Here is a 56,792-nt window from a genome sequence, read left to right as displayed (position 1 = left end):
GCTGCGGCCCGTTCTCAACCTTCGCCCGAAGGTCGAGGCCAACCACGGCGCGGGGCCGTCGCATCTGTGGCTGTTCAACGCCGACACGCACATCACGAGCTGGCTCGAGCACTTCGATCAGGACTACGACGTCATCACCGACGAGGACCTGCATGAGGAAGGCTACGACCTGCTGAAGGGATATCGCACCGTCGTCACCGCCACCCACCCGGAATATTATTCGAAGGAGATGCGCAACGGCATCCATCGTTTCACCCACAGTGGCGGCCGGCTGATCTATCTCGGCGGCAATGGCTTCTATTGGCGCATCGCCTACCATGCCACCCAGCCCGGCATCATCGAGGTGCGCCGCGCCGAAGGTGGAAGCCGCGCCTGGGAGCCGCCGACGGGCGAGTACTATCACAGCTTCACCGGCGAATATGGCGGCCTGTGGCGGCGTCAGGGTGGCCGCAGCCCCAACCATCTCGTCGGTGTCGGCTTCACCGCCCAGGGCTTCGACCGCTCGTCCTACTATCGCCGCGCGCCCGGCGCTACCGACCCTCGTGCCGCCTTTATCATGGAAGGCGTGGACGACGAGATCCTTGGCGATTTCGGCCTGACCGGCGGGGGGGCGGCCGGCATGGAGCTCGACCGGCACGACTTTTCGGTCGGGTCGCCGCCGCACTCCATCGTCGTGGCGAGTTCCGAGCACCATACTGAGGCGCACGTCTTCGTCGTCGAGGACATGCTGTTCAATTTCATGGGCACCACCGGCGACGTCTGCGACAAGGTTCACGCCGACCTCGTCTTCTTCGAGACGCCAAACGGCGGCGCGGTGTTCTCGGTCGGTTCGATCGCTTATTCCGGCTCGCTGCCCTGGAACAATTTCGACAACAACATCTCGCGTCTGACCCTGAACGTGCTGCGACGGTTCATGGATCCGACACCGTTCCCGATGCCCGGCGTCTGAAACCCGAACGCTCAAGAGTGAGATGATGACAAGCCAATCTGGCTTATTCGACGTTGCCGTCGTCGGTGGCGGCGTCGTTGGTTGCGCTGTCGCCAGGCGCTTCGCACTGGATGGCGCGCGCGTGCTGCTGCTCGAAAAGGCGCCGGACATCCTGGCGGGGGCCAGCAAGGCCAACAGCGCGCTGCTGCACACCGGTTTCGACGCACCGCCCGGCAGCGTCGAACTGGCCTGCATGCAGGCCGGTTACCGCGAATATATGGAAATCCGCGAGCGCCTGAACCTGCCTGTCCTCGAAACGGGTGCGATGGTCGTCGCGTGGTCTGAGCAGGATGTGGCAAAACTCGGCGACATTGAAGTCCAGGCACGCACAAACGGCGTCCACGACGTCCGGATGCTGGACAGATCGGAAGTCCTGGCACGCGAGCCGCAGCTCGCCATGTCGGCTCGCGCCGCGCTGCTGGTCCCCGGCGAACACGTCATCGACCCCTGGTCGGCGCCGCTCGCCTATCTGACCCAGGCCGTGTCTAACGGAGCAACGGCCCTGTTCAATGCCGAAGTGATCGGCGGCGAGTTGACAGATGGGAACTGGTCCCTCGAGACCTCGCGCGGCACTTTCATGGCGCGGACGGTGATCAATTGCGCCGGCCTTTTCGGTGACGTGCTGGAAAAGCGCCTGCTCGGAGCCTCGGACTTCACAATCATGCCTCGAAAGGGCCAGTTCGTCGTTTTTGACAAGGCAGCCGCGGCGCATATCCGCACCACCATCCTGCCCGTGCCCAATGAGCGCACGAAAGGTGTCGTGATCGCACGAACCATCTTCGGCAACGTCCTGATCGGCCCGACGGCCGAGGAGCAGCCTGATCGCACTCGCGCCAACGTCGATGAAACGACGTTGCGGATGCTTGTCGCCAAGGCAATCGAGATGATCCCGGCATTGGCGGACGTTCCCGTCACCGCGATCTATGCCGGTCTGCGGCCCGCGACCGAGCGCAAGGAATATCGGATCACTGCGAGACCCGCGCAGCAATGGATCAGCGTTGGCGGTATCCGCTCGACTGGACTGACGGCTGCACTCGGCATTGCCAGACATGTCAGTCAGCTCCATGCCGAATTCGATCGGCAGCCCCTGGCGCCGCCTGCAGACCCGCGATGGCCATCTGTGCCAAACTTGGCCGAACATCTTCAGCGCGACTGGCAGGCCGAGAACCACGGCGAGATCGTCTGCCACTGCGAACTGGTCACGTGCCGGGAGATCGAAAACGCGCTCCAAGGTCCGTTGCCAGCCGGAGATGCAGGCGGGTTGAAGCGCCGCACGCGCGCCGGAATGGGGCGCTGCCAAGGATTTTACTGCCAGGCACGTGTCTCTGCACTCGCCGCCGGCAAGCTGGCCGAGCCATTGGCAGTGGAGACGCAGGATGACTGAGAGGGTGAGCGTCGCAATCGTTGGTGGAGGCCCTGCTGGCATTGCAGCCGCACTTGCCCTGCGCGCCCGGGGCATCACCGGGGTGACCGTATTGGAGCGCGAAGACTCCGCCGGTGGCGTGCCACGGCATTGCGGTCATCCGCCCTTCGGCATGCGGGAATTCGGACGCATCCTAGATGGACCTGCCTACGCCAGGCGGCTTTGCCGGTCAGCGACGGAAGCAGGGGTCGACATCAGGCTTGGTACGTCGGTTACCGCCTTGCATCCCTCGGGCAGGCTGGTCGTCACCACACCGGCGGGTGTGGGCGAGCTGATCGCTGACCGCGTCGTTCTGGCCACGGGGGCGCGCGAAGCGCCGCGTTCCGCCAGGTTCGTGACCGGCGACCGACCGATTGGCGTCATCACCACCGGGACCCTGCAGCACAGCATCTATATCGAACGTCTGAAGCCGTTCCGTCGGCCGGTTATCGTCGGCACGGAACTGGTCAGCCTGTCGGCCGTGCTGACGTGCTGGAAGGCCGGCATCCGTCCGGTGGCGGTTGTCGAAGCGGGCGATCGCTCCACCGCACGGCGCCCGCTCGGCCTGTTTCCGAGATTGCTTGGTATTCCTATCCACTATGGTGCGTCGATCTCCGACATCAGGGGCGGCGGACGGGTCGAAGCTGTGGATCTTCAGCTTTCGGATGGAAGCACCCGTGAAGTTGCGTGCGACGGTGTGCTCCTGACCGGTCGTTTCGTACCTGAATCGGCGCTTGCACGCCTGAGCCATCTAAAGGTCGATGCTGGTTCCGGCGGTCCCGTCATCGATCAGTACGGGCGTTGCAGCGATCCAACCTATTTCGCGGCAGGCAATTTGCTGCGACCGATCGAGACCGCCGGCTGGTCGTTCCGGGAAGGCAAGCGGATCGGCAATTTTGTCGCCGACGATATCGAGGGAGCACTGCCGGTATCCGATCGCGCCATCGGGATCGAGTGCGGCTCAGGGCTCAAGCTTGCAGTGCCTCAGCGCATTGCGGTGCCGTCTGCACATGCTGGTCTCGGACATCTCCAGCTCCGCGTCAGTGCGGTCGGCAAGGGCACTCTACGAGCCGAGAGCGAGGGCAGGACTATTTGGCAGAGGCGCATGAGTGTGCTGCCCGAGCGCCGAATCCTGATACCTCTTGCAGACCTGCTTGCCGCCGGGACCACAGCGGGGGCAATTTCGATCAGCTTCGAAACGGATGGGACGGCATGATGCGGATCGCTGCGATCGACCAGGGAACCACTTCGACCCGCGTCCTCCTGGCCGACGGCAACGGGCTCCTGCGCGTTGCACATTCCGTTCGCCATGCCCAGCACTATCCAAACCCCGGCTGGGTAGAGCACGATCCGCTCGAACTGCTGCGCAACGTTGCCGCCTGTATCGAGGTTGCTGGAGAGGTCGATGCCCTTGGTATCGACAACCAGGGCGAAAGCTGCCTCGCATGGGACGCCATATCGGGCGAGCCGCTGTCGCCGGTCATCGTCTGGCAGGACAATAGAACCAAGGACGTGATCGAACAGATGCGCGCCGAAGGCGTCGAGGCGATGACGCTGGAGCGTGCGGGCCTGCCGCTCGATCCCTATTTCTCCGCTTCCAAGCTCGGATGGATCCTGCAGAACCTGCCTGCCGCCCGTGATGCGCATCGGGCCGGTCGGCTGCGCCTCGGCACCACCGATGCGTTCTTCCTCGATCGCCTCGCTGGCCGCTACGTCACCGATGCGACGACGGCATCGCGCACCTCGCTGATGAATCTCGAGACCTTGGACTGGGACGAGGAGCTTTGTCGGATTTTCTGTGTGCCGCTTGAGACACTCCCAGCCATCGTGCCATCGGCGGGCCATGTGTTCGGCAGCGTCGGCAAGGTTCCGATCACCGCATCGCTGGTCGACCAGCAGGCTGCCCTCTTCGGTCATGGCTGCCGGAAGGCAGGCGATGCCAAGATCACGTTCGGCACCGGCGCTTTCGCCCTGGCGGTGACCGGTGCGCAGATCGTGCGCAGTCCGGAGATCGGCCTGCTGCCCACGGTCGCCTGGCAGACGCCCAACGAGACCGTCTATGCCGTTGATGGTGGCGTCTATGATGCCGGATCGGCGGTCGAGTGGCTGGGCCGCATCGGATTGATGAAGAGCTACGAGGACCTGCAAGCCTTCGAAGGCCGTACTGCGCTAGATAGCGGGTTGGTATTTGTCCCGGCGCTTTCGGGGCTAGCCTGTCCTTACTGGGACCGAAGCGCTGCGGGAGTGTGGATAGGTATCACGGCCGATACGACGCGAGAGCAAATGCTTCAGTCGGCTCTGGAAGGTATTGCCTTGGCAACTGTCGAGGTGGTTGAGGCGATGGCGAGTCGGATTGCCATCACCAAAAGCCTATCCGTCGACGGCGGTCTCTCGCGAAGTGCCTATTTTGTAGAATTTCTCGCTGACAGCCTGGGTCGCGATATCAAAAATACGTCGTTCGACGAGCTGACCAGCTATGGTTGTGCCTCTCTCGCGACGTTGGCACTCGGCGTTGACCTTCCGGCGGTTGGGCACGACAATGCCACCTCTGTTGCGCGGACAACAGATCGCGCACGCCGTCGGCATCTGTTCGATCAAGCTGTGAGGCGCTCTCGCAACTGGCGTTGAAGATTACCGCGCGTCCTTTCCGGATAACCCGACCCGCTTCATCAAGGATGACCCCCGCCTGCCGCCATACAGTGTAGGGTATGGGGCCGCGAGACCCCCCTCGCCAGTCGGAGCGCTTTGATTGGGACGATTGCCATCGGCCTAAAGTGAGGCAATGCCGGGCCAATGGCGAACACCTTGATCAGCTTCGTACGCATGCTGCTTGCTCTCACTCACGTGCGGGCCACAATGGACCGTACGCACGAGGATCGCCATGTCCTCAATGCGGGTCTGGGGACGACAGTCGTTCGCTGACGAGCGCCGTCCAGTAGCGAACGCCATGAAGAATGGCGTCGTCATTGAAGTCATAGGCTGGGTTGTGCAGTCCGGCGGAGTCACCGTTGCCGAGCCAGATGATGGCACCGGGGCGCTTTTCGAGCATGTAGGAGAAATCCTCCGCGCCCATCGTGCACTGGCAGTTGCCATTGACCTTATCCACGCCGGCGACGCCCGAGGCGACTGAGATCGCCGCCTTGGTCATCTCGGGGTCGTTGACGGTCACCGGGTAGCCGGGGCGCCAGTCGATCTCAGCCTGGGCCTCGAACAGGCGCGCAGTGTTGGCGACGATATCCCTGAAGCGCTGCTCGACGGCCTTGCGCGTCTGCGGATTGATAGTGCGGATCGTGCCGCCGACGATGGCCTGCTCCGGAATGACGTTGAGTGCCGCCGCGCTACCGCCGGCGAGATAGGTGACCGAGACGACGACCGGGTCGAAGGGATCGACGTTGCGTGAGGCGATCGACTGCAGCGCCGTCACCAGATGCGCTGCCATCAGCACGGGATCACGCGATTCATGCGGCGAGGCGGCATGCGAGCCCTTGCCGTTCAGCGTGACCACGAAGCGGTCGGCGGCGGCCAGCATCGGACCCGGCTTGATCGCGAAGGAACCGACAGGCAGGCCGGGCTCGTTGTGCATGCCGAACACCTCCTCGATGCCGAAGCGTTCGAGCAGTCCTTCTTCGAGCATAACACGGCCGCCGGCGCCGCCCTCTTCGGCCGGCTGGAAGATCAGCACGGCCGTGCCGACAAAGTCCCGGGTCGAGGCAAGATGGCGCGCGGCACCCAAAAGCATGGCGGTATGGCCGTCATGGCCGCAGGCGTGCATCTTGCCGGGGTTCTTCGAAGCGTGAGCCAGGTTGGTCTGCTCGGCGATCGGCAGCGCGTCCATGTCGGCGCGCAGGCCGATGGTGCGGCCGGCGCCCAGCTTGCCCTTCACCACCGCGACGACACCCGTCTTGGCGATGCCGGTGACAACCTCATCGCAGCCGAAGGACTTCAGCTTGTCGGCGACGAAGGCCGATGTCTCGGGCAGATCGAACAGGAGTTCGGGATTCTGGTGCAGGTGGCGGCGCCACTGCCCGGCTTCTTCCGCAATTGTCTCGATCGTCTGTGCTGACATCTTTTCCTCTTTCAGGCAGCTGGGTCTGAAGCGCAGGCGCCCACTGGTCGGTTGACCCGCACCTGCCTTCACATCTTCGACGCCTAGGACGAAACGCTTGCCTTCACAAGACGCCAGTGCCACTGACAGGCCAAAGCCACGAAAGACGGTCGCCATGCCTGTGATTGAACAGATTGCCCAGTTCGCCCATGATCTCACCGAGATACGCCAGGATTTCCACCAGCATCCCGAGCTCGGTTTCGAGGAGCATCGTACATCCCAACGCGTGGCGGATCTGCTTGCCAGCTGGGGTGTAACCGTCGAGCGTGGCATTGGCGGCACCGGCCTTGTCGGCGTCATCGAGGGCAACAAGCCGGGGCGCAGCATCGGCTTGCGCGCAGACATGGACGCCCTGCCGATGGACGAGCTGACCAATCTGCCCTACGCCTCGAAGAACCCCGGGGTGTTCCATGGCTGCGGCCATGACGGGCATACCGCCATGCTTTTGGGTGCTGCGCGCTACCTCGCGGGAAACCGCGATTTCTCGGGCCGCGCCGTGCTGATCTTCCAGCCTGCGGAGGAAGGTCTCGGAGGTGCGCGCGCCATGCTGCGCGACGGCTTGTTCGACCGTTTCCCCTGCGACGAGCTCTATGGAATGCACAATTCGCCCTATCAGGGCCATTCCCAGTTGACGATCCGGCCGGGCAAGGCACAGGCCGGCGCCAGCTTCTTCGACATCACGATCCACGGCCGCGGCAGCCATGGAGCCATGCCCCAGGCCAGCCGTGATCCGATCACCATCGGCTCCGGCCTGATCAAGGAAATGCAGGAAATCGTCTCGCGCAACACCGATCCGACGCACCCCGCCGTCGTCTCGGTGACGCAGTTCCATGCCGGTTCCGCCTACAATGTCATTCCGGAAACAGCGGTCCTGCGCGGTACCTTCCGCTATTTCGACGACGCCGATGGCGTAATGATCGAAAGCCGCATCCGCAAGCTCTGCGCCGGCTTCGCGCTCGCCCACGAAATCGAGATCGTGGCCGATATCCGCAACATCTTCGACGTGCTGTCGAACGATCCGGAGCGGGTCGGCAACCTCATCGAGGTGGCTCAGGAGATCGTCGGCGACAAGGCACAGCCGAACGCGGAACTGACGATGGGATCGGAGGACATGGCCGATCTCCTGCGCGTGGTTCCAGGCGCTTTCTTCAATCTGGGGCATGGCGGAACCGTTCCGCTGCACAATTCCGGATTCATTTTCGACGACACGATCCTGCCCGTCGGCGCCAGCCTGCTGGCCCGGCTCGTCGAGGTGCGCGGCGCCGCCTGAGGGCGGCCGCGCCAATAAAATCAATTTCTTGATCTGACGACTTCGCTCGATCCCGGCGCCGCAGCCGGGATGGGCGGAGCTTTGCCTGTTCGATCCGCGATGCCGCTTGCCACCAGGCATCGGAAAGTCGGCTCATTTTTTAGCTTGACCGCATGAACGGACGAGAGCATTAGTCTCAAAAAATGGAACACGAGTTCCATTTAATGGAACGACTCGGAGGAGCAATGTCGGTCCTGAACAATGCCGCGGATGTGCTGAGGTGCTTCGGCAACGACTGTCCCGACCTTACGGTCTCGGACGTCGTGAGACTGCTGGGCATGCCGAAGGCCAACGCGTCACGCCTGTTGAAGGCGATGCGCGAGGCCAATATGCTGGAGACGATCGGCGACAGCCACCGGCACCGCCCGGGCCGCCTGATGCTCGATCTCGCCGCCGCCTACCGCCGTTCCTCGCTGCTGATCGGCCGCGCCAGCGATGTGGTCGCCGAAGCCAGCGCCACTTTTGGCCATACCGGGTACATCTCCGTGCGCGACGGCAAGGAAGTGACCGCTGTGGCCGACTTCCAGGGCACAAATGCACTTCGCGTCGTCAGCAACATCGGCCGACGCCTGCCCGCCCATCTCAGCTCGACGGGCCGGTCGCTCCTGGCGCGGCTCAACGATGACGAGGTGCATGCGCTCTACGCTGGACACGTCGCGCTTGCGGACCTGCCCGAGCAGCTCTCAAAAGTACGGCACCAGGGCTTCGCCTATTCGAGCCAGGAAGCCACCCCCGGCGTCGACGCGATCGCGATTTCGGTCGCCGACCCACGCACCGACGAAGCCGTCAGCCTCTGCATCGTCTACCCACACGCACTCGTCGACACCAAAGGCCGCGACGAGATGATCGCCGCCCTCGCCAAGGGGGCCGCCCGCATAGCCGAGGACCTGGGCGACAGCGCTTTCGTCGCCCCTCGGATTTGAAGAAAAGGACATCATGTAATGAGTGATCTGCCCAACCGCTGGCGCGTGGGGTTCGACATTGGTGGAACCTTCACCGACTTCGTGCTCTATGACAGCCAGAACCACTCGGTCACGCTGCACAAGCGCCTGACGACGCCGCACGATCCGTCCCAGGCAGCGCTGGTCGGCCTACAGGAATTGCTTGATCTCCAGAGCATCAAGCACAGCGACGTCGGCGAGATCGTCCACGGCACGACCCTGGTCACCAATGCCGTCATTGAGCGCAAGGGTGCGCCGGTCGGCATGATCACGACGCGCGGCTTCCGCGACCTGCTCGAAATGGGCACCGAGCAGCGCTACGACATCTACGACCTGTTCGTCTCCTTCCCCGACCCAATGGTCAGCCGCGACATGCGCTTCGAGGTCGACGAGCGCATGAAGGCCTCGGGTGAGGCGGAAACGGCGCTCGACGAAGCACAGGTCCTGCAGGCCGCCAAGGCGCTCGTCGCACAAGGCTGCGAGGCGGTGGCCATCGCCTTCATGCATTCCTACGCCAATCCGGCGCATGAGCGCCGCGCCGCCGACATCATCCGCGCCGCGTTCCCGGATCTGTCGATCTCGATCTCAAGCGAGGTCGTGGCCGAGATGGGCGAATACCAGCGCATGGTCACCACCTGCGCCAACGCCTTCGTGCAGCCCTTGATGCACCGCTACTTGACCAAGCTCGAGAAGTCGCTGCGTGGTGCAGGCTTTGCGGGCGCGCTCAGGCTGATGCATTCCGCCGGCGGCCTGATGTCGCTGGAAACCGCACGCGACTTCCCGATCCGGCTGCTGGAAAGCGGCCCGGCCGGCGGCGGCCTCGCCACCGCACTGTTCGGCAAGGCGGCCGGCCTGTCCGACGTCATTTCCTTCGACATGGGCGGCACCACCGCAAAGGCTTGCATGATCGAGGACGGCCGCGCCGAGATCTCGCCGATGATGGAAGCCGCGCGCGTCCACCGCTTCGTCAAGGGCTCCGGCCTGCCGATCAAGGCGCCTGTCATCGAGATGATCGAGATCGGCGCCGGCGGCGGCTCAATCGCCGCCATCGACGACGTTGGCCTGCTGAAGGTCGGCCCGCATTCCGCCAGCTCCGACCCGGGCCCGGCCTGCTACGGCATGGGCGGCAAGCAGCCGACGGTTACCGACGCCAACCTCACGCTTGGCTATTACGATCCCAACTTCTTCCTCGGCGGTCGCATGAAGCTCGACCTAGAGGCAGCCCGCGCCGCCATCGCCCGCGTCGCCGAGCCGCTGAACCTGACGATCGAAGAAGCCGCACTCGGCATCCACAAGGTGGTCGTCGAGAGCATGGCCTCGGCCGCGCGGGTGCACCTTGTCGAGCGTGGCAAGGATCCGCGCGAATACTCCATGGTCGGTTTCGGCGGCGCCGGCCCGGCCCATGCGGTCGACGTCGCGCGTGCGATGGGCATCAGCTCCGTGCTGATCCCGCCGGCATCGGGTGCTGCATCGGCGCTCGGTTTCCTCGCGGCTCCCTTGTCCTTCGAGGGCGTGCGGTCGCTGCGCGTCGAGTTGAAGACCGGTTTTGATACGGACGCCGTCAATGGCGTGCTGACCGCCCTAGAAGACGAGGGACGCCACCAGCTGACCCGCTCCGGCATCGCAGCAGGCGACATCGTTGTCGAGCGCAGCGCCGACATGCGCCTCGTCGGCCAGATGCACGACATCAGCGTGCAGCTGCCCACGACCACGCTCGGCGAAGCCGATCTGCCGGCCATTCGCGAAGCCTTCGTTCGCGCTTATTCGGCCCGCTATGCCGAACCTTTCGAGGGCGCGCGCTTCGAATCCGTCAACTTCCGCGTCCGCGTCGCCGGCCCGACGCCGCAGCTTTCGCTCACCGGCGCCACCGGCGGCGGCGATACCGCAGCCCGGATTAAGGGCCACCGCATCTGCTGGTTCGACGAGGGCAAGTTCGAGACGGCCGTCTACGACCGTTATGCGCTGCGCAGCGGCGACACCATCGCCGGTCCCGCGATCATCGAGGAACGTGAGTCCACCACCGTCATCGGCCCGTCCGACAGCGTCACCATCGACGCCGGCCAGAACCTTTGCGTGCAGGTCGGCGCGCTCAAGGCCGCGGAAGCTTTCGTCACCGACGAGATGACCCGTGCCGAGGCCGTTGCCCGCATCAAGGGCGACCCGATCGGTCTCGAGATCATGTGGTCGCGCCTCGTCAACGTTGTCGAGGAAATGTGGCTGACCGTCTGCCGCACCGCCTTCTCGCTCGTCATCGCCGAGGCACAGGACTTCGCCTGCGAGTTGCTCGACAAGGACGGTGAGACCCTGGCCCACAGTCCGCGCGCCATGCCGGTGTTCAACCTGACCCTGCCCCGCGCGGTCAAGGCGCTGCTGGCCCGCTACCCGGCGGAGACGCTGAAGCCGGGCGACGTGCTGATCACCAACGATCCGTGGCTGTGCGCCGGGCATCTGTTCGACATCGCCATCGTGACGCCGGCCTTCCGCAATGGCAAGCTCGTCGGCCTGATGGGCACCGTCGGCCACGTCTCGGACATCGGCGGCACCAAGGACTCGCTGCATGCCCGCGAGATCTACGAAGAAGGCCTGCAGATCCCGCCGATGAAGATCTTCGAGGAAGGTCGCCCCAATGAGACGCTGATCCAGCTCATCCGCCAGAACGTCCGCAACGGCGAACAGGTGCTGGGCGACATCTTCTCCTTCGTCGCGGCCAACAAGCTCGGTGCGGAACGTCTCGACGCCTTCATGCACGACTATGGCATGCATGATCTCGGCGCCCTTGCCGAAGTGGTGCAGGGCCTGTCAGAAAAGGCCATGCGCGACGCGATCCGGGCTTTGCCCGATGGCGAGTACCGCTCGGTCATCACCAACAACCCGCTCGGTGAGACCATCACCTACCCGGTCCTGGTCAAGGTCGAAGGCGACAGCATCACGGTCGATTTCGACGGCGCCCCGCCGCAGTTGCCGCAGGGTGGCCTTAACTCTACATTGAATTACACTGCAGCGCATGCAACCTATCCGCTGAAGTGTATGCTGACACCGGCGGTGCGCGGCAATGCCGGCTGCTACCGCCCGTTCACCGTGACCGCGCCCGAAGGTTCGATCCTGAACCCGACCTATCCGGCAGCCGTGAACCTGCGTACCCGCACCGGCTGGTATCTCGCGCCGAATATCTTCGCCGCACTCGCCTCGGCCTCGCCCGACATGGTGCAATCATTCACCGGGCTTGCCGTTGCCGCAAACATCTACGGCAAGACCACTGACGGGCAGTTCTATTCGGACATGCTCTTCTGCGGCGGCGGCCAAGGCGGCTCCGAGCGCGGCGACGGCCACTCCTCGCTGCTGTGGCCGACCTCAGCTGCCAACACGTCCATCGAACTGATGGAAAGCCGCGTGCCCGTGCTCGTGCTGGAGAAGGCGTTCCGCGCCGACAGCGGCGGTGCCGGCAAGATGCGCGGCGGCCTCGGCCAGGTCGTGCGCTTCCGCAAGCGTGATGAGGACGGTCTGGAGATGCTCGTCTCCGTCTATCCAGAGGGCGTCGACAACCCGATCGACGGCCTGTTCGGCGGCCGGGCCGGCGGCGGCGCCCGCGGTAGGGTGCTCTCCACCGACGGCCGCGTGCTGCGCGATTGCGGCACCGGCGAGCTGGTGTCGCTGCACCGGACCGACCAGGTGGTCGAGCTCGTGCTCGCCGGCGGCTCCGGCTATGGCAACTCCGCCGAGCGTTCTCCGGCAGCAATCTCCCGCGACCTCGCTCTTGGTTTCGTCACGCCCGACCACGTCGCGCTCAACTACCGCCACGAACCGGGAACCTCTGGCACCGTGGCGCCGCAGGAGAACGTGGCCTGGGCCTGACCGCCCCATCGAGATCCGGCGGCGCCCGGCCGACTGGCGCCGCCCATTTGCAATGATGACCAGACATTCGACAGGAGCAATGCAATGACCTCTGACCAGTTCAACATCTCGCGGCGCGGCCTGCTGGCGCTCGCCGGCGTGGGTCTCGCCACCACGGTTTTCCCGCGCCAACTTTTCGCCCAGTCAGGCGGCGTCCTGATCATCGCGGCCGGCCAGGACATTCCCAATTTCGACCCGCACACCGCGACGGGCTATTCCGCCTCGTTCTTCATGCGCAACGTCTATGATCCGCTGGTGCGCATCTCAGGCAATCCGCCGGTGCCCGCGCCCGGTATCGCCGAGAGCTGGACGGTCAGCCCCGACGGCACTGAATTCACTTTCGTGCTGAACAAGGCTGCCAAGTTCCACTCCGGCAACGCCGTTACCGCTGACGATGTGGTCTACTCCTTCGCCCGCGCGCTGAAGCTCGCAAAGGGCAACTCCTGGATGATCCGCGACATCGTCACGGCCGATGGCGTTACCGCCGTCGACGCCGGCACGGTCAAGTTCAAGCTCACTGCCCCTTTCGCGCCGTTCCTGCAGGTGCTGCCGTGGATCTTCATCGTCGAGAAGGCGGTGGTCGAGGCCAATCTCGGTAGTGATTCAGGCGAAACCTACCTGATGACAAACACTGCAGGTTCCGGTCCGTTTACTGTCGCCCGCTTCGAGGTCGGCACGCTCTACCAGCTGGCGCGCGCGCCGGAAGCATGGCAGGCCGGAGGCGGCAATCTCGAGGGCGTGATCTGGCAGATCGTGCGCGAGACTGCGACCCAGCGCCTTATGATCCAGCGCGGCGAAGCCCATATCGCCACTGACCTCACTAGCGAGGACATGGACGCCCTGAAGGGAGCGTCGGGCGTTGTCAGCGTCGTCGAGCCGGAATATCGCACCTTCTCGATCAAGATGAACACGCAGCACGGTCCGTGCACCGACATCAACCTGCGCAAGGCGATCTCCTACGCCACGAACTACCAGGCGATTCTCGATGCGGCAGGCTATGCAGACTTGATGAACGGCCCGCTGCCGAAGGGCATCCTTGGCTTCGATGCCAATCTCGTTGCCTACGGAACCGACATGGCCAAGGCCAAGGAATATATGGCGAAGTCGGCCAAGCCGGAAGGCGGCTTCAAGCTCAAGATGTACCATGTCTCGGGTCTCGAGCAGCAGCGCCGCTGGGCACTGATCATGCTCGACAGCCTCAAGCAGCTGAACATCGAGCTCGAGATCGTGCCGATGAACTGGCCCGACATGGTGACCGCCTGCAAATCGCCCGAAACCTTCCCGGACCTGTTCCCGGTCTACCAGACCGCGAATTATGGCGACCCGGACAACATCGCCTATGCCGCCTACCACTCGTCGCGCAACGGCGCCTGGCAGAACGCGGTTTACAAAAACCCGGAAGTCGACGCTCTCATCGAGGCCGGCCGTAAGGAAATCGACCAGGCCAAGCGTGTCACCATCTATGGAGAATTCCAGAAGAAGGTCGTCGAGGACGCCCCCGACGTCTTCGGCGTGCTTGAGCGCCGCAAGCTGGCCATGCGCGACACCGTGAAGGACTACCACTTCACGCCGGTCGCCTCCAACGCGATCGAAGCCTGGGGCCTGTCGCTCAGCTAGGTCAAATGTTTGGCGGGTCTCCGGGCCCGCCAAATCTCCAACGGGAGGATATGGGCAATGCTGCGTTTCATTCTGCGTCGGCTCCTGCTGCTCGTGCCAGTCATTGTCGGGCTGACGATCATCATGTTCGCCATCGCCCGTCTTTTGCCGGGCGATCCGGTAGCGCTCGCAGCAGGTCCCAATGCCACGAAAGCCGAGATCTCGGCACTCGCCGTCGAATACGGCCTGGATAAGCCGATCTGGGTGCAATACGGCACCTATGTCTCCGGACTGGTCCATGGCGACCTCGGTACGTCGCTGCTGACGCGCCGCCCCGTCGCCGCCGATATCAAGGCCTACCTCCCTGCAACTCTCGAACTCGTCTTCGCGGCGATGTTCATCGCCGTTGTCGTAGGCATCCCGCTCGGCCTCGTCACCGCCATCTGGCGCAACCGCTGGCCCGACTACCTAGCCCAGGTGGCGGCCATCGGCGCGATTTCCATGCCGCGCTTCTTCCTCGGCCTGCTGCTGCAGCTCTGTTTTGCGATGTGGTTGATGTGGCTGCCGTTGGGCGGCCGCCTGCCGATCATCGTCATCCCGCCGCGCTTCGTCACCGGCTTCCTGACCATCGATTCCTTGATCGCCGGCAACTGGAACGCGTTCTTCATGTCGCTGCGCCATCTCGCTCTTCCGGCGATCGCCATGTCGTTGTCGCCGCTTGCCACCATCATGCGCATGATGCGCGCCTCGACGATCGAGGTGATGCAGCAGGATTATGTGATGACGGCGCGCGCCCTTGGCCTGCCCCAGCGCAAGATCATCACCAAGTACGTTGCCCGCAACGCCGTCTCGGCCACGCTGACCGTGATCGGTCTCTATTTCGGCTGGCTGCTCGGCGGCACGGTGCTGGTCGAGACCGTGTTCGATTGGCCGGGCCTCGGCCTCTACGCCACCAAGGCCATCGTCTCGCAGGACATGATGCCGGTGATCGGCGTCGCCCTGGTCATTGGCCTGCTCTTCGTCTTCGCCAACCTGATCATCGACCTGCTTTACGGCGTCATCAACCCCAAGGTCCGCTATTCATGACCACGATCGAGCCCAACACCGCGGACGATCTCGCCACGCCCCGCCGTGACCGGCTGCGCCGGGCCTTCTTCCGCTTTTCGCAGAGCAGGCTGTCGATGCTGGGTGCGGCTATCGTCGCCGTGGTGATCTTCTTCACCGCCTTTGGCACCGTGCTCGCCCCGTATCCCGAGCACGTGGCCGGCGGCGTCGATACCGCCTCTCGCTTCATGCCGCCATCGGCGGCTCACCCCTTCGGCACCAACGAACTCGGCCAGGACGTGCTGTCGCTTGTCATGGCCGGCACCACGGTATCGGTGCTCGCGGGCTTCGGCGTCGTGCTCATCGGCTCGGTGATCGGCACGCTGGTCGGCGCCATCGCCGGTTTTGCCAAGGGCTGGGTCGACGAGGTGCTGATGCGCCTGACCGACCTGACGCTGACCATTCCCGGCCTGATCCTCGCCATGGCGATCGCCGCAGCCCTCGGCTCGGGTTTCGGCAACATGGTAATCGCCATTGCCCTGTCATGGTGGCCTGGCTATGCGAGGCTGGTGCGCGGCGAGGTGCTCGCTGCGCGCGAGGAAGTCTATGTCACGGCCGCCCGCGCGCTCGGCGCCACGCCCAAGCGCATCCTGTTTCGCCACATTCTGCCCAACGTCGTCTCGCCGATCATCGTCAAGATGTCGCTCGACATGGGCTTCGCCATCCTGACCGTCGCCGGCCTCGGCTTCATCGGCATCGGCGTCCGTCCGCCGACGCCGGAATGGGGCACGCTGCTGTCTGTCTCGCGCTCCTACATGCCCGATTACTGGTGGACGGCGATGGCGCCCGGCATGGCGATGTTCCTGGCCGTGTTCGGCTTCAACCTGCTCGGCGATGGCCTGCGCGACATCCTCGACCCGAAGGCGAGGCGCTGAGATGACCCAGCCTCTCCTTTCGATCCGCGACCTGCACCTCAGGATGTCCAGCTTCGACGGGCGGGCGCACGTGCTGAACGGCATAAACCTCACCGTGAACCGTGGCGAGATCTGGGGTCTCGTCGGTGAGAGCGGCTGCGGCAAGTCGCTGACTGGGCTGTCGGTCTCGCGTCTGCAGCCGACGCCTCCGGCGCACTACACCGCCGGCGAGATCCTGCTCGAGGGCCAGGACCTGCTCAAGCTCAGTGCGTCCGAGATGCAGCGCCTGCGCGGCAAGCGCATCGGCATGATCTTCCAGGACCCGACGACGAACCTCAACCCGGCCTTCCGCATCGGCGAGCAGCTCGTCGACGTAGCGCTGGCGGCGGCCGAGCGCGATCCTGACGTGATTGGCTGTTCGCCCAATGCCGGCCGGCGCGAACGCCGCCAGGCCGCGCGTAAACTGGCCGGCGAGATGCTGGCCCGCATCGGCATCCCCAACGCACTGGCTCGTCTCGACGACTATCCGCACCAGTTTTCCGGCGGCATGCGCCAACGCGTGCTGATCGCCATGGCGCTGATTGGCCGCCCCGACCTGCTGATCGCCGACGAGCCGACAACGGCGCTCGACGTCTCGGTCCAGGCGCAGATTCTCGAGCTCATCAAGAACAGCGTCAAAGATTTCGACATGGGTGTCGTGCTGATCACCCACAATCTCGGCGTGGTCGCCCAGACATGCAGCCATGTCGCGGTCATGTATGCCGGCAACATTGTCGAAAGCGGGCCGGTCGCAGCTGTCATCGGCAATCCTGTCCATCCCTACACACGCGCCTTGATGTCGGCGATCCCGACACGCGAGACCAAGCGCGGCGAGCTTCGCGGACTGGCGGGCGCGGTGCCCAACCTGATCACGCCGCCGCCGGGCTGCCGTTTTGCGCCGCGCTGCCAGTTCGCCCAACCTGCCTGCACCGCAGCGACGCCGCCGGCCATATCGGTCGGAAACGATCATTTGGCAGCCTGCATCCGCATGGCCGAGATGGAGACGCTTGTCCATGGCTGACATCATGCTTGAGATCGACAACGTCTCGAAGATCTATCCCGGCCGTCGGGGCATCTTCGGCTCGTCGGCAGAGGTCCATGCGCTGAAGAACGTGTCGCTCAGCGTTCGCAAGGGCGAGAGCTTCGGCCTCGTCGGCGAGAGCGGCTCAGGCAAGACGACGCTGACCCGCTCTATCCTGCATCTTGAAACCCCGACCTCAGGCAGCATCCGTGTGCAGGGCCAGGATCTGGGCAAGCTTTCCGACGCCGAACTGCGTCGCCTGCGCTCCCGTGTCCAGATCGTCTTCCAGGACCCCTACGCCTCGCTCAACCCTCGCATGTCGGTCTACGACATCATCACTGAACCTCTCGTCATCCACCACGAGACGCTCGGGCTGAGCAACCGGCAGCGCAGCGACCGCGCCGCCGAACTTCTGTCGTTCGTCGGGATGGGCCCACAGCACCTGCACCGCTACCCGCACGAATTCTCCGGCGGCCAACGCCAGCGTATCTGCATCGCCCGCGCCCTTGCTTCAGGCCCTGAGTTGTTGCTCCTTGACGAGCCCACCTCGGCGCTCGATGTCTCGGTGCAGGCGCAGGTGCTCAACCTCCTGTGCGACCTGCAGGATCGGCTCGGCCTGACCTACTTCTTCATCAGCCACGACCTTGCCGTCGTCCGCTACCTCTGCGACCGCGTGGCGCTGATCAACCGCGGCGAAATCGTCGAACAAGGCGATTGCGCCCACATCTTCGACGCCCCGAAAAGCGACTATGCCCGCATGCTGATCGGCGCGATGCCGGAGGTGAAGGTACCAGCCGAGCCCATCTAGACCAGCCAATGCCGATTTGACCGACTCGGCCACCAATGAATGGAAACTTTGGCGCCAACCTTGATTTCAGCTGGGATGGCTACGTTTGGGGTGCCGATAGCGTAGGCATGAGCCGTATGAGGCCCCATCTCTCAATGGATATCGAGAAGGCGTTGGTGTTCCGCTTCGGACTGCATTGTCGCACCGGATGAAACCGACACTGGCGGCGATTTGAAGCCGACTGGAGAGATCGTTCCGGGTTGTGAGATCGATGTTCACGTCCCTATTCTCGGCCGGAGATGCTGCACTTCAGGCAGTTTCGGATTAACATTGTGCTCCGGTTGCTACGCCAAGCTGCATGGAACATCTGAAGGCCTAAACTAGAAAGATTCAGCGGTCGCGATTTTGCGTATCGACCTGGCTTGTCGTCGGCATTGCCACCGACGGCAGAAGTGCACGCACTTCCGCAAACTTCGCCTTGATATGCTGGACTGTGACCGCCACCTCCGGCGCCAGTTTTCGATCGGCATTCACATAGAGTGACAGGCTGCTGGTAACGTAGCCTGGAATGTCCAGCGGGACGAAGATCAATTCGCCCGATGCCAGTTCCTTGGCAACGCCGACGGATGCGAAAAAACCGACGCCCAGGCCGCGTCTCGCTGCTTCGCGCGCGAGCGGCCAGGACGAGGAGACGATGCGGGGCTGGTACTCGGCGCCCGTCTCCTGGAATTCGACGTCCGAGTGTCTCTGGATCCACATGTCCTGGACCATCAGCACGGGATGCTCGGCGCATTGCGTGAGCGTGAGCGTCTTTTCCCGGGCAAGGGGATGATTTGGCGTCACCACCACCCCGACCCGCACGTCGAGCTGGTCGAGCAGCTCGAACTGCCTGTACCGCCTGTCGAACGGCAGGAGTGCGATGTCGGGATGGCCGAGCTGCATCTGTTCGGCTTTGTTGACCACATTGGCATCGGTGACATTGAAGCGAACGCGCGGATGCTCCTCGACGAGGGTCTCGATCGCGCCCAGAAGCACGCTGATGATCAACGGAGGCGTGGCCAGCACACGAACCTCGCCGGCAATCTGGCCCGTAAGTGCGGTCAATTCGCCTGCCGTGTTGCGCCAGTCAGACAACGTGCGTCTGGTGTGTCTCAAAAACACGTGGCCAGCGGCGGTCAGACGCATTCCAGTGGGCAGGCGCTCGAACAGCTTGCAGCCGAGCTCGGCCTCGAGATTGAGGATCTGACGTGTGATGGCAGACGGCGCCACGTGCAGGACCTCGGAGGCGACCCGGATCGAACCGTTTTCGGCAACTTGCTCGAAATAGCGCAATACGGCTGCGTGCATCACATCCTCGCAACGGTCTGGGCGGATCAGAAACTCGCTGAAATCGAGGGTAGGAGGGCGTTGCCGACTTAGCAACGGGGGGCTCGAACATTTGAACTTTTTGCGATGCCCTTATTCGACTAGCGTTCTCATCGGGAACAACGGTCACCATCAATCGATGAGTGAATGGAGGAAAGTAGTTATGCAGGACAATCTCCGCATAAGCCGGCGGACCATGCTCAAAATCTCGGCCGCAGCGACGGTGGCGCTGGCAGCCCCCGCAATCGTGCCCCATCGCGCCAGGGCAGCGGGAACGCGCCAGGTCAATGTCCAGCTCGGATGGCTGGTCAACAGCCAGCATATCGGCGACGTTGTCGCTCGCGAACTCGGCTACCAGGAAGAAGAGGGCAATGTCGTAGAGATTTCCGCTGGCGGACCCAACATCGATCCGGTGCCGCTTGTCGCCTCCGGCCAGTACGATATCGGCCAGCAATCCTCGAGCCCGCAGATCATGCTGGCCGCCTCCAAGGGCATTCCGATCCAGTGCTTTGCGGTGGCGTTGCAGATTCATCCCTTTGCGTATTTCTCCCTCAAGAGCGCGCCCATCAGCACGCCCCAGGACATGGTCGGAAAGCGCGTGGGCGTACAGCCCGCCGGCGGCGCGGTCCTTTTGAGCGCGTTGCTTCGCAAGAACGGCGTCGATGAATCCAAGGTCGAGGTGATCACCATCGGCTCCGATGCCAAGCCGCTTCTGTCAGGGCAGGTTGATGCGATCGCCGGCTGGCGTTCAAATGTCGGCCAGCGTGAACTCCTGGGCGACGACGCCATCGAATTGCCCTTGTGGGACAATGGCGTGCGCCTTCTGCCCTTGCCCTACTTCGCCGCCTCCGAGAAACTCAAATCCGATCACGAGGCCTTCGAAGCCTATGTGCGCGCAGCGGGGCGCGGCTGGAAATACGCCTTCGACAATCCGGAGAAGGCGGTCGAGATCCTGATCAAGGCCTATCCGAACCTCAAATACGAAAACGAGATCAAGGCCGTCGGCCTCCTGCGCCAGTTCGCCGTGAGCGAATTGTCGGCAAGCAACGGCTGGGGCGCGTTCGATCCGTCGATCTGGAGCGACCAGATCGCAATGTTCGACGACCTCAAGCAGTTCAGTTCCAGCGCGCCGAAGGTCGAGGCCGTCATGACGACCGCCATCCTCGATGCCACGCAAGGCAAGCGTGCGAGGATTGCCTGATGTTGCATTCGGTCCCCGCAAGCGCGAGCTCGATGCCCGCCGCGGCTGCCTCGAAGCCGGCCGTGAAACTGAGCAATGTCAGCGTCAATTTCGGACCAGTGCTCGCCCTCGAAAATGTCAGCTTCGATGTTGCGGAGGGCGACTTCCTGACGCTGCTGGGGCCATCAGGATGTGGCAAGTCCACCTTGCTGCGCGTTGTCTCGGATCTGATCAGCCCCTCCCAGGGGGTGGTCGAGATCCTGGGCGGAACGGCGGAGGAGGCGCGCAAGCGTCGCGATATCGGTTTCGTCTTTCAGGACTCCGCTCTTTTGCCGTGGCGCACCGCGCTCGACAACGTGCGGCTGCCGCTTGAAATCGGCAATGCAGGTGCACAGGCCAATCGCCGCGATCCAATGGAGTTGCTCGAGCTCGTGGGGCTCGCCGACAGGTGCGATGCATTGCCGGGGCAGCTTTCCGGAGGCATGCGTCAAAGGGTTTCGATCGCAAGGGCGCTGGTGAACCAGCCGAAACTGCTTCTGATGGACGAGCCATTCGGCGCGCTAGACGAAATCACGCGCGATCACCTCAACGAGGCCCTCTTGCGCGTCTGGGAAACGACGGGCGTGACGATCATGTTCGTCACGCATTCCATCTACGAGGCAGCCTTTCTCAGCCAGAAGGTGCTGCTGCTGCAGGCCCGTCCGGGTCGGACCAAAGACACCATCGACATACCGCTGCCGCGGCCCCGCACTTCGGCAACCAAGGATCTGCCGGTATTCGTGGAAACCTCGATACGCCTGCGCAAAGCTCTGGAGTCCTGCTGATGCTCTCTTCCCCAGCCGATGCCGTCGCATCAGCCAACAGCATGACCCGTTCTGCCCTGACCATGCGGAGGCCGGGCTTCCTGGACCGCAACAAGGGGGTCGTCCTGCCGCTCCTGGTCTTTGCGGGCGCACTGCTTCTCTGGGAGTGGGCAGTGCGTTTCTTCGAGGTGAAAGCGTTCATCGCGCCTGCGCCTTCGACGGTCATGGGCACGCTCGTCTCGGAATTTCCGATGCTCATGCAGAACCTCGGCGTGACGGCCTTCGAGTCCATCGTGGGTTTTGTCATCGGCAACGTCTTTGCCTGTCTGATTGCGGTGGCATTTGTCTACCGCCGCTGGATCGACCAGGCCTTCTTTCCGCTGATCGTGGTCATCAACACCATCCCCCTGGTCGCCAAGGCGCCGATCCTGGTGCTCCTGCTCGGCAACGGCTTCGTGCCGAAGATCATCATCGTTGCGACGATCTGCTTCTTTCCGACACTGGTGAACATGACGCGCGGCCTGCGCGACGTGTCCGAGCAGCATCTCGAATTGATGAAGATCCTCTCTGCCTCAGAGCGCGAGGTTTTCGTTAAGCTGCGCTTCTACGGTGCGCTGCCCTACCTGTTTTCGGCGCTCAAGATCACGGCCTCGAGCGCTGTGGTTGGCGCGATCATCGGCGAGTGGATCGGGGCCACAACCGGTATCGGCGCGCTCATCATCCAGGCAACCTATCAGTACGACTCGGCAATGCTCTATGCGACAATCATTGTGGCGTCCGCCTTCTCGGCGATCTTCTTCGGGCTGGTCGCCTGGCTTGAAAAACACATGCTGAAGTGGCGTTTCGACGGCACTAACTAGCTGATATTATACACGAAAATCTGAATCTGGAGGAATATGCAATGTCCATTGCACGGGATCATATTGTCGAAAATCAGGGCCATGTCCCCGTCGTCGCACATGCCGACGTCGTGGTTGTCGGCGGTGGGCCGGCTGGCATTAGTGCCGCAGTAGCCGCCTCGCGAAACGGCGCCAAGGTCATCCTGCTCGAACGCTACCCTTACTTGGGCGGCCTGGCATCGGGCGGCATGGTGCTCGTCCTCGACGACATGTCCGACGGCAAGAACCAGACGGTTCGGGGCATCTGCTCCGAGATAATCGAGCGCATGGAGAAGATGGGGCTCTGCGTCGTTCCGCCGGTGGCCGAGCACGGCTCCAGCCCCGAGCTCTATCGCAAATGGGGCCGCTGGGGCGTCTACCACCTGCATTCCAAGAAGAAGCCGCCGGAGATCTGCCCGGCGGCCGCCTTCGACCCCGATGCCTTCAAGCGCGCCTCCAACGACATCGTTACGGATGCCGGCGTGCATCTGCGCACCCACTCGTGGTTTTCGAAGACCATCGTCGAAGACGGGCGTGCGGTCGGCGTCATCTGCGAAACCAAGGAAGGCCGCCAGGCCATCATGGGATCGATCATCATCGATGCCTCGGGCGATCTCGACGTCGCGGCCTCCGCGGGCAGCGCCTTCACCGCCGGCGCCTTCATTCTCACGACGGTGTTCCGCCTTGGCGGTATCGACACCGACGAGGCCGAACGCTTCGAACATGAAGCGCCCGAGGAATTCCAGAAGATCGATCGGGAGGTGAAGCGCATCCTCGGCGGCAGCTGGGAGAAGTGGTGGCTGAAGACGCCGTTGCCCGGCGTGATCTGGTGCAATTGTCCACATATGGCCGGCTTTGACGGCCTGAAGGTCGACGATATGACCAGGGCCGACATCGAAGGCCGTCGCCGCATGCATGACGCGATGGACTATGCCAAGGCCCATCTGCCCGGCTTCGCCAACGCCTATTTCATCGACGTGGCGCCACAGCTCGGCGTGCGCCAGACGCGCCTGCTGCAGGGCCAGTATGTGGTCACCAAGCAGGACGTGCTCGAGCGCCGGTATTTCAACGATACCGTCGCCCGCGGACGCGACTACTACTATCCCTATCGCTCGTTCCTGCCGAAGGACGTCAACAACCTGCTCGTCGCCGGGCGCCATTATTCGTCCTCGTCCGACGCACAGAAGATTTCCCGCGAGATCCCGCCTTGCATGGCCATGGGCGAGGCCGTCGGCGTGGCTGCAGCCGTCGCCCTGAACGCCGGCGTGGATGTGGCCGACGTCGACATCGCCAAGGTTCGCGCCCTGCTGCGCAGCCAGGGCGCCGACCCCGGTGACGCACCGACGGAGGCCCAGACCGCCGAGATGGCGCTTTGATCACAGCTGGAGGCAAGCACATGGACAAACAGAAAATGCCCCAGCCGTTGGAAGGCGTGCGCATCATCGACTTCACCCAGGTCATGTTCGGTCCCTGCGGCACGCTGGTGCTGGCGGACTATGGCGCCGACGTCATCAAGATCGAGAAGCCCGGCTTCGGCGACCTCATCAGGCATTCGTTCAAGGAGGATCCGGACGGTATCGAGAACGCTGTCTACCGTTCGGTCAATCGCAACAAACGCTCGATGGAGGTCGATGTCCGAAGTGAAGAAGGGCGCCAGATCATCTACGATCTGGTCAAGACCGCCGACATTGTCGTCGACAATTTCCGGGCAGGCGTGATCGAACGTCTCGGTTTCGGCTATGACGTCCTGTCCGAAATCAATCCGCGCATCATCTGCGCCTCGGGTACCGGTTTCGGCGCCACCGGCCCGCTCGCGTACAAGGGCGGGCAGGACATTCTGCTTCAGGCGCTGTCGGGCGTGATGGCGCGAAAGCCAAACGCCGATGCGCCACCGGCCATCTTTGCCACCGCCCTTTGCGACTACACCGCAGGCATGCATCTCGCCCAGGCGATCATGCTGGCGCTTCTCCAGCGCCAGAAGACCGGCCTTGGACAGAAGGTCTCGGTGGCCATGTTCGATTCCATGCTGGCGATGCAGATGCAGGAGGTAGCCGTCTGGTTCAAGGACGGTCGCGAGCTCAACTGGGGGGACCGCCCACTGAGCGGCGTCTTTCCAACGACCGACGGCGCCATCGTCATCGTCGGTGCCTTCAAGGAAAATCCGCTGCAGCTCATCTGCAGGGCGCTCGGCGTGGCCGACCTGTCGCAGGAGGCGAAATACGCCGACATCAACGGTCAGATCGCCCACAAGCCGGAACTGCAGCACCTGTTCCGCACGACCATAGCCACCAACACGACCGCCTATTGGCTCGGACGCTTCGACGAGCAGGATATTCTCTGCGCGCCTGTCCTGGATCTTGGCGCAGCGCTCGATCATCCACAGACTTCGGTCAACGCCAGGCTCGTGGCCACCCAGAACGGCGAACGCTATTTCGGCTCGCCTCTTGGAATGCAGGAGGGCGCGTTCCGTCTGCGTCACGACCCTCCGCGCCTTGGCGAACACACCCAGGAAATCCTGGCCGAGCTGGAAACGCGTTCACGACAGCCAGCTGATACGGCTGGAGAACTTCGCACGGCAAAGCGCGCCTGAGGCGCGCCAACGCACAACGCAACAGCGCCCGCGGCCCTTGGCTTCGGGTTCGAAGGTGAAATGACAAGATGACAGTCCTCTACGAATTGAAGGACCATGTGGCGCGCGTCACCATCGACCGCCCCGAAGTGATGAATGCGGTCGACGCCGAATCCCAGGCCGCGCTGACCCGTATCTGGAGCCGGATCGAGGCCGATCCGGACGTGCGTTGCGTGGTGCTCACCGGAAGCGGCGAACGCGCCTTCAGCGCCGGCGCCGACATGAAGAGCGGCTCGGAGAAGCGGGGGCTCGACTACTGGGCATCGATGCTCGGCGGAGGCTTCGGCGGTATCTCGACGCGCACCACGCTCAATGTTCCCGTCATTGCACGTGTTAACGGCCTGGCGCTCGGCGGCGGATTCGAGATGGTGCTCGGCTGCGATATCGTGATTGCCTCGAACACGGCGTCCTTCGGGCTTCCCGAGCCGCGCTTCGGGCGGCTGGCGCTCGCCGGCGGCATCACCCAGCTGTCGCAGCGCATACCCAGGGCGATCGCCATGGGTATGCTGTTGACCGGGGCGCGTATCGACGCAGCGGAGGCTCATCGCGTCGGCCTCGTCAACGAGATCGTCGAAGCCGCACAGCTCGATGCCGCAGTCGACCGCTGGGTATCAGACATTCTTGCCTGCGCCCCCTTGTCGCTCAAAGCGGTCAAGGAGATGGTCCGCGCGGTCGAGCAATATGGCGCGTACGACGCCAGTGGCATGCGCCTGCCAGCCCTGATGACGGCACTCGGCAGCAGCGACCAGCATGAAGGCGTCACGGCCTTCCGCGAGAAGCGCGCCCCTGTCTGGCAGGGCAGGTAGGTGGACGATGCCTTATGTGGTCACCACTGCCTGCATCGACGTCAAGGATGGCGCCTGCCAGGTGAGTTGTCCCGTTGACTGCATCTATGAGGGTGGGGCGATGATGTACATCCAGCCTGAGGAGTGCATCAACTGCGGGCTTTGCGTCTCGGTCTGTCCGGTCAAGGCGATCTTTGCCGAAGTCGACCTGCCTGACGATCTCAAGCCTTTCGAGGAGGTCAACGCCGCCTTCTTCGGCGATCAGGTCACCGGCTGGGGCTCACCAGGCGGTGTTTCGATGGCGCCCAACAGCACGGCCGATCACCCATACGTTCTCAATCTGCGCAATCGCCTTTCATAGGAACGACGAACCATGAGCCTTTCCGGGTCACAGACGATCTACGGCAATTTAATCGACGGCGAATGGTCGACCGGCGGTGAACTGGCCGAAGACATCAATCCTTCCGACACGCGCGACGTCGTTGGCCGCAGCGCGCGGGCGAGCCGCCAGGATGCCGACCATGCGATCGCTTCCGCACGACAGGCCTTCGCCGGGTGGTCTCATTCGGGGCTTCAGCAGCGCCATGATCTGCTCAAGCAGATTGGCGACGAGATCCTTGCTCGCAAGGACGAGATCGGGCGTCTGCTTTCACGCGAGGAGGGAAAAACGCTCGCCGAGGGCGTCGGCGAGACGGCGCGGGCTGGGCAGGTATTCCTGTTCTTCGCCCAGGAGGTGCTGCGCCTTGCCGGCGAAAAACTCGGCTCTGTTCGCCCAGCCATCGATATTGAGATCACGCGCGAACCGGTGGGTGTCATCGGCGTCATCACGCCATGGAACTTCCCGATTGCCTTGCCGTCCTGGAAGATCGCCGCCGCACTTGCCTATGGCAATACAGTTGTCTGGAAGCCGGCCGATCTCGTGCCGGCTACGGCCAATGCGCTTGCGTCGATCATCAAACGCGCCGGCTGCCCGAAAGGCGTGTTTAATCTCGTCAACGGCCGCGGATCGGTGGTGGGGGAGGCGATACTCGCCAACCCCGATGTCGCAGCAGTCACCTTCACCGGATCGGTGCAGACTGGCTCGCGGGTCGCAGCTGCCTGTGTGTCTTCGTTCAAGAAGATGCAGCTTGAAATGGGCGGTAAGAACCCGCTTATCGTGCTCGACGACGCCGATCTCGAGGTTGCAGTCGAATGCGCCGCCAATGGCGCCTTCTTCTCCACGGGCCAGCGCTGCACCGCATCCTCCCGCCTGATCGTGACCGAAGCCATCCACGACCGGTTCGTCGCGGCGCTGGTCGCACGCATGAGATCGCTCTCGGTGGGTGACGCCCTGGATCCGGCAAGCCATATCGGTCCCGTCGTCGACGACAACCAGCTTCGACAGAACCTGGGATATGTCGATATCGGCCGCACCGACGGCGCCAAGCTGGCGGAGGGCGGGGAGCTCCTCGATGCCGGCAAACCCGGCCACTACATGCGCCCTGCGCTGTTTACGGAAGCGGATAACTCCATGCGGATCGCCCGCGAGGAGATATTCGGGCCGGTTGCGTGCGTGATCCGGGCAAGGGATTACGAGGAAGCGCTCGCGATCGCCAATGACACGGCGTTCGGGCTGTCGGCGGGCATCTGCACCACCAGTCTCAAGCATGCCAGTCATTTCCGGCGCAATGCGGAGGCAGGCATCGTCATGGTCAACCTGCCCACCGCCGGCATCGATTTCCACGTCCCGTTCGGGGGACGGAAAGGCTCGAGCTACGGCCCACGCGAACAAGGCCGCTACGCGGCCGAATTCTACACCACGGTGAAGACCGCCTACGTGATGGCCGTTTGAGGAGGGGACATGTCGGGTACTTTGAACGAAAAGGCCAGAGGCGTGTTCGCCATCTGCGTCACGCCATTCACCGACCGCGAGGCGGTGGATCTCGACAGCACGCGCTCGATGGTCGATTTCTACATCGACAAGGGCTGCACCGGCCTCACATTGCTGGGCATCATGGGCGAGGCGCCCAAGCTGACGGCCGAGGAATCCCGGAGCTTTGTCAAAACGGCTATCGAGGCGACGATGGGCCGCGCACCTATTGTCGTCGGTGTCTCAAGCAGCGGGCTTGCCTCGCTCGCAGAGCTTGCCAACGACGTTATGTCTCTTGGCGCAGCCGGCGTCATGGTCGCCCCGCCAGGACATCTGCGTTCCGACGATCAGATCTTCAGCTATTACGAATCCGTCGCCGAGACGCTCGGGTCCTCCATACCATTCGTGCTGCAGGACTATCCGCTTGTGACCGGCGTGCAGATCCCTGTTCAGGTCATAACCCGTATCATCGAGGCCCTTCCCACCTGCGTCATGGTCAAGCACGAGGATTGGCCTGGTCTCAACAAGATCAGCGCTCTGCGCAAACGCGAGGCGGAGAACGGCCTGAGGCGGGTTTCGGTTCTGGTCGGCAATGGTGGCTTGTTCCTGCCGGACGAGATGACGCGTGGCGCCGACGGGGCAATGACAGGCTTTGCCTATCCGGAGATGATGGTAGATGTCGTCTCAGCACACGCCCGGGGCGATATCGCGCGAGCTCACGACATCTTCGATGCCTATCTGCCTCTGGCCCGCTACGAGCAGCAGCCCGGCATAGGCCTCGCCGTGCGTAAGCACGTCCTGGCGCAACGTGGCGCAATCACCTCTGCAACCATGCGCAAACCACGACAGCTGCTCAACGCGCTCGATATCAAGGACATCACCTTCCTGATCGGGCGGCAGACAAGTTATCTCGAAAGGATCGGCTGACATGGACCTCGGATTATCCGGCAAGCGCGCCCTTGTCCTTGGCGCGAGCCGCGGACTGGGCGCAGCCATCGCACGATCGCTCGCGATGGAAGGCGTGCGTGTTTATGCAGCGGCGCGCAATGTGGAGCGGATTGCCGAATGGACGGAGGCCCTGCCTCGGGGGTTTGGAGCCTTGATCGAACCTGTTCATTTGGACCTTGCGGACATTGCCTCGGTGGATGCATTGGCGCAACGAATCCATGCCGCCGGCGGCGTCGACATCGTCGTCAACAACAGCGGGGGGCCGGCGCCCGCCAGCGCCGAGGAGGCGCCGCGCGCCGATTGGGTCGCCCAGTTCGAAGCGATGGCTGCGAACGTCATTCATCTCACCCAGGCGTTGTTACCGTCAATGAAGAAGCGCGAGTGGGGGCGTATCATCACGGTGGCGTCGTCCGGCGTTGCACAGCCCATTGCCAATCTGGCGATCTCCAACGGCGTACGGGCAGCGCTGGTCGGTTGGTCGAAAACCCTGGCCGGCGAGGTGGCGAAGCATGGCGTCACCGTGAACGTCGTTGCGCCGGGCAGGATTGCTACGGAGCGTGTCGCCTCCCTCGACGCCAACGCCGCCCAAAGGACCGGGGCAAGCGTCGACGAGGTGGCCCGCCAATCCGCGGCCAGCATTCCGGCCGGCAGATACGGGAGGCCGGAAGAATTTGCCGATGTTGTCGCGTTTCTCGCCAGCGAAAAAGCGTCCTATGTGACAGGTTCGCTCATAAGGATAGATGGCGGAATGATACGGTCAATTTGACAGGCAACCCGTGCTGCATGCCCATGTTTGGCAAGGCAGCCGGTCGAGCAATAACTGTCTGCGACACGGCGAAAAGAACGAAAACGCGCGCGAGAAGACGGGCGTCTCACGCGCGTATTCAGAAAAACGGAACCAGGGAGGGGCTCCGGTCTTCCCGGCCGCGGCCAAGCATCAGTTTATCAGGTGTTGGGAACTCGGGTTCCTGCCCACCACACTGCTTGTTGCGCACAAGCCTCAGGCATTCGTGGCCGCGTCATGTGAGCTGGCCTATAAATGCCATTTGTCTGCCCCGTTTGGCCATCCTGCACTCTTTGCAGGATGCTACTCCACCACCATTTCCCGACGCTCGCGCGATGCCTTGAAGGCCGCTTCGATACAAGCGACGACATGCATGCCGTCCTCGGCGGTGACGGGCGGGTTGGTGCTATCGCGAACTGCAGAGAGAAAAGCCTGCCACTGACGGACGAGCGCACGACCTGCGACATCCTGTTCGATGGAGTTGTCGACCGGCTGCCATTTCAACCCTCGCCCAAGTGTCACGCCCTTGAAGAAGTCTACCGCCAGCACGCCACGGTCGAACACAAGCTCGTCGCCCGAGATGAAGGCACCATCGGCGTAGCCGATGCTGGCGACCTGACCAGCGGCTTCCTCACCGAACCGAAGCAACAGCAGCGCCACGTCGTCTGCCTTTTGCTCGTGGAAAGACGTGGCCGTGATGGCGCTCACATGGGAAGCACGGCGGCCGGCGAAGGCGAGCAGCCTGTCGAGCGCATGGATGCCAGCCGTGAACAGCATGCCGCCACCTGTTGCCGGATCGAGGTGCCAGTTGCGGCGGTTGCCCTCCATCCAGAGCTTGATCATGCGGCTCGAGCCGTAACGCATCTCTCCGAAACCGCCGTCATCGATAAGCCGCCGCGCAGCGAGATACGGCAAGGTGAAGCGCATGGTGTGACCCGGCATTAGCACGACGTCGGCCGCCTTCGCCGCATCGATGATTTGCCGGCATTCGGCCACCGTTGGCGCCATCGGCTTTTCGATCATGATGTGCTTGCCGGCCGCAGCACAGGCGATGGCGACGTCGGTGTGCAGATGATGTGGCAGTGCCACCACTACGGCGTCCACGTCTGGATCGGCCAGCAGCTCGCGATAGTCGAGATAACCCTTGCCGCCGAACTCCGTCGTGAAGTCTGCAAGACCAGCCGCGTCGTTGCGGCACGAGGCGACGAGGCGCGCCCCCTTGATCTCATGCATCGCGCGAGCGTGTGCCGTACCGAAATGGCCAGCGCCGATGATGCCGATCCCGATCATGTCGAGGCTCCTTGTAGTGCGTAGCATTGGTCGATGATGGCCATGGCTCGCCTGCTGTCGGCGAGCGACACTGCAGGAGGCAGGCCTTCGGCAAGCCGTCGAAGCGTGTCGGTCATGACGTCGTCATAGCGGCGGGCCGTCGGCGTGACCGGCAGGTCCAGTTGCCGCTCATCATCGAGCGTCGCCAGCGTCAACCTGTCGCCGAAATCGCTGAGTGTGGCGTTCCTGGACGACACCCGCCATTCGAAGATGCCACGCTTCATCGAGGCGAAGGTATAGCCGGCTTCGATCAATCCCAACATGCCGTCTGCGGCGCGCAACACAACAGCAGCATAGTCCTCGACTTCGGTGTCGTGAATCGGTCTTCCGAAGGAGGCGCTGATGACCTCGATATTCTGCCCGCCTGAGAGCATCAGGAAGGCGTTTACCCCATGAATGCCGAGATTCCTCAGGGCTCCACCGCCGCCAATTTTGGGCTCCAGCACCCATGAGACATCGTCATCGACGTAGCGCTGGGGCGGGCCGTTGATGAGGCGGAAATGCGAGTGCGAGATGGGCCCCAATCGGCCGCTCACGTCCAGGTCGTGCAACGCCGCCATCATGCCGATGCCGTGCGGCAATGCCATGGCCGCGAACGTGCCTTTGCGCTCGGTAGCCTCGATCAGTACATCGGAGGCGGCGGCTGAAATACCGACAGGCTTTTCTATGAGCACTGGCAGCCCCGATTCGATCGCCGCGAGCCCCCGTTCAGCGATCTCGAAGGGCCGTCCCATGACCACTGCGAGATCGACGTTTTGGAGCGCCTTTTCTAGGCTCGACGCAACGACGCCACCGAATTTACCGACGAAGCTCTCGGCTGCTCCAGGCGTTGAATCCCAGGCAGAAGCCGACACTGCGCCCGCCGCCAACGCCGCCTCCCCATGCATCGTCGCATGCCAGTGGCTGACGCCGAGGAACGCTATTTTCATGTCGGGTCCATTTGCTCGAAGGTACGTGGATGCAGTTCTTGGAAATCAGGGTCTGAGAATATGCCGTTCACAGGTCGTCGCGGATGCACGCCTTGAAGTGTCCAGGCCTGACCTCGCGAAGTTCGGGGACGATGCCGGCGCAGGCATCGAGCGCACTGGGGCAACGGGTGCGGAAGACGCAGCCGCTGGGCGGATTGGCCGGGCTCGGGATATCGCCCTTGAGACTCTGGCGCTCTTTCCTGGTGTCGGGATCGGGCGAGGGAATCGCCGACATCAGCGCACGTGTATAGGGATGCTCCGGCCGGGCGTAGAGATCCTCGCTGGTGGCGATCTCCATGATGCGGCCGAGATAGAGCACGATCACTCGGTCGCAGATGTATTCGACGACAGCGAGGTCGTGGGAGATGAACAGCATGGTCAGCCCGAGCTGCTGCTGCAGGTCGCGCAACAGGTTGACCACCTGCGCCTGGATTGACACGTCGAGCGCCGAGACGGGTTCGTCGGCGACGATGAATTCAGGCGCAAGCGTCAGCGCCCGGGCAATGCCGATGCGCTGACGTTGGCCGCCTGAGAACTCGTGGGCGTAGCGGTTGATGGCATCGGGCGGCAGTTCGACCTGCTCCAGCGCCTTCTTCGCCCGCTCCAGACGCTCTGCCTTGGTGCCGATGCCTTGGATATCGAGCCCCTCGGTCAGGATCTCGCCGATGGTCATGCGCGGCGACAGCGAGGCGTATGGGTCTTGGAAAATGTACTGCATGCGCGGCCGCCTGCGCCGCATCTCGCTATGCGACAGCCTGGTGATGTCGGTGCCGTCGAACGTCACCTCACCGGAAGTAGGATCGATCAGCCGAAGTACAGAGCGGCCGATCGTGGTCTTGCCGCTGCCGGACTCGCCGACCAGCCCGACCACCTCGCCCCTGGCGACGTCGAAAGAGATGTTTTCTAGGATCTTCAGCGTCGCACCGCGCGTCTGGTAGTGCTTTGCGAGGCCACGGACCGAAAGAAGCGGGGCTGGGGTCATCGGGCGATCTCCTGCCAGCGGATGCAACGGCTGCCGTGGCCGGCTGCGACGCTGGCGAGTTCGGGAATGGTGGTGCGGCATGCGTCGACGGCGAAGCTGCAGCGCGGCGCGAAGGCGCAGCCGGATGGCATGTTGGCGAGGCTCGGCACCATGCCGGGAATGGCATTAAGCTTTTCGCCGGCGCGTTTCATGGCGGTGGCAGCACCAAGCCGAGGCATCGAGTTGAGCAGGCCAATCGTGTAGGGGTGGCGCGGCTTGCGGAAGACCTCGGCCACCGGGCCGAATTCGACGATGCGGCCGGCATACATGACCGCGACGCGATGTGCGATCTCGGCAACGACGCCGAGATTGTGGGTGACGAACAGCATACCCATGCCGCGCTCGCGCTGCAGTCCCTGCATCAGCTCGAGGATCTGCGCCTGGATGGTGACGTCGAGCGCCGTCGTCGGCTCGTCGGCGATCAGCAGCGTCGGGTCGCAGGCGAGCGCCATGGCGATGGTGGCGCGCTGGCGCATGCCGCCAGACATTTCGTGCGGATACTGGCCGGCGCGGCGGCGCGCATCGGGGATCCCGACTTTGTCGAGCAGGGCGACGGCAGCTTCGAGCGCCTCGCGCTTGCCCGTGCCGCGATGGACGCGCAGCGATTCCGATATCTGGTCACCCACTGTGTAGACGGGATTGAGGCTGGTCATCGGCTCCTGGAACACCATGCCGATGTCGTTGCCGCGGATACGCCGCATCTCTTCTTCTGTAAGGACGGCAAGGTCGCGGACCTTGCCGTCCTTGCCACGGAACAGCATCTGGCCCGCGTCGATCGCGCCGATCTTGCGGGCGAGCAGCCGCATGACCGACAGGCTGGTGACCGACTTGCCCGAACCCGATTCCCCGACAAGCGCCACAGTCTCGCCCGGACGCACGACCAGGTCGATGCCGTTGACGGCAGCGATCTCCCGCCCACGTACCCGGAAAACGGTCCTCAGGCCCTTGATTTCGAGGATGGGTTCGGTGCTCATCGGCGACCTCAGTTGAGCAGGCCGACCGAGCGCAGGATCTCGTCGATCTTGCGCGCCTCGGTGTCGTTGAGCGGAGCGCGCGGGCGGGCCATGACGTTGGTCGAGATGACGCCCAAGCTGCGCATCGCTGTCTTGAAGCCGCCGACGCCTGATGCACCGCCGCTGACGCGACCGGCGGCGACCCAGACGATCTCGAACAGCCGGCAGAGCCGCTCTTGCTCCTTGCGCGCGGCGTCCCAGTCGCCTTTCTGGGCGTGGTTCCAGAGACGGACGTAGCCTGCTGGGTCGACATTGGCGAGGCCAGGAACGACGCCGTGGGCGCCCATCTGCAACGCGTTGTCGACGACGATTTCCGAACCGGTCATGAGGAACACGTCCTTGTTGCCGGCGAGATCGCTCAGCGCGTAGCGGAAGTTGCCATCGTCGCCGGAGGAGTCCTTGAGGCCGATGATCGTGCCTTCCTTGGCTAGCGTCACCACCGTCTTGCGGGCGAGCTTGGTGTTGACGCAAACCGGGATGTCGTAGGCGATCAGCGGAAGGTCGACGGCGTCGCGGATCATGCGGAAGTGGTCGAGCGTTTCGGTCTGGTTGGTGATGGTGTAAAAGGGTGCTGTGACGACGACGGCGTCGGCACCGACGTCCTTTGCGGTGCGGGCGTGGCGGATGACGCGGTCGGTTGTCGGGTCGATGACACCGGCGATCACGGGCACGCGGCCATTGGCGACCTTGACCGTGTGTTCGAGGATCTTGCGACGCTCGGCATCGTCATAAAACACCACTTCGCTTGTCGATCCGAGCGGGAACAGGCCGTGGCAGCCATTGTCGATGAGATATTCGAGGACCCGCGTATAGGAGGCGTAGTCGACGGAAAAATCGTCGTTGAGCGGGGTGACGACGGGAGGAACGACACCGAAGAACTTGGACATTTTTAGCTTCTCTTCCAGGGGTTAGTTGAGTTCGGCGCGGGGGTCGAAGGCATCTCTCAGACCGTCGCCGATGAAGTTGATGGCAAGCACGACAAGGACCAGCGCCCCGCCCGGGAACAGCCATTGCCAGGGGAATTGTTCGAGCACCGCCGTCGAGCGCGCGGCGTTCAGCATGTTGCCCCAGCTTGCGGCTGGTGGTGGCACGCCCAGGCCGAGGAAGGACAGGCCGGCCTCGAGCAGGATGGCGTTGGCGACCTGCAGCGTGGCGTAGACGACGAGGATGTCGATCGAATTGGGCAGGCCGTGGCGGAACAGCAGGTGGCCGAGGCCAGCACCCATGCCGCGCGAGGCCATGACGAACTCGCGTTCGCGCAGCTCCAGAAGCCGGGCGCGGATCATGCGCGACAGCACCGGCCAGGACAGCAGCGCGATGACCACGACGGTCGACCAGATGCCCGAACCGACGATCGAGGCGAGCACGAGCAGGAAGATGACCGGTGGCAGTGTCATTGCGAGGTCGACGGAGCGCATAGCAAGCGCATCGGCCCAGCGGCCGCCAAAGGCCGAGATGGCGCCGACTAGGAAACCGATCGCAGTCGACATGACGACCGAGGAGACCGCCACCAGCAGCGAGATGCTGCCGCCCTCGAGCGTGCGGGCCAATACATCGCGCCCGACGCCATCGCTGCCGAACCAATGCTTAAAGGACGGGGCGCCATTCATCGCCAGGAGGTCGATGTCGTTGGGCTTGTAAGGCAGCCACAGCGGATAGGTGAGCACGGCAACCAGCATGGGCAAGAGCAGTGCCACGCCGAAAAGTGCTGCCCGGTTCTGGGTGAAGCGGTTGTAGGCGCGGGCCATCGGGCCGGTCGAGGACAGGGTCAGCAAACTCATGTCAGGCCACCTCGATGCGCGGGTCGATGACGGCATAGGCAAGGTCGGTCAGGATGTTGACCACGATGACGCAGGCGCCGATGACCAGCGTCGCCCCCATGATGACGGGATAGTCGCGGGTCTCGACAGCGCTGATCAAAAGCAGGCCCATGCCCGGCCAGTTGAACACGCTCTCGATGAAGATCGCGCCGCCGACGGCGAGGCCGATCGTCGAGCCGATCAGCGTGACGACGGGCAGAAGCGCATTGCGCAGCGCATGTTTGGTCACCACCCAGAACTCCTTAACGCCCTTGGCGCGGGCGGTGCGGACATAGTCCTGGTTCAGCACCTCGAGCATCGAGGCGCGCATGTAGCGCATGATCAGCGCGGCATGGCCGATGGACAGAACGCAGGCCGGCAGGATCAGGTGGTGCAGAAGGTCGCCGACCGAAAAATCGCTGGCCGGCGTCAGCATGCCGCCGGACGGCGCCCATTTCAGCCGGACCGAAAACAGGTACAGGCCGAGGAAGGCGGTCAGGAAGGCCGGGCTCGAAATGCCGAGCAGCGCCAGCACCGAAAAGGAGTAGTCGGACAAGGAGTTGCGGCGCACGGCGCTGACGATGCCGGACGCGATGCCTATGATGATCGCGATCGCCAGGCCCGCCCCCATCAACAGGAGCGTCGGGCCGATGCGCGAGACGATGAGGCCTGAAACGGTCTCGTTGAAGCGCTGCAGCGAGTGGCCGAGATTGCCCTGCACGGTCTGCGACAGCCAGGCGAGATATTGCACCGGCAGCGGCCGGTCGAGGCCGAGCCGGGCGCGAAGCGCGTCCATCGCCTCCTTCGACATGGCAACGTTGGGGTCGATATAGGCGTCAATCGGATCGCCCGGCGTCAGCTGCAGCAGCACGAAGATCAGCACTGTCAGTGCGAGCAGCATGCCGAGCCCGATCAACAGGCGATTGAGGCAATAGCGGAGCATTGGGGCTCTCTGTCGAACGGATAGCGAGGCCAGCGGCGGCAAGTATCCAGCAAGAAACGGGCATCCAGCAACAAACGGGCTCCAGCAAGAAGCCGGCTTCCCCGGGGAAACAAGCGTCCGGCAGGAAACAGGCGTCCGGAGAAAATTGGGGGACGACCACTGGGATGGCCGCCCCCCCCGAGGGAGGAGTTGGCCTATTCGGCGATCGACCACTTTTCCGGGTGGGCCTGGTAGGGGCCACCGGCAGGCGCCGGAGTCCAGACGAAGTCCTTGAGCTTGCTCGAGGCCACGCCGTAACGGTTGGCGACCCACATCGTGCCCCAGGGCAGGTTGGCGTTGGTCGCCTTGCAGACGTCCTGGTAGCGGGCGTCGCGCTTGGCGGCGTCCGTCTCGGCAAGGGCGGCGTCGAGTGCTGTGGTCACCTCGGGCATGCGGATGCGCATCAGATTGGCGCCGGCCGGCGGGATCTGCTTTTCGTTGAGGCCGATATTGATGTTCGAGGCATCAGGCCCGTTCTGCAGGCCGGCATAGATCAGCGGGAAGTCGCCTGCATTGCCCGACTGCTGGTAGACGACCGAATTGTAGGTCGGCGTGTCGACGGCGCGCGGCACGATGTTGATGCCGACCTGGGCGAGCATCGCCTGCATGGCGGCCAGCACGTTGGTGGCCAGCGGCGAGGTGTAATAGGTCAGGATGGTGATCGGCTTGTCGCCGTTGATCTTGTCCCAGCCGGCCTCGGCGAGCAGCTGCTTGGCCTTTTCGGGATCATAGGCGTAGGGGTCGATACCCTGGGGCACCAGCCGGTCGGCGACATAGACGCAGTTGGCCGGTTTTGCGGCGCCGCCATAGAGGCTCTGGATGATGGCGTCGCGGTTGATGGCATGCATGAAGGCCTGGCGGACCTTGAGGTCTTTCCACAAAGGCACTTCCTGATTGAAGCCGACATAGTTGACGACATAGGAGTCGCCCTCGATGACGGTGAAGGCGTTGTCGCCGGTGAAGGTCGAAACGTCGTTGGAATCGACATAGGTGAACTGGATCTCGCCCGCGCGGAGCGCTGCGATGGCCGCCGCCGGATTGGCGAAATAGCGGTTGATCAGTTTTTCGGCCGCCGGCTTGCCGCCGTGGTAGTCGGGATTGGCGGCGAGCTCGACATACTGGTCGGCGACATATTTGGTGAACTTGAACGGTCCTGTGCCCAAAGGCGAGGTCGACCACCAGGCATTCTTGGCGATCTGTTCGGCCGGGATCGAAGCGAGCGCGTGCTCAGGCAGCATCATCAGCTTGGTTAGCGTGTCGAGCATGCTCGGCGTGGCCGTGCTCAGCTTGACGATCACGGTGCGGTCGTCGGGGGTCTCGACGGCGTCGATTGCTCCGAGGCGGGCGGCGAACACGGAGCCTGCCTTGTCGTTCTTGGCAAGCTCGATGGTGAACTTCACGTCCTTCGAGGTAAACGGCTTGCCGTCGTGCCATTTGGTGTCGACGAGCTTGAAGGTGTAGGCCTTCTGGTCGGCGCTGACCTCATAGCTTTCGGCCAGCGCGCCGATGACGTTGGCGAGCTTGTCGTCATAGATCACCAGTGGCTCGAAATAGGTGACGAGCCAGGTGAAGCCGCCGGTGGCGGCCAACGGGTTAAAGTTGCCCTGGAAGCCGCCGGGGCCGACATCGAAGCCGCCCGAGATGGTTGCCCCCTGGGCAAAGGCCGGCGCGGCCGTCGTGGCAGCACCTGCGAAGAGCGCCGCCGACAAGGCAAGCGCCGAGATCATCGTCCTGTAGTTCATGTACTCCTCCCGTTTGACTGATTTGTCTTGTTGTCGGCGATCACGCGATTGATGCCCGCATAATGGTTGTCGAGCCGGTCCCGGGCGGCGGCGAGGTCGCCGGCCTCGACCGCGTCGACGATTGCCGCGTGGTCGCGCCAAGTCTGGACAGGGTCGGCATTGTCGAGGTTGACGAAGTCGGAGGCCTTGTAGAAGGCCAGCCAGAACACCTCGATCAGGCGCGACAGCACCTCGTTGTCCTGGCAGCGGAACAACAGATAGTGGAAGTGGCGGTCCTCTTCGGGGAAGCTCTCGCCGCGTTCGGCCAGCGCCTTCATCTTGTCGAGCGTCTCGCGCAGCTCGGCGATGTCGTGCTTGCCGATCAGCGCCAGTGTCCTGTCGATGAGGCCGACCTCGAGCGTGCGGCGGATGGTGATGACCTCCTCGATCTGCTTCAGCGCGTCACCGAGCCCGTAGGCCAGGTTCTCGAGCAAAGGCTCGAATGAGAATGCCTTGACGAAGACGCCGATACCGCGCCGTGATTCCACCACACCGAGCGATTCCAGCGCCTTGATGCCCTCGCGCACCGAGTTGCGACTGACGCCGAGCTGGTTGGCGAGCTCGCCTTCCGGCGGCAGCGGCGCACCGGCCGCGAGGCCGTTGTCGTCGATATAGGCACGCAGGCTTTCCTGCACAGACACATGCAAAAGCGGCGCGCGCTTCAGGGGCTTGATCGATTTCAGGCTCATCTTCGTCTCCGGTTGCCTGTGGGCGTTCCGAAAAACAGCTATGAAGGGAGTACCTACCCACTTGTAGGATATCTGTCAACGGGATATTGGAATGCCCACTTGTTGCTTATTTCCATCAGAGGGATAGCGCACATGCCTGGACGACCGAAGCGCATTCGCCGCCGCGTGCCGGCCATCGTGCTGTCGTCCACAGCTCTGCGAACCGGATGCCGTCTGACCGTTCGGCCTCATCGGGTCGAAAGCCGAGCTCGCCTGCAGCCGGCGACGGGGCGCTACTCATTTACCGAAGTCGGTGCGTTCGACGCCGACCGTGCCCTCTCGCGCGCTGCCTCGACCACCGTCACCCCTGCACGCAACACAATGGAGAGGAGTGCCTGCATGTCCCGAAACCCTATGTCGAAAGTCCTGATCATGACCGCTGCCGCAACTTTCCTGTCCTCGGGGACGGCCATGGCCGCTGACGCCTGGCCGGACCTGCCCGTCGGCATCAAGAACGGCGTCGCCGTGCGCGTCGGCGATACGGCTTACGTCGGCCTCGGTTCTGCCGGCACCGACTTCTACGCGCTTGATCTCACCAATCCCGCCTCGGGCTGGGCCAAGCGCGCCGCTTTTGCCGGCCCGGCGACCAATGGCGCGGCTGCGGCCGTCTCGGGCGGCAGGGTTTTCATCTTCTCCGGCAACGGCAAGGCAAGTGCGGACGCAAAGTCGCCTGTCATCTTCGACACGGTCTATTCCTATGACACGACCGCCGACGTCTGGGCCAAGGTCGAAACGGTAACGCCTGTCGGCCTGTCGGGCGCCAGGGCGCTGTCGCTGAAGGACGGCCGCATCGCCATCGTTGGCGGCTACAACAAGGAATTGTTCGACAGATATCTCGCCGACGTCGCCGCCACCGACAAGGACAAAAACCCGGAAGGTTACAAGAAGCTGGTCGACGGCTACATGGGAATGAAGCCCACGGACTATCGCTGGAACACCAAGGTGCTGTCCTACGATCCCGGGGCGAACAGCTGGAGCAGCCTTGGCGACAACCCATTCCTGCCCAACTGCGACCCCGCCGTGGTGGCGCTTGGCGGCGATGCCTTCACCGTCATCAGCGGCGAGATCAAGCCCGGCTTGCGTACGCCCGAGGTCAAGCAGGTCAAGGTCGATGGCCATTCTGCCTCATGGCAGAAGCTGGCCGACCTACCCAGGCCAGTTGCCAACAGCCGCCAGGAAGGCGTTGCTGGCGCTTTCGCTGGCAAGGCCGACGGTGTCGTTCTCATCGCCGGCGGCGCCAATTTTGTCGGCGCCCAGGCAAACGCCGATGCGGGCAAGTGGTTCGCCCATGAAGGGCTCAAGAAGGGCTGGCGCGACGAGATCTACGCCTTCGACGGCAAGGCCTGGCAGGAGGTCGGCAAGCTGCCGACGGGGCTCGGCTATGGCGCTTCGTTCTCGGTACCCGGAGGCATGCTCGTTGTCGGCGGCGAAGACAGTGAAGCCAAGGCGCGTAACGAGGTGTTCCTCATAAAATGGGACGGCAGGGCGCTCTCGATCGAGAACTGACCATAGTTCTGGAGCGCGCAAAATGGCGGCTCGCCTCGCTGTTGCAGTTGCAGCAGTCGCGACTCGAACCGCTCGCCGAGTCCAGATGAACTAACATCTGCGCGCCGCCAGCCGCGCGGGTAATGATCCTTGCAGCCAAGGACGGGGGAACAATGACGGTATGGAGGCGTTGCCTACAACCAGCCGTGTTTGTCGGGGGCATCGCATTTGGCGCGCCAATTGGATCTAAGGACGGGACGTTCGGTCTGGTCGGCCTATCGCCTACCTGCCATTTCCACTGACCAACTGAACAGCGACATCAGGGTCGATGTAGTGATCGTCGGCATGGGCATCAGTGGAGCAATGGCGGCTGATGCGCTGACTGACAGCGGCTTGGCAGTTGCGTGCATTGATCGCCGCGGTCCGATCGCCGGATCTACGGCTGCGACGACGGCACTTGTAATGTACGAGATCGACCAGCCGCTGACACTATTGGCACGTCGCATAGGCCGAGACAACGCGCAGCGCGCCTGGATTAGGTCAAGGTCTGCATTGATGAACCTGCAGGCGAGGATCAAGGAACTCAGCCTGGATTGTCGGCTGCAGTTTCGACAATCCCTTTATCTCGCTGGAGACATTCTGTCTCCAGATGACCTTCGAGAGGAGGTGGCCGCCCGTTGCCATTGCGGCGTGCACTCGACCTACCTGTCGATGGCTGACCTTCACGAGCAGTTTGGGCTTGTTAGAAAGGGAGCGATCTTAAGCCATGAAGCCCTGACGCTTGACCCTCGCAAACTAACTGCTGGTCTGCTGAACCGGGCGCATGGACGCGGCGCAAGACTTTACAGTCCGGTCGAAGCTGTCGGAATCGTATCGAATGGTGGCGAGGTGGTCGTCTCAACTAAAGCTGGCCCGACGATAGCTGCATCCCATGCCGTGGTCGCGACTGGCTACGAACTTATGAAGGGGATTCAAGGGCCGGCTGGTCACCGGATCATCTCAACATGGGCGATAGCCACTTCTCGGCAGAAGCGCTCTATCTGGCCAAACGAAGTCATGATCTGGGAAGCCTCGGATCCATATCTCTACCTGCGTGCTCTTCCGGACGGGAGAGTCATCTGCGGCGGTGAGGATGAGGACTTCACCGACGAGAAAAGGAGGGATTCCCTGATTGCTGCGAAATCTCGCAATCTGTCGCGGAAATTGAAGCGACTCTTGCCGCAACTCGATGCAACGCCAGAGTTCGCTTGGACGGGTTCGTTCGGGACGACCGAGACTGGCCTGCCGTACATCGGGGCAGTGCCACGTCGACCAAGAGTATTCGCGATCATGGGATACGGAGGGAACGGGATCACATACTCTCGTCTTGCCGCCGAGATCGTCTGTTCGTCCATCATAGGGCGCGAGGATCGAGATGCTGATCTTTTTGCCTTGTAATGACTGTTGGAACCATCTGCTCTGCGATGGGTTCGAGAAGACACCCTTTGAGAGCCCGTGAGAGGACCGGGCGTGTAGAGGAGGCCAGTATGATGAAGGTCTTGCTTCCATTCTTCCTGGCTGCAGGCATGTTCTGTGGCTTGGCCATCGCTCAGGAAACACTTCCGCAGACAATTCCGCCGGACCTTGCATCTCCGCAGCTTGACCCGGACAAGGTGTATAGCGACGTGATCGTCATCCCATTCGAGACGTTGAATCCGCCCGTCAAACAGGAGGTGGAGACGATCGTCAATGAAACTGCGGCCGGCGATCTGAAGAAGATGCAGGGTATCATCGGGGAAACGAGGCAAGCAGTCATAACGCTTGCGTCCATCGGGCTCGATCCAAGCCAGGTGGTTGCTGCCGGCGTTACCGAGGATGGGGTGTTGACCCTTGTGGTCCAGCAGATGGCTTAGAGGCACCTCGCCGCGCCGCTGATGCCCTTGGGTAGTTCCGCCGCTCCAATGTCTGGCGCAAGCTCTTGGGTTTGCGGAAAAGCCTTTGCAGGAGCGCCGGGGTCAGCTTGTTGGAGGGCGTGGCGGTCATGCTTCCCCCGTCGGCATCCATAGCGCGTTGACGCAGACGCAGTCGCGCTGCGTCCTGAAGCATGGTGCCAGCCCAGCGATAGACGTTATTGGTGCGGACGACATCGCGCAGGCGGATCATTCGGTCGCGCTGTTCGTCCGCAGACATGGTGATGGCCCGCAGCATCGCGTCGCCCATCGCCGTGGGATCGAATGGATTGACGATCAGGGCATCGAGCAACTCGCGCGATGCGCCGGCGAACGTGCTGAGGATCAGCACACCTTGCTCATCATCCCGCGAGGCGACGAATTCCTTGGCTACAAGGTTCATCCCGTCATGGAGGCTGCTGACGACGCACGCGTCAGCAGCGCGATAGGCACTGTAGATGTCGCCCTGGTTGTGGTGTTGGTCGAGCAGCAGGATCGGCTGGTATTGCTGGTGCCCGAACCGTTCGTTGAACGCCTCGACAAAGGCACGGCACTCGTCGTGCAAGTGCTTGTAGGCAGGCAGGGTCCCCCGGCTCGGAGCTGCAATCTGGACGAAAACCAGTTTGCCAAGCCATTCCGGGTGCCGAAGGAATAGCTGCTCCAGTGCTAGGAATCGATCGATGATGCCCTTGGTGTAATCCAGTCGCTCCACACCGACCAGCAGCCTCGTGCCTGCCGGAAGATTGAAGCGATCAGTTAGCCTGTCGCGGCAATCCTGAACTGACGGCTGGTTTTCAAGGACTGTGGGAGGCCACTCGATCGAGATCGGATAGGGGTGAACCAGCGTCGTCTGAGCGCCATACGATATCGATGAATGCTCGCGTTCAATGCGGCTTTCCAGGAAGCGGTCGACGCTCTCGGTGAAGTTGTTGCAGTGGAATTGGATATGGAACCCGACGACCGAGCTGCCGAGCAGTCCGTCGAGGATCTGTTCGCGCCAGGGACAGATGCTGAACACTTCCGAATTCGGCCAAGGGATGTGCCAGAAGGTGATGATGGTGGCATCGGGAAGTTTCTCGCGCACCATCCGGGGCAAGAGCGCGAAGTGATAATCCTGGACCAGGACGACGGGGTCAGAGGTACGTGCTTCCTTGACGACGCGATCTGCGAACTTCTGGTTCACTGCCTTGTATGCCTCCCAGTCGCTGGCCCGGAACACAGGTCTGGTAAAGGCAATGTGGCAGAGCGGCCAAAGTCCATCGTTGGCGAAACCCAGATAATAGCCATTCTGTTCTTCCTCACTGAGCCAGACACGGCTGAGAGTGTAGGCAGGTCTCCCTGGAGGAACGTCGATGCGGTCATGCTCGTCGACGACCAGATGATCAGCACTGCCGCCACCGTGGGCGATCCAGGTGCCAGCACAGGCCCGCATGACAGGCTCCAGGGCAGACACCAGCCCACTGGCCGGAACCAGCATCTCGACCTCACCATCCCTAAGGTCGTGAATGTAGGGTTCCCTGTTCGAGACGAGGATGATCTCTGCCTCCGGTAGGTCGCGGGCGATTACCTGCCGCATCATCTCGGGCGACCAGGTGATGTGCGGGGTCTCGGACGGACGGCTGTTCTGCTCAAACTCCGGAAGCAGTTGAGCGTTGAGGGGTTGTTCCGGCAACGGCGGCACATGCTTTGATGCCGGCGCGCGACGCATGGCTGAAACGGAAAACCACAAGGCGACCGCCGACACCAGGAGCGTCACGGCGGCAAGTCCGGCCAGGGTCAAGAATGCTGTGTCGGTCATGCCCGCTGGCCCTCAGTGGATGAAAGGAAGTTCGGGCCGACCATGTGCCTGACCCGAACCTCAACTCATCCCCGGAGGATCAGTTCCTCCCTGGAGGTGGATTTGATCAACTGCGGACGACGAGAGGCGCTCGTCCTTCGTCCCTGGCATCGAGGAAGCACGCAACGCGGTCGCCAACGCGCTGGAAATGCACGTCCACTTCGACATTGCCGACTCTCAATCGTCGAATGGTCAGAGTATCTATGCCGATTGGCAATCTTGGACGGCTTACCCGGATTTCGCTTTCGAAGCCGTCGACTTCCAGACCCAGACACGCCTGCATGAGCATGAATGCCGAGCCCGAAGACCATGCCTGGGGAAGGCACGCGACGGGATAGGCGACCGGTGCTTCGCCAGGTGACCGCGTGAATCCGCAGAACAGTTCCGGCAGCCGCATGTTGAAATGCACGGCGGACTCGAAGGTACCGCTCATCAGTCTGACCACGCTGTCGCGTTCACCGTATTGCGCCATGCCCGCGCCGCAGATCGCGGTGTCATGCGGCCATATCGAACCATTGTGATAGGACATCGGATTGAATGGGATCTCGTCGTCTGCGAGCGTTCGAACGCCCCACCCGGTTTGGAACGCCGCTGTCTGCAGGGTCTCGGACAGCTGCCGAGCACGGTCCTTTGACGGCAGACCGACGTAGAGCAGGTGCCCGGCATTGGAGGCACGCACCTTGCAGGGATGGCCCTCGCCATCAATGGCTATGGCATAGTAGCCGCGGTCTTCCATCCAGAAGACGCGCTCGACGGAGGCACGCATTCGCTCGGCGTTGTCGTCCCAGTTCTTCGCCAGATCGCTTTCTCCACGCCGGGCGGCCAACTGGGCCAGGCCGCGATAGGCTGCAAAGACATATCCCTGGACCTCCACCAGCGCGATCGGTCCCTTGGGAATACTGCCATCGGCGTGGAAGATCGCATCGGAACTGTCCTTCCATCCCTGGTTGGACAGTCCGGTCTCGGAGGCTCTCTTGTAGGCAACGAGACCTTTGGGATGCTGTGCCTGCATGGCATCCATCCAGCCGGCCGCCGCCCGAAGTGATGGCCAGAGCTGCTCAATGAAGGCCATGTCGCCTGTACGCTTCGCATAGGCGCTCGCGAGGTAGATGTAGAGTGGAGTGGTGTCCACGCCACCATAATAGCGGCCGAACGGCAGCTCCCGCAGGACCGCCATCTCGCCCTTGCGGGTTTCATGCATGATCTTTCCGGGCTGGGAGTCGCTGAACGCCAGCGTCTCGGTGGCCTGATGCTGGGCGAGGAATGCAAGAACACCCTTGGCCAAGCCCGGATTGAGCCACAGCATCTGCAGGGCCGAGATGACACCGTCCCGGCCGAATGCGGTCGAGAACCAGGGGATGCCCGCGTAAGGGTAGGGACCTGTCGGCAGCTCGGTCGTCAACAACGCGATGTCGGCGCGAGCACGAGACATCCAGTCATTGAAGACCCGGCCCGAGCTGTGGAGTGTCGCGCCATGCCGGCGCTTGGCACGCGTCCGCCATCGAGCATGTGCCGCAGCCGACCGATAGCGTTCGCGGCTCGGACGTTCGACCATACTGGCGCCGACTTCGATGAACAGGGAAAAGCCGTCGTGGCGAGGGAGAGAGATGCGAAACTCGGCGCTTCCGGCACTCAACTGGATCGGTTGCTCGGAGAACGCGATCACCGACTGACGAACCAGAGTGTCCAGGCCTTGATATTTGAGCAGCACGTGGCCAGCTGATGTCTCGCTTGCAAATGTCTTGCCGCGCTTTGATCTCGTGCTGCCGCGGACTTCGAACATGTCACGAAAATCGGCATCGAATTCGAGCGACAGGGGCATCTGCATGTCTCTGTCGCCATAGTTCCACAACCGGATGCGTTCATACATCCGATCCTGCCAAAGCAGACGCGAGCGCTCGATGTGGATTACGCCCTGGGATACGTGATCCATCGGCATGTTGGTCAGATTTGCCGTGAAAACGATGTTGTCCTGGCTGAGGGATGCACCCAGAAGCGAGGGCTCGCGGCCTGCGACCGTCAAGCGAAACAGGGACAGAACGCGCGTATCGTCCCGAAAGAAGCCGTCGCCGCGGCCTTGGATATCGCCACGATCGTTAGTGACGACGAAGCAGTCTCCGTCTTTCAAGGCAAACTGTCGATGTGGAGCCCTCGGGGGCGTATCGTCGAGGGTGGCAAGGGCTACCGCTGGGTCGAGATGGCGTTCGTCGAGCTGGGCCATATTTTCAATTCCCGGATCGGTCATGCAGGGCGAGGAGTTGCGCGTATGCGTTGGCATAGTCTCGCGCCATGCGTTCGGCCGTGAAGCGGCGCTGGAAAGTGGCACGAACCGCCGAACGGTCCAGTTTGGCAACACGATGAACCGCTTCCACGGCGGCTTCGATGCTATCGACTATAGCTCCGGTGAGGTTCTCGTCCACGATCTCCGGCATCGCGCCATTGTCCCAGGCGACAACTGGCGTACCCACCGACATGGCTTCGATGACGGCCAATCCAAAGGGTTCCGGCCAGTCTATCGGGAACAGCAGAGCTGTGGCGTTGCCCAGGAATTCGTCCTTCTGGCTTTCATCGATCTCCCCGACGAACTCCACGCTGGAGCCGTCGATCAGCGGCTCAATCTTGTCTCGAAAGAAGCTTCGGTCGTCATCGCCGACTTTTGCCGCGATCTTGAGCGGATAACCACTTCGGATCGCGATCTCGATAGCCCGATCAGGACGCTTATCGCGCGACAGCCGCCCCAGAAACGCCAGGTACTTGCCTGAGCCGGCCCATTCGACAGAGCCCGGTGCTCGTGATGGCAGACCATGCTGGACCGTGGCGAGCCAGTTCGCGTCAGCGAGAGGATAACGCTGTCGGTCAGAGATGGAGATCAATGGGAACCGGGGCCAGTGCTTGTAGGCGCTTGGAAGATCCCGATAGTCGAGACGACCATGCGGAGTGGTGACCGTCTTCCATGCCATGTCCTCAAAGAACGGGAAGTGGAGATAATGGCTGAGATGGAAGTGGATGATGTCGAAGTCCCCAGCGCGGCGGCGGACTTCATGCAGCGCAGACAGGTGCGCCGCAATTGCCGAAACCGGGAACGAGGGATCGAGGCGCAAGGCGCAATCTCGCGTCGCCACCAACTCGGCACGCGTCTCGGATTCGGCGCTGGCAAAAAGCGTCACCTGATGTCCGAGATCAACGAGGCCATCGCTCAGGTAGCTGATGATCCGTTCCGTTCCGCCGTATAGCCGGGGTGGCACGCTCTCGTAGAGCGGCGCAACCTGGGCAATTTTCATTGGTTTTCCTGTCGTCGTTCATTCACACGCCGCCCTTGGGAAAATCCCTCCGAACGGCGATGGTTCCAGATTTTTCCATGGAGTTTCCACGCGGAGGGCAGGGAACGAACAGGTGGCTGGGTGGTTAACCCACATCCTGAAACGAGTATGTGATCCGATGTATGCGTTGGCACTGGCCACCGACTATGACGAAACCCTTGCCGATCATGGCTGCGTGTCTGCAGATACGCTTGAGGCTATGGGCAAACTGAAGGAATCCGGGCGCAAGCTGCTGCTCGTAACCGGGCGGGAGCTGCCCGATTTGCAACGCGTCTTTCCCGAGCACGAGATTTTCGACAGGATTGTTGCCGAGAACGGGGCTTTGCTCTACGACCCGGCAACCCGTAAGGCGCGGTCGTTGGCTCCAGCGCCATCGGCGGCATTCGTCTCCAGGCTGCGAAAAAGAGGGGTCGTACCGCTATATGTCGGGCAGACCATCGTTGCCACCCTGGTCCCAAACGAGGCCATCGTCCTGGACGAAATCCGTAAGCTTGGCCTCGAGCTCAAGATCATCTTCAACAAAGGCGCGGTGATGGTGCTGCCCAGTGGAGTGAACAAGGCCAGCGGCCTTGCCGCTGCGCTAAAGGAACTTGGCCTTTCCCCGCATAATGTCGTCGGGGTCGGAGATGCGGAGAACGACCACGCCTTCTTGAAAGCTGTCGGTTACGGTGTCGCTGTCGCCAATGCCTTGCCAACGCTAAAGGAAACAGCGGATGCCACGACACGAGCAGCGCGGGGGGCGGGTGTTGCTGAACTCGCCGCCAAGATCCTCGAAAAGGATGCCGAGCTCATGGCCTCCTCGAGGCAGCGGATACACGTCGGTGCCGATCGAGCCGGGGTGCCGGCTGTGATTTCACCCTATGGCGGCGGCAGCCTGATTTCAGGAACATCCGGCATCGGCAAGTCTACGTTGGCCACATTGTTGACGGAGCGCTTCGTCGAGAAGGGCTACCAATTCTGCGTACTCGATCCCGAAGGCGATTACAGTCATCTCGACAATGTCGTGGTTGTGGGCGACGCTGATGCGCCACCTAGCATTCGCGAGGTCATGGACCTGCTCGATAATCCTGCGACCAACGTTGCTGTCAACATGCTCGGCCTGAAAACCGACGAGAGGCCTGACTATTTCGCCAAGCTTCTTCCGGAGCTTGGCTCACTCAGGGCGCGAAAGGGTCGCCCACACTGGCTCGTAATCGATGAGGCGCATCATCTTATGCCGGCGGCGCGAGTTGGAAACTCCTTTGCCTTGCCCAAGGACCTTCCGGCAACCGTACTGGTGACAGTGCATCCCAATCTGATCTCGAGGGACGTGCTGCAAAAAGTTGAAACGGTCATGGCGCTTGGGGCGGATGCCAGCCAGATCCTTGCAACATATTCCGAGGCTGTCGGCATCGATCCTCCAAAGTGGTCGGACGAACCAGCTCAGCAAGAAATCCTGTTCTGGAATCGCGCCACCGAACAGCCGGTGCGGAAGATCAAGGTAGACAGGCCCAAACAGGCCAGAACGCGGCACAAACGCAAGTATGCAGAAGGCGACCTTGGAGACAGCAGCTTCTATTTCCGCGGTCTCGATGGTGCGCTCCGATTGAAAGCCCAGAACCTGATGATGTTCCTGCATATCGCCGAAGGTATCGACGACGCGACCTGGGAACACCACCTCAGGAGCGGGGATTATTCGAAATGGTTCCGCGATCAGGTCAAGGACAAGGAACTCGCCGCCGAGGCACGCGCAATCGAACGCAACGAGAAACTGGAGCCGGGGGAGAGTCGCGACGCGATCGCACATGCCGTGCGGAGCCGCTATACGGGAACAAGCTTGGCATAGCTCGGTGCTTGTTCCGCTGATCGTTTGCCTAGAAGTCAGTCGGCAAAAAAAGCCCGCCGGCGGCACCTACGGCAAGATACAGCCTGCATGTCAAGCGCTCCCCGGTTTTTCAGCTCATCTGCCAGATGATAGAACCCAGGGCGGCCAAGATAACCATGATGTAAAGAACTTCTTCGACGGTCATGTCGCATCTCCGACGACCTCCGACTGATCGCCTCCTTCAGACCGTAACTCGGCATTAACCGTTGGGTTCCGACGAAGGCCGCAGCAATGCAGCGTCTTCTCGGGAACGAAAACCCGCAACCCGCGTTGCGATATCCTGGGGGCTGGTCTCTCGGTCGCCCCTCGTGATGAAGGCCCATCGGTAAGCCCACCAACTCGATGGGCCTTCAGCCTTGGAGCAGGATCTTGCTGAGACCGCTCGTGAAAGAAATCTCCCTCTGAAGCGCGTTTCCGCATCCTGAAGGAAATCGGCACCGCGGTCGCCGGCACCAGGTAAGAGCACTCAACTGGCGGTTTGTTCCTTCAAGGGGCAATTGCGTCCAGCTTAGATTTCCCTTTAGCGGTCGATGAGCGCAACTGCCTCGCCAGGCTTGTCGCTATGATGTTTGATCATGATCGGACCCTCCGTCACATCTCGCCTTCGGCAAACGGCTGGAAGCCCCATTCGATCCCATGTGGCTTCAGTATCCGCCAATAACCGGCAGGATCTCCCCGCTGATGTAGCTGGAACAGTGGGGTGATGCGAGGAACACATATGCGGGCGCGATCTCTTCGGGCTGCGCGGGCCGCTTCATCGGTGTTTTCGCCCCGAAGGTCGAGACATCCTGAGGCTCCTTGTCGGACGGATTGAGCGGTGTCCAGACCGGTCCCGGTGCCACGGCATTTACCCGGATGCCCTTGTCCACCAAGTTGGCGGCAAGCGCCCTGGTAAAGGCATGTATGCCACCCTTCGTCATTGAATAGTCGACAAGTTCCTTGCTGCCGCGAATACCTGTCACCGACCCTGTGTTGATGATCGCCGAACCCGGCGGCATGTGTTCGATCGCCGCCTGGCTCATGTGGAAATAGCCGTATAGGTTGGTCTTGATCGTCGTGTCGAAATGCTCTTCGGTCAGGTCGGCGAAGTCACTGGAATGAATCTGGAACGCGGCGTTGTTGACGAGAATGTCGAGCCGGCCGAGCTCCCTGACGGTTTCCCTGACCGCCTTGCGCGACACGTCTCTGTCGGCGATGTTGCCGGGTAGCAGCAAGCACTTTTGCCCCTCGGCCTCCACTTCCTGCCTGGTGCGCTCTGCATCCTGGTGCTCACTCAGATAGCTGATAGCGACATCGGCGCCCTCGCGAGCGAAGAGAACAGCTACGGCTCGCCCAATGCCGGAATCCCCCCCGGTGATGAGCGCCACCTTGCCGGCCAGCTTCTCCGAGCCCTTGTAGTAAGGAGCGTCGTAGAGGGGAGCAGGTTCCACCAGGCTTTCATGGCCCGGTTTAGACAGTTGTTGTTTCGGGAATGGAGGAACCGGGTAGAGCCGTGCCCCGGCTTGCATCGGCGGAGCCTCGATCTCCATCTTCGATTTGTCGTCCGATTGAACTTTCCGTTGGATCGTTTGTTGCTTCGTCGCTTCGGATCGCGCCGACATGGCCTACCTCCAGACGTTCAATGGGCCTCTCGGCGCTTTCTGGTAGCGGCGGCCTTCTTGGCCGAAGCCGAGCGGGCGGCCGCCGAGCGTCGGCCAGATGCCTCTCCCCCCAATTGACCACCTTTCTTTGCGGACACATTGGTATCTGGCTTTCCGCGGCCCGATCCCGACTTGTTGCCGCCGCCGGAATCTTTGTTGACCGTCGCCCACGCCCGCCTTTCGGCCTCGTCTTCGGACACACCACGGTCCGTGTAGCTATCCTCGATATGCTCGGCCTTGCGTTTCTGTTTGTCGGTGTATTTGTCTTTGTCGCCGCGCGGCATGTCTGCCTCCTTTGTCGGTAAGTTCGACAAACACCTCAGACGGCGATCCGTTCCAGGCAAGGCGTGATTGTGATCGCGAGGCGACAGGCCGACATCTGAGGGCCCTGTCACGGAAGAGTTCGGCCGTACACGCGCTCCTCGCGGATGGAACCGTCCAGACGATGAAGGATTGCCCTGCATCGCTTGCCTTGAGCGAGGGTCAAACGGCTTGCCTTGACCGCTGCGTCCCATCCCTCCTTCTGCGTGGGATGAGTAGAAAGGATTTCTCCGCCCTCCTTGACGCGCCAGCCTTGCCTGCAAGGAATGGTATGGAACGTATGTTGGCTGTTCATTGAAGCCTCCCATGCACCTTGCTATCGAAATGACGTTCGGTAGGCTCGGGTTGCAGGCGACGGAAATTGTGATCGACAGTATCAGCTGTGGGCAGCGCGCTTCCTTCGCGCTATCCGATCCTTCCGCGCCATGTGAGCATCGTGTCTTTGTCGCTCCGGCGAAGCCAGGAGGCCCCGCGGTTCGGCAACGAGCTCGAAATCGTCCGGTATGCTGTCAATGAACTCACGGCCGATGCGATAGCTACAGTAGCCGAAGAGCAGTAAGGCAACGAAACGCAACATACGACTTCCCCTTGGTTGTGTTTTTCGAACGCCGTGGGAGCCTCGGTCGTTCCGGGGCTCGGAAAAAAAGCGCTACGGATCGGACGGGGTAGATGCTCGTCTGCCTGTTCGTTGGCCAGGAGGAGAAACCGGGAAAAAGACCTCCTGTTCATCTTGCCGTCGGTCCCGGTTGACACGATCCGCAGCCATATTGAACGCGGCGGCGGGCTGAAGGTTCAGATATTGGTTGGCTTTGGCTGGGGAACCATCTCTCCTTTGATCCATTCCCTACCTGCCAATTCCGGCAGGAGGATCCCACAGATGAAGACTCTGGCTGAGATTTTCGAGCACACGCTTGAGGACATGTACTTCGCCGAGAATGCGATCACCAAAGCGCTACCAAAAGTGGCCAACGCCGCCAATGATGCCAAGCTGAAGAAGGCGGCAGAGGACCACCTTGAAGAGACCAAGGGGCAAATCAAGAAGCTCGAGCAGGTCTTCAAATCCATCGGCAAAAAGGCGACGGGCACGAAGTGCGATGCGGTCGAGGGCCTGATCAAGGAGGCCGACGGATTGATGAAGGAAGCCTCGGGCACAGCGCTCGATGCTGGGCTGCTGGCCGCCTGCCAGGCCGTCGAGCACTATGAAATATCGCGATACGGTTCGCTGCGCGAGTGGGCCAAGGACCTCGGCCACGAAGAGGCGCACACCCTTCTCAGTGAGATTCTCGACCAGGAAAAGGCGACGAACAACAAGCTGACAAGCCTGGCAGTAACTGCGATCAACAAGACCCCACCGTCGGCTCGGGCTGCCTAGAGGGTGCCGCAGAAAATGAGGATAGGGCGGCCGGCGAATGCCGGCCGTGAGGTCATTTACGACAGTGGACAATCATCGCCAACTCCCGAAGATCACGGCGACTGCCGCCTCGTTGCGATACGTGAATGACGGAGAGCTTGGCCTTGCACGTCGCCGCTCCGGCAAGCATTTCCGCTACGTGACCGCCAACGGACAAAGGCTGACAAATGCCGGCGATATCGATCGAATCGATGCCATAGCGATCCCGCCGGCCTGGACCGACGTGTGGATTTGTCGGGATTCGACAGGTCACATACAGGCCACAGGCCGCGATCTGCGTGGTCGCAAGCAATACAGATATCATCCTAAATGGTCAGAGACCCGTGATCAGGCAAAGTTTGCCAGCCTCGGCGATTTCGCCAAGGCTCTGCCACGTTTGAGACGACGCGTTCACAGAGATCTGGGAAAACGCGGCCTTCCGCGTGACAAGGTCCTCGCCGCGGTCGTCTGGCTACTGGACAACGCGATGATCCGGATCGGCAACGCCACTTATGCCCGTGACAATGGGAGCTTCGGACTGACGACACTCCGCACGCGCCATGTCGAGATTGAGGGAGAGAAACTCAAATTCGCATTCAAGGGCAAGTCGGGCAAGGAATGGCTGGTGAGGTTGAGCGACAGACGAATCGCCCGGGTCGTCAAGCAAATTCAGGAATTGCCGGGCCAAAGCCTGTTTCAATACGTCGAGGAAGAAGGCGGCACACGAACAGCTGTCAGTTCCGACGAGGTCAATGATTACATCCGAGAGGCGGCCGGCGAACAGTTTTCATCGAAGGATTTTCGAACCTGGGGAGGAACCGTTCGGGCTTTGGCGCTCTTTGCCGAACGACCTCTTCCAGAAGCCAAACGGGCAGCAGTGCTTGCCTGCAATGAGGTGATCGATCAGGTAGCACATCATCTCGGCAATACCCGAACCGTATGCCGGAAGGGCTACATCCACCCAGGCGTAGTTGAAGCCTGGGCTGCCGGGAAGCTGCAGTCTCAGCTTGGTTCTGTACGGAACAGAGGCAGCGCATGGATGGAGCCAGACGAGACCAAAACAGCTAGGTGGCTGGCACGGCACGCAGATAGGGCCGGGCGCTGAGAATGCTTCGGTTGTTGAGTAGGATTTGCTTGGGCACCCACGATATAGGGCCCAGCCAGACATGGATGGGCCCTATCTCCGTCTGTTATTGGATGATTTGAACGATCTTGCGCGTACCTGGGTCTACCAGCACGGTTTGGTTGTCGATGACGACATAGCTGTAGCTCGCGCCAAGATCAGGGGCATCCAGAGGCGTAATCTCTACCACGTCAGGGATGACAGCACCCACGGCGATCTGGAAATCCGGCGGGGGTTGAACAGGTTGAACGGGGTGCGCGATGACATACTCGCGCACGATGGTCTGCTGGGCTGGCTCAAGGACGAGCGTCTGGGCGTACAGTCCCGAAGTTGTGAGCGCCAGTAACAGTGCAGTGCTCGAAAGTCGCAACATCATGTCGGTCTCCATTGCTGGACATGGGTGGGTAACAACTGACTTCGGAGGAGGTTCCTTGATTTTTCGCGACAACAATTGCTCTGCCGAAATCAGCTTTCGGCCTTCCAAGTCTTTGCCAGTTCCTCCAGCCTTGCCTTGTCATGGCCATATCGGCGAACCAGCTCCTGAGCCTGCAAGGGCGACAGGTCGCTCGTCTCGACGAGATGGAGGACGAGTTCGTCATCGGTGGGCAGCGCTGGCGCTGAGGTGAGCACGCGGCTTCTTGGGGCGTTCATGATGACAATCCTTCACATCATATAGGCATGTCGGCGGGCGTGGGCTGTGGCCTCGCCGATATCGCCTCTATCCGAGCAAGTTCTGGGTTGAAGGCACCGTGGTTGGCTAGCAATTCCACCCCAGGTTCAGGATCCAAGTAGGCCCACATGAAGTCCTGTGCGGCGGCGCCACAGGCTGACACACGCCAGAAGTGAGCTGCACCCCAGCCGACACGGTAGACTGTTCGCTCCATGGCCGTCAGGAAGTCGAAATAGATATCTTCGAACGGGACGTAGAAGACATCGCCTTCCCCATTGACGCAGAGCATCTTGGCTTGGGTGCTGGACGCGATGATTGCATCCGAGAAAATGATTGTCACCGTCCCGTCGAACGGAACGATCCTCGAGTGTAGCGATAGCACGGCTGTTCTCCTTCACTCAGAGCTTTGCGCGATGTGGGGCTCAACCCGCGAACGTCCCGACAGTTCCCATGGGCCCGACAATGGTGTGGTCCTTTGGAACGGAAAAGCTCCTGCGAGATTGACCCTGACGCAGAAGGAACTCAAACGGATGAAGGACCACAACGTTCAGCGAGGTCTCGCGAAAACCGTCCGGCAATATGCCGTCATGCTCGTCGTATTATCGGTTTCCTTCGCCGCCCTCTATCTGGTGCTAGCAGCGCTGGTGCTCTAGGCACGCCGAGGGGTCGAATGCTCTGCCGGAGCATGTCGAAGATGGTCGTTCAACAGGCTGATTTCGGCCCAGCCAAACTGTTCTCCAGATTGTGTGACTATGCTCGCTGCCTGTTGTTGCCTTGCAGATGGGACGGCAACGGCATGGCGGATCGCTTGCGAGAGGTAGGGAAAGAAAGTACCGTGATTGAAGCGGTTTTCGTAGAACGTCGCCGGTTCGTTCAGGTCGACCTGTTTTCCGTTGATCAGCATGGGAGCCTCCATTTGGATCATTCTGTGGTTGTTGTCCCTTCCAGTGGAAGCCACTTGCCGAGCTTACCCCGCATGGCCGACTGGTCAGCTGTTCTTGTCGGGACGTAGGCAAACCGCCGCGATGCCGACTGGTTCCGTCGAGGGCGATCACGATCGGGCCGGAGTTTTGGTGTATTCAGACAACGATTGGGGAGGCGATATGCTCGCCGACAAACATCCAATTCGCGACATTTCGGTCGGTTCCCGGCGGGGAGAAGGCGTGAAATTGTCGGAACTGGAATCGCCATTGCGCCGTTGAGTCTTCAATTTGCCGGGAGAGCATCATGTCGAAGCTGGATACCGCCATCTGCCTTGCAGCTAGAATCCACGAGGGCCAGTTGGACAAGAATGGCGATCCCTACATCTTGCATCCCTTGCGCGTCATGCTGGCGCAGGATGACGAATTGAGCCGGATCGTCGGCGTGCTTCATGACGTTGTCGAAAAGAGCGATCTGACCCTTGGCGACCTCGTTGTCCAAGGTTTTCAGGATGAGGTGATCGGTGCGGTCGATTGCATGACCCGCCGGCGGAACGAAGACTACTTTGACTTCGTCAGGCGTGCCGCTAGCAATGCTCTAGCACTACCGGTCAAGCTTGCAGATTTGCGCGACAATCTACGAGCAAGTTCGGCCGACGGCGACGCCGAACGCCGTGACCGCTACGAGAAAGCTCTGGCACTATTGGAATGCTCATCATGAGCCGTCATGAAACCATTCGGGTCCGACTATCCGGTGCTGGTCTCGCCAGACGATCTGATAGCATTTCTGCGGAGTGGCACGGCGTGAGCGTCTACCTTGCTGTCCCGTGGACCCTCTGGAGCATTGTCTTCATCTGATCGATCTCCGCGCGCTGCGCCACGATGATTCGGTCGCAGAGGTCTCTGATCTGTATATCGACAATCGCTGCTTCGCGGCACATCAGGATCGCGCCGGAATGATGGGGGATCATCGACCGAAGGAATTGCTCGTCGCCGACATAGCGCTGGACGCGGATGAATGTTAGGGAAACGATAAAGATAGCGATGAAGCCGACATAAAGTACGGCATTGAGCGCCCGTCGTTGGTACATATGTCCCATGGTCGCGAGCATCAGCATGGCCATCGGCGCCAACATCGTCAACGTCATATAGACCATGTTGATGTTATTGTAGAAATCCGCGCTTGTATCGATCATCGCAAACATGACCAGATACATGACAATGGCGCTCAGCACCAAGTTGAAGGCCAATCCGAGATATGGCGTCCTCATGAGGATTTCTCCTATCGAGGACATCAGATCGGTAACACGGCGACGCGATTTCACGATCCTTGCCACGGCCAGCGCAACCGCCCTGATATCGACCGTTGCTGCGGCATCCGCGCAGGATACAGCGACTGCAACGCAGGCGCAGGC

52 protein-coding genes (1 of these 52 running past the window's edge) are annotated in these 56,792 nt (G+C 62.1%); 30 read left to right on the top strand and 22 right to left on the bottom strand.

What is annotated here, in order from left to right; translation table 11 throughout:
* The 4 genes in view from NDO48_RS24020 to NDO48_RS24005 are tightly spaced (at most 22 nt apart) and all read left to right on the top strand, a layout consistent with a single transcriptional unit that may run on beyond the window.
* Positions 1–949, top strand: partial view of a N,N-dimethylformamidase beta subunit family domain-containing protein gene (locus tag NDO48_RS24020; protein WP_267322514.1) — the end only. Its footprint begins 1,313 nt before the window's first position; 949 of the gene's 2,262 nt are visible here — the last part of the coding sequence; its start codon lies off the left edge, out of view; it ends in the stop codon at positions 947–949.
* A gap of 22 nt (positions 950–971) precedes the next feature.
* Positions 972–2,372: an NAD(P)/FAD-dependent oxidoreductase gene (locus NDO48_RS24015; protein ID WP_267322513.1), complete on the top strand. Its 1,401-nt coding sequence runs from the start codon at positions 972–974 to the stop codon at positions 2,370–2,372.
* Positions 2,365–3,606: an NAD(P)/FAD-dependent oxidoreductase gene (locus NDO48_RS24010; RefSeq protein ID WP_267322512.1), complete on the top strand. Its 1,242-nt coding sequence runs from the start codon at positions 2,365–2,367 to the stop codon at positions 3,604–3,606. Before NDO48_RS24015 ends, NDO48_RS24010 begins: the two co-directional genes overlap by 8 nt.
* Positions 3,606–5,018 carry an FGGY-family carbohydrate kinase gene (locus tag NDO48_RS24005; protein WP_416377220.1) on the top strand — a complete coding sequence of 471 codons (1,413 nt, stop codon included), beginning with the start codon at positions 3,606–3,608 and terminating at the stop codon, positions 5,016–5,018. The genes NDO48_RS24010 and NDO48_RS24005 overlap by 1 nt, the downstream gene beginning before the upstream one ends.
* Before the next feature lie 259 nt (positions 5,019–5,277).
* Here the strand turns inward: NDO48_RS24005 and NDO48_RS24000 are convergent, their stop codons facing one another.
* Positions 5,278–6,456: a M20 aminoacylase family protein gene (locus NDO48_RS24000; RefSeq protein ID WP_026227847.1), complete on the bottom strand. Its 1,179-nt coding sequence runs from the start codon at positions 6,454–6,456 to the stop codon at positions 5,278–5,280.
* A gap of 154 nt (positions 6,457–6,610) precedes the next feature.
* Here NDO48_RS24000 and NDO48_RS23995 point away from each other — a divergent pair, with 154 nt between their 5' ends.
* From NDO48_RS23995 to NDO48_RS23960, 8 genes are all read left to right on the top strand, one after another.
* Positions 6,611–7,765: a M20 aminoacylase family protein gene (locus tag NDO48_RS23995; protein ID WP_018431185.1), complete on the top strand. Its 1,155-nt coding sequence runs from the start codon at positions 6,611–6,613 to the stop codon at positions 7,763–7,765.
* A gap of 224 nt (positions 7,766–7,989) precedes the next feature.
* Positions 7,990–8,727 (top strand): IclR family transcriptional regulator, encoded by a 738-nt coding sequence (locus tag NDO48_RS23990; RefSeq protein WP_267322511.1) that lies wholly within the window; start codon positions 7,990–7,992, stop codon positions 8,725–8,727.
* Between the two features lie 18 nt (positions 8,728–8,745).
* On the top strand, positions 8,746–12,597 hold the full coding sequence (locus tag NDO48_RS23985; protein ID WP_267322510.1) for a hydantoinase B/oxoprolinase family protein: 3,852 nt from the start codon (positions 8,746–8,748) through the stop codon (positions 12,595–12,597).
* Between the two features lie 84 nt (positions 12,598–12,681).
* Positions 12,682–14,253, top strand: a complete 1,572-nt coding sequence (locus tag NDO48_RS23980; protein ID WP_267322509.1) for an ABC transporter substrate-binding protein — start codon at positions 12,682–12,684, stop codon at positions 14,251–14,253.
* A 57-nt stretch (positions 14,254–14,310) separates the two neighbouring features.
* On the top strand, positions 14,311–15,318 hold the full coding sequence (locus tag NDO48_RS23975) for an ABC transporter permease (RefSeq protein WP_267322508.1): 1,008 nt from the start codon (positions 14,311–14,313) through the stop codon (positions 15,316–15,318).
* Positions 15,315–16,211, top strand: coding sequence for an ABC transporter permease (locus NDO48_RS23970; protein WP_267322507.1), 897 nt, complete (start codon positions 15,315–15,317; stop codon positions 16,209–16,211). The genes NDO48_RS23975 and NDO48_RS23970 overlap by 4 nt, the downstream gene beginning before the upstream one ends.
* Before the next feature lies 1 nt (position 16,212).
* Positions 16,213–17,250, top strand: a complete 1,038-nt coding sequence (locus tag NDO48_RS23965) for an ABC transporter ATP-binding protein (protein ID WP_267322506.1) — start codon at positions 16,213–16,215, stop codon at positions 17,248–17,250.
* A complete protein-coding gene (locus NDO48_RS23960; protein WP_267322505.1) occupies positions 17,243–18,058 on the top strand; it encodes an ATP-binding cassette domain-containing protein in 816 nt (271 codons plus the stop codon). Before NDO48_RS23965 ends, NDO48_RS23960 begins: the two co-directional genes overlap by 8 nt.
* 369 nt (positions 18,059–18,427) lie before the next feature.
* Here NDO48_RS23960 and NDO48_RS23955 read toward each other — a convergent pair whose 3' ends face one another.
* Positions 18,428–19,384 (bottom strand): LysR family transcriptional regulator, encoded by a 957-nt coding sequence (locus NDO48_RS23955; RefSeq protein WP_267322504.1) that lies wholly within the window; start codon positions 19,382–19,384, stop codon positions 18,428–18,430.
* A gap of 181 nt (positions 19,385–19,565) precedes the next feature.
* On the opposite strand from NDO48_RS23955, the gene NDO48_RS23950 reads away from it, so the two are divergent.
* The 10 genes from NDO48_RS23950 to NDO48_RS23905 all read left to right on the top strand — a co-directional run bounded on the left by NDO48_RS23950 (position 19,566) and on the right by NDO48_RS23905 (position 29,240).
* Positions 19,566–20,603: an ABC transporter substrate-binding protein gene (locus tag NDO48_RS23950; RefSeq protein ID WP_267322503.1), complete on the top strand. Its 1,038-nt coding sequence runs from the start codon at positions 19,566–19,568 to the stop codon at positions 20,601–20,603.
* 32 nt (positions 20,604–20,635) lie between these two features.
* Positions 20,636–21,406 (top strand): ABC transporter ATP-binding protein, encoded by a 771-nt coding sequence (locus NDO48_RS23945; protein WP_267322502.1) that lies wholly within the window; start codon positions 20,636–20,638, stop codon positions 21,404–21,406.
* Positions 21,406–22,245 (top strand): ABC transporter permease, encoded by an 840-nt coding sequence (locus NDO48_RS23940; protein ID WP_018431174.1) that lies wholly within the window; start codon positions 21,406–21,408, stop codon positions 22,243–22,245. The genes NDO48_RS23945 and NDO48_RS23940 overlap by 1 nt, the downstream gene beginning before the upstream one ends.
* 41 nt (positions 22,246–22,286) lie before the next feature.
* Positions 22,287–23,639, top strand: a complete 1,353-nt coding sequence (locus NDO48_RS23935) for an FAD-dependent oxidoreductase (RefSeq protein WP_267322501.1) — start codon at positions 22,287–22,289, stop codon at positions 23,637–23,639.
* Positions 23,640–23,659: 20 nt separating this feature from the next.
* Positions 23,660–24,853: a CaiB/BaiF CoA transferase family protein gene (locus NDO48_RS23930; RefSeq protein ID WP_267322500.1), complete on the top strand. Its 1,194-nt coding sequence runs from the start codon at positions 23,660–23,662 to the stop codon at positions 24,851–24,853.
* 68 nt (positions 24,854–24,921) lie between these two features.
* Positions 24,922–25,698: an enoyl-CoA hydratase-related protein gene (locus NDO48_RS23925; protein ID WP_267322499.1), complete on the top strand. Its 777-nt coding sequence runs from the start codon at positions 24,922–24,924 to the stop codon at positions 25,696–25,698.
* Positions 25,699–25,705: 7 nt separating this feature from the next.
* Positions 25,706–26,038 carry a 4Fe-4S dicluster domain-containing protein gene (locus tag NDO48_RS23920; protein WP_267322498.1) on the top strand — a complete coding sequence of 111 codons (333 nt, stop codon included), beginning with the start codon at positions 25,706–25,708 and terminating at the stop codon, positions 26,036–26,038.
* A 12-nt stretch (positions 26,039–26,050) separates the two neighbouring features.
* Positions 26,051–27,508, top strand: coding sequence for an aldehyde dehydrogenase family protein (locus tag NDO48_RS23915; RefSeq protein WP_267322497.1), 1,458 nt, complete (start codon positions 26,051–26,053; stop codon positions 27,506–27,508).
* Positions 27,509–27,517: 9 nt separating this feature from the next.
* Positions 27,518–28,453: a dihydrodipicolinate synthase family protein gene (locus NDO48_RS23910; RefSeq protein ID WP_267322496.1), complete on the top strand. Its 936-nt coding sequence runs from the start codon at positions 27,518–27,520 to the stop codon at positions 28,451–28,453.
* Between the two features lies 1 nt (position 28,454).
* Positions 28,455–29,240, top strand: coding sequence for an SDR family oxidoreductase (locus tag NDO48_RS23905; protein ID WP_267322495.1), 786 nt, complete (start codon positions 28,455–28,457; stop codon positions 29,238–29,240).
* A 321-nt stretch (positions 29,241–29,561) separates the two neighbouring features.
* Here the strand turns inward: NDO48_RS23905 and NDO48_RS23900 are convergent, their stop codons facing one another.
* The 9 genes from NDO48_RS23900 to NDO48_RS23860 form a co-directional block, all read right to left on the bottom strand.
* Entirely contained in the window at positions 29,562–30,548 is a 987-nt protein-coding gene (locus NDO48_RS23900) for a Gfo/Idh/MocA family protein (RefSeq protein WP_267322494.1), read from the bottom strand.
* The gene (locus NDO48_RS23895; protein ID WP_267322493.1) at positions 30,545–31,516 is read right to left on the bottom strand and encodes a Gfo/Idh/MocA family protein; all 972 of its coding nucleotides are present in this window, start codon (positions 31,514–31,516) and stop codon (positions 30,545–30,547) included. The genes NDO48_RS23900 and NDO48_RS23895 overlap by 4 nt, the downstream gene beginning before the upstream one ends.
* A 67-nt stretch (positions 31,517–31,583) precedes the next feature.
* A complete protein-coding gene (locus tag NDO48_RS23890; RefSeq protein ID WP_267322492.1) occupies positions 31,584–32,537 on the bottom strand; it encodes an ABC transporter ATP-binding protein in 954 nt (317 codons plus the stop codon).
* Positions 32,534–33,550 carry an ABC transporter ATP-binding protein gene (locus NDO48_RS23885; RefSeq protein WP_267322491.1) on the bottom strand — a complete coding sequence of 339 codons (1,017 nt, stop codon included), beginning with the start codon at positions 33,548–33,550 and terminating at the stop codon, positions 32,534–32,536. Before NDO48_RS23885 ends, NDO48_RS23890 begins: the two co-directional genes overlap by 4 nt.
* An 8-nt stretch (positions 33,551–33,558) precedes the next feature.
* Positions 33,559–34,476: a dihydrodipicolinate synthase family protein gene (locus tag NDO48_RS23880; RefSeq protein WP_267322490.1), complete on the bottom strand. Its 918-nt coding sequence runs from the start codon at positions 34,474–34,476 to the stop codon at positions 33,559–33,561.
* A gap of 21 nt (positions 34,477–34,497) precedes the next feature.
* A complete protein-coding gene (locus tag NDO48_RS23875; protein WP_416377218.1) occupies positions 34,498–35,406 on the bottom strand; it encodes an ABC transporter permease in 909 nt (302 codons plus the stop codon).
* Positions 35,372–36,331 (bottom strand): ABC transporter permease, encoded by a 960-nt coding sequence (locus NDO48_RS23870; RefSeq protein WP_267322488.1) that lies wholly within the window; start codon positions 36,329–36,331, stop codon positions 35,372–35,374. Before NDO48_RS23870 ends, NDO48_RS23875 begins: the two co-directional genes overlap by 35 nt.
* A gap of 194 nt (positions 36,332–36,525) precedes the next feature.
* Positions 36,526–38,112 (bottom strand): ABC transporter substrate-binding protein, encoded by a 1,587-nt coding sequence (locus NDO48_RS23865; RefSeq protein WP_267322487.1) that lies wholly within the window; start codon positions 38,110–38,112, stop codon positions 36,526–36,528.
* A complete protein-coding gene (locus NDO48_RS23860) occupies positions 38,109–38,840 on the bottom strand; it encodes a FadR/GntR family transcriptional regulator (protein ID WP_018431158.1) in 732 nt (243 codons plus the stop codon). The genes NDO48_RS23865 and NDO48_RS23860 overlap by 4 nt, the downstream gene beginning before the upstream one ends.
* Before the next feature lie 360 nt (positions 38,841–39,200).
* Here NDO48_RS23860 and NDO48_RS23855 point away from each other — a divergent pair, with 360 nt between their 5' ends.
* From NDO48_RS23855 to NDO48_RS23845, 3 genes are all read left to right on the top strand, one after another.
* The gene (locus NDO48_RS23855) at positions 39,201–40,385 is read left to right on the top strand and encodes an N-acetylneuraminate epimerase (protein WP_416377219.1); all 1,185 of its coding nucleotides are present in this window, start codon (positions 39,201–39,203) and stop codon (positions 40,383–40,385) included.
* Between the two features lie 207 nt (positions 40,386–40,592).
* Positions 40,593–41,801, top strand: coding sequence for an NAD(P)/FAD-dependent oxidoreductase (locus tag NDO48_RS23850; protein WP_018431155.1), 1,209 nt, complete (start codon positions 40,593–40,595; stop codon positions 41,799–41,801).
* A gap of 89 nt (positions 41,802–41,890) precedes the next feature.
* Positions 41,891–42,256, top strand: coding sequence for a hypothetical protein (locus NDO48_RS23845; RefSeq protein ID WP_267322485.1), 366 nt, complete (start codon positions 41,891–41,893; stop codon positions 42,254–42,256).
* Here NDO48_RS23845 and NDO48_RS23840 read toward each other — a convergent pair.
* From NDO48_RS23840 to NDO48_RS23830, 3 genes are all read right to left on the bottom strand, one after another.
* Entirely contained in the window at positions 42,210–44,090 is a 1,881-nt protein-coding gene (locus tag NDO48_RS23840) for an alpha,alpha-trehalose-phosphate synthase (UDP-forming) (RefSeq protein WP_267322484.1), read from the bottom strand. The genes NDO48_RS23845 and NDO48_RS23840 overlap by 47 nt on opposite strands.
* Positions 44,091–44,196: 106 nt before the next feature.
* Positions 44,197–46,350: an amylo-alpha-1,6-glucosidase gene (locus NDO48_RS23835; RefSeq protein WP_267322483.1), complete on the bottom strand. Its 2,154-nt coding sequence runs from the start codon at positions 46,348–46,350 to the stop codon at positions 44,197–44,199.
* A 4-nt stretch (positions 46,351–46,354) separates the two neighbouring features.
* Positions 46,355–47,410: a glycosyltransferase family 4 protein gene (locus tag NDO48_RS23830; protein ID WP_267322482.1), complete on the bottom strand. Its 1,056-nt coding sequence runs from the start codon at positions 47,408–47,410 to the stop codon at positions 46,355–46,357.
* A 157-nt stretch (positions 47,411–47,567) separates the two neighbouring features.
* On the opposite strand from NDO48_RS23830, the gene NDO48_RS23825 reads away from it, so the two are divergent.
* Positions 47,568–49,274, top strand: a complete 1,707-nt coding sequence (locus NDO48_RS23825; protein WP_267322481.1) for an HAD-IIB family hydrolase — start codon at positions 47,568–47,570, stop codon at positions 49,272–49,274.
* Positions 49,275–49,957: 683 nt separating this feature from the next.
* Here the strand turns inward: NDO48_RS23825 and NDO48_RS23820 are convergent.
* The 3 genes from NDO48_RS23820 to NDO48_RS23810 form a co-directional block, all read right to left on the bottom strand.
* Positions 49,958–50,914 (bottom strand): SDR family oxidoreductase, encoded by a 957-nt coding sequence (locus NDO48_RS23820; protein WP_267322480.1) that lies wholly within the window; start codon positions 50,912–50,914, stop codon positions 49,958–49,960.
* A 17-nt stretch (positions 50,915–50,931) separates the two neighbouring features.
* On the bottom strand, positions 50,932–51,237 hold the full coding sequence (locus NDO48_RS23815) for a plasmid stabilization protein (protein WP_267322479.1): 306 nt from the start codon (positions 51,235–51,237) through the stop codon (positions 50,932–50,934).
* Between the two features lie 107 nt (positions 51,238–51,344).
* Entirely contained in the window at positions 51,345–51,569 is a 225-nt protein-coding gene (locus NDO48_RS23810) for a DUF2188 domain-containing protein (protein ID WP_081623595.1), read from the bottom strand.
* 582 nt (positions 51,570–52,151) lie between these two features.
* Here NDO48_RS23810 and NDO48_RS23805 point away from each other — a divergent pair.
* Positions 52,152–52,646 carry a ferritin-like domain-containing protein gene (locus tag NDO48_RS23805; protein WP_267322531.1) on the top strand — a complete coding sequence of 165 codons (495 nt, stop codon included), beginning with the start codon at positions 52,152–52,154 and terminating at the stop codon, positions 52,644–52,646.
* A 64-nt stretch (positions 52,647–52,710) separates the two neighbouring features.
* Entirely contained in the window at positions 52,711–53,769 is a 1,059-nt protein-coding gene (locus NDO48_RS23800; protein WP_416377217.1) for a DNA topoisomerase IB, read from the top strand.
* A gap of 85 nt (positions 53,770–53,854) precedes the next feature.
* On the opposite strand, the gene NDO48_RS23795 is transcribed toward NDO48_RS23800, so the two are convergent.
* The 3 genes from NDO48_RS23795 to NDO48_RS23785 all read right to left on the bottom strand — a co-directional run bounded on the left by NDO48_RS23795 (position 53,855) and on the right by NDO48_RS23785 (position 54,839).
* The gene (locus NDO48_RS23795; protein ID WP_026227843.1) at positions 53,855–54,163 is read right to left on the bottom strand and encodes a DUF1236 domain-containing protein; all 309 of its coding nucleotides are present in this window, start codon (positions 54,161–54,163) and stop codon (positions 53,855–53,857) included.
* An 89-nt stretch (positions 54,164–54,252) separates the two neighbouring features.
* Positions 54,253–54,438 carry a hypothetical protein gene (locus tag NDO48_RS23790; protein ID WP_018431143.1) on the bottom strand — a complete coding sequence of 62 codons (186 nt, stop codon included), beginning with the start codon at positions 54,436–54,438 and terminating at the stop codon, positions 54,253–54,255.
* A gap of 17 nt (positions 54,439–54,455) precedes the next feature.
* On the bottom strand, positions 54,456–54,839 hold the full coding sequence (locus NDO48_RS23785; RefSeq protein WP_267322477.1) for a DUF427 domain-containing protein: 384 nt from the start codon (positions 54,837–54,839) through the stop codon (positions 54,456–54,458).
* A 148-nt stretch (positions 54,840–54,987) separates the two neighbouring features.
* Between NDO48_RS23785 and NDO48_RS23780 the strand changes: the two genes are divergently transcribed.
* Positions 54,988–55,110 (top strand): hypothetical protein, encoded by a 123-nt coding sequence (locus tag NDO48_RS23780; protein ID WP_267322476.1) that lies wholly within the window; start codon positions 54,988–54,990, stop codon positions 55,108–55,110.
* Here the strand turns inward: NDO48_RS23780 and NDO48_RS23775 are convergent.
* The gene (locus NDO48_RS23775) at positions 55,107–55,361 is read right to left on the bottom strand and encodes a hypothetical protein (protein ID WP_267322475.1); all 255 of its coding nucleotides are present in this window, start codon (positions 55,359–55,361) and stop codon (positions 55,107–55,109) included. The genes NDO48_RS23780 and NDO48_RS23775 overlap by 4 nt on opposite strands.
* Positions 55,362–55,684: 323 nt before the next feature.
* On the opposite strand from NDO48_RS23775, the gene NDO48_RS23770 reads away from it, so the two are divergent.
* Positions 55,685–56,098: a GTP pyrophosphokinase gene (locus tag NDO48_RS23770; RefSeq protein WP_267322474.1), complete on the top strand. Its 414-nt coding sequence runs from the start codon at positions 55,685–55,687 to the stop codon at positions 56,096–56,098.
* Between the two features lie 91 nt (positions 56,099–56,189).
* On the opposite strand, the gene NDO48_RS23765 is transcribed toward NDO48_RS23770, so the two are convergent.
* The coding region (locus NDO48_RS23765; RefSeq protein ID WP_267322473.1) for a DUF305 domain-containing protein at positions 56,190–56,792 on the bottom strand (603 nt) is incomplete at its 5' end.

This window comes from Aminobacter sp. MET-1 (genome assembly GCF_026521175.1).
Taxonomy (GTDB): domain Bacteria; phylum Pseudomonadota; class Alphaproteobacteria; order Rhizobiales; family Rhizobiaceae; genus Aminobacter.
This window is presented reverse-complemented; position numbering and strand designations above follow the sequence as displayed.

What these genes read in the sequence shown, in the direction of transcription:
- NDO48_RS23975 (WP_267322508.1), top strand. Translation starts at nt 14,311, where the DNA reads ATGCTGCGTTTCATTCTGCGTCGGCTCCTGCTGCTCGTGCCAGTCATT.
- NDO48_RS23970 (WP_267322507.1), top strand. Translation starts at nt 15,315, where the DNA reads ATGACCACGATCGAGCCCAACACCGCGGACGATCTCGCCACGCCCCGC.
- NDO48_RS23840 (WP_267322484.1), bottom strand. Translation starts at nt 44,090, where the DNA reads ATGACCGACACAGCATTCTTGACCCTGGCCGGACTTGCCGCCGTGACG.
- NDO48_RS23880 (WP_267322490.1), bottom strand. Translation starts at nt 34,476, where the DNA reads ATGTCCAAGTTCTTCGGTGTCGTTCCTCCCGTCGTCACCCCGCTCAAC.
- NDO48_RS23875 (WP_416377218.1), bottom strand. Translation starts at nt 35,406, where the DNA reads ATGCCGTCATCGACCCGCGCATCGAGGTGGCCTGACATGAGTTTGCTG.
- NDO48_RS24000 (WP_026227847.1), bottom strand. Translation starts at nt 6,456, where the DNA reads ATGTCAGCACAGACGATCGAGACAATTGCGGAAGAAGCCGGGCAGTGG.
- NDO48_RS24010 (WP_267322512.1), top strand. Translation starts at nt 2,365, where the DNA reads ATGACTGAGAGGGTGAGCGTCGCAATCGTTGGTGGAGGCCCTGCTGGC.
- NDO48_RS23905 (WP_267322495.1), top strand. Translation starts at nt 28,455, where the DNA reads ATGGACCTCGGATTATCCGGCAAGCGCGCCCTTGTCCTTGGCGCGAGC.
- NDO48_RS23815 (WP_267322479.1), bottom strand. Translation starts at nt 51,237, where the DNA reads ATGCCGCGCGGCGACAAAGACAAATACACCGACAAACAGAAACGCAAG.
- NDO48_RS23865 (WP_267322487.1), bottom strand. Translation starts at nt 38,112, where the DNA reads ATGAACTACAGGACGATGATCTCGGCGCTTGCCTTGTCGGCGGCGCTC.
- NDO48_RS23995 (WP_018431185.1), top strand. Translation starts at nt 6,611, where the DNA reads ATGCCTGTGATTGAACAGATTGCCCAGTTCGCCCATGATCTCACCGAG.
- NDO48_RS23935 (WP_267322501.1), top strand. Translation starts at nt 22,287, where the DNA reads ATGTCCATTGCACGGGATCATATTGTCGAAAATCAGGGCCATGTCCCC.
- NDO48_RS23940 (WP_018431174.1), top strand. Translation starts at nt 21,406, where the DNA reads ATGCTCTCTTCCCCAGCCGATGCCGTCGCATCAGCCAACAGCATGACC.
- NDO48_RS23890 (WP_267322492.1), bottom strand. Translation starts at nt 32,537, where the DNA reads ATGACCCCAGCCCCGCTTCTTTCGGTCCGTGGCCTCGCAAAGCACTAC.
- NDO48_RS23900 (WP_267322494.1), bottom strand. Translation starts at nt 30,548, where the DNA reads ATGATCGGGATCGGCATCATCGGCGCTGGCCATTTCGGTACGGCACAC.
- NDO48_RS23955 (WP_267322504.1), bottom strand. Translation starts at nt 19,384, where the DNA reads ATGCACGCAGCCGTATTGCGCTATTTCGAGCAAGTTGCCGAAAACGGT.
- NDO48_RS23945 (WP_267322502.1), top strand. Translation starts at nt 20,636, where the DNA reads ATGCCCGCCGCGGCTGCCTCGAAGCCGGCCGTGAAACTGAGCAATGTC.
- NDO48_RS23915 (WP_267322497.1), top strand. Translation starts at nt 26,051, where the DNA reads ATGAGCCTTTCCGGGTCACAGACGATCTACGGCAATTTAATCGACGGC.
- NDO48_RS23980 (WP_267322509.1), top strand. Translation starts at nt 12,682, where the DNA reads ATGACCTCTGACCAGTTCAACATCTCGCGGCGCGGCCTGCTGGCGCTC.
- NDO48_RS23990 (WP_267322511.1), top strand. Translation starts at nt 7,990, where the DNA reads ATGTCGGTCCTGAACAATGCCGCGGATGTGCTGAGGTGCTTCGGCAAC.
- NDO48_RS23960 (WP_267322505.1), top strand. Translation starts at nt 17,243, where the DNA reads ATGGCTGACATCATGCTTGAGATCGACAACGTCTCGAAGATCTATCCC.
- NDO48_RS23925 (WP_267322499.1), top strand. Translation starts at nt 24,922, where the DNA reads ATGACAGTCCTCTACGAATTGAAGGACCATGTGGCGCGCGTCACCATC.
- NDO48_RS24005 (WP_416377220.1), top strand. Translation starts at nt 3,606, where the DNA reads ATGCGGATCGCTGCGATCGACCAGGGAACCACTTCGACCCGCGTCCTC.
- NDO48_RS23780 (WP_267322476.1), top strand. Translation starts at nt 54,988, where the DNA reads ATGAAGGACCACAACGTTCAGCGAGGTCTCGCGAAAACCGTCCGGCAA.
- NDO48_RS23835 (WP_267322483.1), bottom strand. Translation starts at nt 46,350, where the DNA reads ATGGCCCAGCTCGACGAACGCCATCTCGACCCAGCGGTAGCCCTTGCC.
- NDO48_RS23790 (WP_018431143.1), bottom strand. Translation starts at nt 54,438, where the DNA reads ATGAACGCCCCAAGAAGCCGCGTGCTCACCTCAGCGCCAGCGCTGCCC.
- NDO48_RS23930 (WP_267322500.1), top strand. Translation starts at nt 23,660, where the DNA reads ATGGACAAACAGAAAATGCCCCAGCCGTTGGAAGGCGTGCGCATCATC.
- NDO48_RS23860 (WP_018431158.1), bottom strand. Translation starts at nt 38,840, where the DNA reads ATGAGCCTGAAATCGATCAAGCCCCTGAAGCGCGCGCCGCTTTTGCAT.
- NDO48_RS23770 (WP_267322474.1), top strand. Translation starts at nt 55,685, where the DNA reads ATGTCGAAGCTGGATACCGCCATCTGCCTTGCAGCTAGAATCCACGAG.
- NDO48_RS24015 (WP_267322513.1), top strand. Translation starts at nt 972, where the DNA reads ATGATGACAAGCCAATCTGGCTTATTCGACGTTGCCGTCGTCGGTGGC.
- NDO48_RS23870 (WP_267322488.1), bottom strand. Translation starts at nt 36,331, where the DNA reads ATGCTCCGCTATTGCCTCAATCGCCTGTTGATCGGGCTCGGCATGCTG.
- NDO48_RS23830 (WP_267322482.1), bottom strand. Translation starts at nt 47,410, where the DNA reads ATGAAAATTGCCCAGGTTGCGCCGCTCTACGAGAGCGTGCCACCCCGG.
- NDO48_RS23810 (WP_081623595.1), bottom strand. Translation starts at nt 51,569, where the DNA reads ATGAACAGCCAACATACGTTCCATACCATTCCTTGCAGGCAAGGCTGG.
- NDO48_RS23805 (WP_267322531.1), top strand. Translation starts at nt 52,152, where the DNA reads ATGAAGACTCTGGCTGAGATTTTCGAGCACACGCTTGAGGACATGTAC.
- NDO48_RS23795 (WP_026227843.1), bottom strand. Translation starts at nt 54,163, where the DNA reads ATGATGTTGCGACTTTCGAGCACTGCACTGTTACTGGCGCTCACAACT.
- NDO48_RS23820 (WP_267322480.1), bottom strand. Translation starts at nt 50,914, where the DNA reads ATGTCGGCGCGATCCGAAGCGACGAAGCAACAAACGATCCAACGGAAA.
- NDO48_RS23885 (WP_267322491.1), bottom strand. Translation starts at nt 33,550, where the DNA reads ATGAGCACCGAACCCATCCTCGAAATCAAGGGCCTGAGGACCGTTTTC.
- NDO48_RS23920 (WP_267322498.1), top strand. Translation starts at nt 25,706, where the DNA reads ATGCCTTATGTGGTCACCACTGCCTGCATCGACGTCAAGGATGGCGCC.
- NDO48_RS23985 (WP_267322510.1), top strand. Translation starts at nt 8,746, where the DNA reads ATGAGTGATCTGCCCAACCGCTGGCGCGTGGGGTTCGACATTGGTGGA.
- NDO48_RS23965 (WP_267322506.1), top strand. Translation starts at nt 16,213, where the DNA reads ATGACCCAGCCTCTCCTTTCGATCCGCGACCTGCACCTCAGGATGTCC.
- NDO48_RS23855 (WP_416377219.1), top strand. Translation starts at nt 39,201, where the DNA reads ATGGAGAGGAGTGCCTGCATGTCCCGAAACCCTATGTCGAAAGTCCTG.
- NDO48_RS23775 (WP_267322475.1), bottom strand. Translation starts at nt 55,361, where the DNA reads ATGCTGATCAACGGAAAACAGGTCGACCTGAACGAACCGGCGACGTTC.
- NDO48_RS23895 (WP_267322493.1), bottom strand. Translation starts at nt 31,516, where the DNA reads ATGAAAATAGCGTTCCTCGGCGTCAGCCACTGGCATGCGACGATGCAT.
- NDO48_RS23950 (WP_267322503.1), top strand. Translation starts at nt 19,566, where the DNA reads ATGCAGGACAATCTCCGCATAAGCCGGCGGACCATGCTCAAAATCTCG.
- NDO48_RS23910 (WP_267322496.1), top strand. Translation starts at nt 27,518, where the DNA reads ATGTCGGGTACTTTGAACGAAAAGGCCAGAGGCGTGTTCGCCATCTGC.
- NDO48_RS23825 (WP_267322481.1), top strand. Translation starts at nt 47,568, where the DNA reads ATGTATGCGTTGGCACTGGCCACCGACTATGACGAAACCCTTGCCGAT.
- NDO48_RS23845 (WP_267322485.1), top strand. Translation starts at nt 41,891, where the DNA reads ATGATGAAGGTCTTGCTTCCATTCTTCCTGGCTGCAGGCATGTTCTGT.